This window comes from Micromonospora siamensis, assembly GCF_900090305.1.
In the GTDB taxonomy this organism is placed as follows: Bacteria; Actinomycetota; Actinomycetes; order Mycobacteriales; family Micromonosporaceae; genus Micromonospora; species Micromonospora siamensis.
The window spans coordinates 682,332-737,109 of record NZ_LT607751.1; the positions used below are offsets into that span (position 1 = coordinate 682,332).

The following is a 54,778-nucleotide window of genomic DNA, read 5'->3' on the forward strand; positions in this document are numbered from 1 at the left end:
CTGGACGTCTTCGCGCTGATGCTCGACGACTTCGGGTTCGACGCCGACCGGCCGATGACCGGCCTGGAGATCGAGCTCAACCTGATCGACCGGCAGGCCGAGCCGGCGATGCGCAACGACGAGATCCTCGCCGACATCGCCGACCCGCTCTTCCAGAGCGAGCTGGGCCAGTTCAACCTCGAACTGAACGCCCTGCCCCGGCTCGTCGAGGGCACCGGCTTCGCCGACTACGAGCAGGACCTGCGCGACAGCCTCACCCGGGCCGAGGAGCGGGCCGCCGGGTCCGACGCCCGGATCGTCATGGTCGGCATCCTGCCCACCCTCACCGAACGGCACCTGGTCGCCGACAACCTCTCCACCGACGAGCGGTACCGGGTGCTCAACGACCAGATCGTCGGCGCCCGTGGCGAGGACATCGAGCTGGACATCCGCGGTGTCGAACGCCTCCAGACGCACACCGACTCGATCGCCCCCGAGGCCGCCTGCACCAGCCTCCAGTTCCACCTCCAGGTGTCACCGGACAGCTTCGCCGACTACTGGAACGCCTCCCAGGCCATCGCCGGGGTCCAGGTCGCGGTGGGGGCGAACTCCCCGTTCCTCTACGGCCGGCAGCTCTGGGCGGAGACCCGGATCGCCCTGTTCCAGCAGGCCACCGACACCCGGCCGGACGAGCTGAAAGCCCAGGGGGTACGCCCGCGGGTCTGGTTCGGCGAACGCTGGATCACCTCGATCTTCGACCTCTTCGAGGAGAACGTCCGCTACTTCCCGCCGCTGCTGCCGATCTGCGAGGAGGAGGACCCGGTCGAGGTGCTGCACGCCGGCGGGGTGCCCGAGCTGGCGGAGCTGCGGCTGCACAACGGCACCGTCTACCGCTGGAACCGCCCGGTCTACGACATCATGAACGGCCGCCCGCACCTGCGGGTCGAGAACCGGGTGCTGCCCGCCGGCCCGACCGTGGTGGACATGCTGGCCAACGCCGCCTTCTACTTCGGACTCGCGCGGGGGCTCGCCGAGTCCGACCGCCCGATCTGGAGTCAGCTCACCTTCAGCGCCGCCGAGGAGAACTTCCACGCCGCCGCCCGACGGGGCATGGACGCCGTCCTGCACTGGCCCAAGCTCGGCGACGTGCCGGTGAGCAAGCTGGTCCTCGACGTACTGCTGCCCAGGGCGGCGAGCGGCCTCGACCGGTTCGGGGTCGCCCCGGCCGAGCGGGACCGGCTGCTCGGCATCATCGAGCAGCGCTGCCGTACCGGCCGCAACGGCGCGGTCTGGCAGACCGAGACGGTCTGGGCCGCCGAGCGGCACCGGGGCATGGACCGAGGCGCCGCCCTGCACCACATGGTCCAGCGGTACGCCGACCTCCAGCGCACCAACGAGCCCGTGCACACCTGGCCGGTCGACTGACGGCTCTCGGGTCGGATCAGCGGGTACGGCGGGTGGACCGGCTCCTCGGCGCCGGCTCCTCCGCGGTGACGTCCGGGCCGCCGTCACCCGGTGCGGTGCCGCTCGCCGGCGCCGTACCGGCCACGGAACCGCCCGACGACGCGGTGCCGGGGGCGTCGACGGAGCCGCCGGTCGAGGTGGTCGTGGCTTCCGGCGTACCCGGGGTGTCCAGCGTGCCCGCTCCGGCGCGTGGCCGCCGCCCGGCGGCGCGGGCCCGGCCGGCCGGAGCGGCCGTCGGTACCGGATCCGCGCCGGCCGCCGACGCGCTGCGGTACTCCGTCGAACTGGCCGTCGTCCCGGCGGCCGGAGCGGTGGACCTGCCGGTCGTGGACGCGGCGGCGCCGGCCACGGAGACCGCCGCGGGGCCGGGGTCGGCGGGCTCGGCCGGCGAGGTGACCGGATCGTCGCCGGTCCGCTGGCGCGGTACGGCCACCGCCCCGGCCGGGTCGGTCGAGCGTCGTTCCGCCCGTTGCGCCAGCGCGGCCACCAGGACCGAGGCGGCCACCCCGGCGATCACCGCGTACGGGGCGGTCAGGTGCGCGGAGACCTGCTCCCGGCCGATCGTGGCCAGCCGGGGCACGGCGAGGAAGTACGCCACGGCCACCAGCAGCGGCCCGGCCGCTCCGGAGGCTGCCGCCCCGATCCGCCGCCCGGCGTCCCGGGCGCCCCGCCGGGCGGCCAGCGCCCCGATCAGCGCGGCGGAGCCCATCGCGAGCACCGCGCCCGGCCAGTAGAAGTAGTCCCGGATCCAGAAGCCGGCCCGGTCGGCGCTCAGCTGCCAGATCCCCAACTGCGCGGTGGTGAGGCCGCGGCCGGCGAGGACACCGTCCACCACGGACGCCACGGCGAGCAGCCAGAGCCAGGCGGCGGTGGCGATGACGTTGGCGGCGGCGGAACGGGTGTGCAGCACCCAGCCGGCGGCCAGCAGGCCGATCAGCACGCCGATGCCGGCGTACCCGGCGGCGATGCTCTGCGGGGAGAAGCTGTCGGGCACCACGGCCGCCCGCGCGGGGACGGCGACCAGCAGGACGGTGATCAGGGCGCCCACCGCCCCGGCCGCGGCCAGCGTCCACCGGCGCAGGGTGCCGCCGGGAGCGTCGTCGGCGCCGGCTCGGGCGGAGAGCCGCTGCCCGCAGACCGCGCCGGCGATCACCGAGCTGGCCGCGATCCAGGTCGCCCAGACCAGGCTGGCGACCCATGCCGCCTCGGCGTCGCCGGCACCGGCCGGTGGCGTCCAGTTGATGATGCCCAGGCCGTAGCCGAAGCCCAGTTGTGCCGCGCCCGCACCGGCAGCGACACCGATCGCCGTGGCGACCGCTCCTCCCCAGCCCTGTCTGGCCATGCCGGGCAGCGTAGCGGCACGGGATCGACGCGGCGACTCGTGGCCGCCGGCGGTCACACCGGGTGAGCGGGCCGGTGTGCAGCGGTGGCCCCGGTCCGCGCGCTGATCCCTGCCGATGGTGATCGCTGCCGTTACGTTGGAGCCCGAGGGGGCGACGCCCGCCCGGTGGGGAGAGGACGTGCCATGAGCGACCGCCACGAGGAGCCACCGGCCGGGGACGCCGACCGGACCAGGCCGATGCCCCGCGGGGAGGACCAGCCGGCCGACGCGGCTCCCCAGGCCGACAGCCCGGACGCGACCAGGGCGCTGCCCCGGGACCACGGCGCTGCGTCCGGCCCGGAACCGCTCGACCGGACCCGGCAGTTCCCCTCGGTGACCGGCCGGGCGACCTCGGGCGCGACCGCCCAGGGATCCGGGGCCACCGCCCGCCAGGAGCCGGTGCCCGGTGGACCGGGGACGCCACCGGATGCCACCGCGCCGCTGCCGCCGGAGCCCGCCGTCTGGGCGGGGCGGGCCGAGGTGCCGGTGGCGCGGCCCGCGGAACCGACCGCTCCCGAGTGGTACGCGGCGGAGCCCGCCGGCCGCCGCTGGTGGGCCCCGATCCTGCTGGGCATCGTGGCCCTGCTGCTGCTCGCCCTGATCGGCGCGGGTGTCTGGCTGCTGCTGCGCGCCGAGGACGAACGGACGGGGCCGGATCGTTCACCGACACCGCTGCCCACCAGCGCACCCCGCACCACCGGCGCTCCCGCCACGACCGCGCCCACCACCCGTCCGGCGAGCACCCCGCCGCGGAGCGCGACGAGCAGTGCCGCCGAGCGGGTGGCCGTGCCGCCCCTGGTCGGGCTGCCCCGGGACACCGCCGAGGAACTCCTCGACGACGTCGGCCTGAAGCCGCGGGTGCGTACCCGTGAGTCGGACCGGCCGGCGGGCACGGTGATCGCGAGCGACCCGGACGTCGGTGAACTGGTGCCGGCCGGGAGCGAGGTGACCCTGGTGGTGGCCGAGGCGCCCGAGTCGAGCGGCCCGCCGACCAGCGGGCGGAGCAGCGCGCCAGCCACCGGGCGGAGCAGCGTGCCGCCGTCGCCCGAGGTCACCGCGACCCGGTGAGGGTCACCAGCCGCGGCGCCGGGTGCCGACCAGGCCCAGTCCGGCGAGGGAGATGGCCAGGCCGAGGATCCCGGACCAGAACAGTGACCGGCGCAGCGCTGCCGGGTCGTCCGCGGTGCCGGCGGGGGCTCCCCGCGCCTCGCTGACCGGGCCGTCGTGCGGGCCGGCGGTGTGCGGGTCGGCCGGTTCGTCGACGGGGTCGCCGGCCGCCTCGCCGTTCCACGGTCCGCCGACCCAGTCGGGCTCCGTCCCCGGCGACCCCTCCACGCCGGGGACGGTGATCTCGGGCGCCGGTACCGGGGCGCTCAACCGGGTCGCCGACTCGGCCGGGTACCGCACTACGACCACGAGGGTGGTGACGGCGCCGACCAGGGCGAGCAGGACGAAGGCGTAGGCGATGCGGGACCTGTGGTGCCGCCGCGCGGCGGGCAGTTCGACCATGGCCATCCCAGGTTCAGGGTCCGGGACGCGCGCGGGGTGGGACTTGCCGGGGTGGGCGTACCGATTCTATGGCCGCGGTACGCCCCCCGACCTGGCAATCGGCGGCTCAGCCCACCCGGACCGGGGTCCGGGAGACCGGCCGGCGCGGCCGTACGGTGTGCTGGCGGGTCGCCGGCGCGGACCGGAGCTGGCGCAGGCCGGCCGCCTGGACGTAGATCGACCGCCGGTTGACCGCGTCCCCCGAAGCGTTCAACTCGTAGCCGTCGAGCCACACCCAACCGTCGTACGTCGGCCAGTCGTGCACCCGGATCACCCGGAACATGATCGGTCTGAGGAACTGGACACTCGCTGTTCGCGTCACGTGCAGTACGTCACCGGAGCGGGGAAGCACATGGGCTCCTGGAAGGGATCGGCCGGCGGACGAGCCGGCGGGTGCTGGATCGGGGGACGTCTCTCGAGGGCCCGGTGCCGGGGTCGTGCCTCGTGACCGGCTCGGTGGGTGGTGGCGGTGGTCGGGCCGTACGCGCTGGTGGCACGCCGCCACCCGACCATCACCCGGCTGCTCCCGGTACCGCTCCCGCCGCCGCAGCCTGCTGGCGTGCAGCGGCGGGGTCATTCAACCCGGGGACAGTTCTGATCGGTGTTTCCGCACCTCGGAGCCGCTGCGCCGGCGTCGCTCCGTGGGGTGGAAGCGACACGTCTCCGGCGGTGGGCCGGAACGGTGAGTGACCCGAGGCATACGGACAGATTGCATCAGCGGCATGCTTCATGCAAGTTGCATGTCGACTTTTGCCGATACGTGAGTCGGGCACGCAAAACGACGCTTGAAGACGTGGACCTTGGGGCGGCACACTGGACGCCGGTTTCGCCCGCCGCGGCCGGTCGACGACCGGCACCACCCCTGCCGCGAACGATCGCCCGCCGCTCGACGGTCGCGCCCAGGCGGGCGTGGGCCATCCCGCGCGACCGACCGGAGGTGCCCGGGTGAGCGCGAGGAGCCGACGACCGAGTCCAGCGGTACACGGAGTGGCCCGGTGAGCGAGCGGCGCAGCCCCACCATCCGCCGCCGGCGGCTCGGCGCCGAACTGCGTCGTCAGCGCGAGGCCGCCGGGATCACCATCGAGGTGGTCGCCGAGCAGTTGGAGTGCTCGGCGTCCAAGATCTCCCGGATCGAGACCGGCCACACCACCGCCACCCCGCGCGACGTCCGGGACATGCTGCGGATCTACGGGGTGGTCGGCGCCGAGAGCGACGAGCTGGTGCAGATCGCCCGGGAGGCCCGACAGAAGGGCTGGTGGCACCCGTACAGCACGGTGCTGGTCGGGGCCTACGTCGGGCTGGAGGCGGCGGCCAGCTCGATCCGGGCGTACGAGCAGCAGGTGGTGCCGGGGCTGCTGGAGACCGAGGAGTACGCGGGGGCGATGATCCGCGCCGCCCGCCCGGACTTCACCGCCGACCAGGTCCAACAACGGGTGCGTGTCCGTCTGGGCCGCCAGTCGTTGTTGACGCAGGACGATCCGGTCGATCTGTGGGTGGTGCTCGATGAGGCGGTGCTGAGCCGGCCGGTGGGCGGCGACGCGGTGATGCGTGGCCAGCTCAGGCGGCTGGTGGAGGTGGCGGCCCTGCCGAACGTGACGCTCCAGATCCTGCCTTTCGAGGTCGGGGCGCACGCCGGCATGGACGGCACGTTCACCATTCTCAGCTTCCCCGAACCGAGTGATCCTGATGTCGTGTACGCGGAGAACGCCACGGGTGGGCTCTTCCTGGAGAAGAGCGACGAACTGCAGAAGTACAGCTTCATCTTCGATCACATTCGAGCAGCGGCCATGCGACCGGAGGAATCCGTCGCACACATCGTGAAACTGGTAGAGGAGCCGTTGTGGAAATGGCGACCAAGGGGTTCTCCGTGAACCTGGCGCAGGCGAGCTGGTTCAAGAGCTCGAAGAGCGGGCCGAACTGCGACAACTGCGTGGAGGTTGCGTACGTGCCCGGGGTGGTCGGGGTCCGGGACTCGAAGGACAGGAGCGGGCCCGCTCTGGTCTTCGCTCCGGGCGACTGGCACGCCTTCGTCGCCGGCGCCAGGAACGGCGGGTTCGCCCGGGACTGACCGGGCGTACGGACGACAGGCGGGGGCGCGACCCGATCCGGCAGCGTGGCCGGCCCGGCTCGCGCCCCTTTGGCGTTCCGCCCGTCGCCACTTCCGCCCCGGGTCGTTGAACCGGTCGGTACGGCGCTGGTCGATTCACCGCCGGGAACGAACCGAACGAGGCAGGCGAGACGGATGACGACGATCGGATCGGACAACCTCACCAACGGGCCGGGCAAGCCGGAGCGGTTCGGCGGGAAGTACCGCGGCGCCCGCCGGGACACGGTGCTGACGGAGGTGGTCTCCACCGACACCGAGATCGGCGGTCGGGACTCCGGGCCTGGCCCGGCGGACCAGGGCGTACCGCTGTCCCTGCCGTCGCTCGACCCGAACCCGCTGACCGAGCCGTCGTTCCCGCCGGCCGGCTGGCCGGTGGAGCAGGCCGAGTCCCTGGTGGACCATCCGCTGCTGCGCGGGCTGCTGATGGAGCTCCCGCCGAAGGGCAGCGTGCCGCCACCGGGCTGGTTGGACCGCTGGTTCGAGGCGACCCGGGCGATCCTGGAGCTGCTATACGTGCAGGGCGCCGGCCGCCCGCGCTGAGCCGGCCTCGGCCGGTAGCGCCCGCTCGGTGAGCCGGCTGTGCCGCAGCGCGTGCCGGATCCCGATGGTGACGGCGCCGAGCACCCCCACGGTGACCGCGGCGCCGGTCACACCCGGCCCGGTGAACAGGTCCAGGCCGCTCGCCGAGAGCACCCCGGAGAGGGCGGCCAGGGCGGTGAGCTGCAGCGGCAGCGCGATCAGCGGATGGGCCGCGGCGGCCCGCAGGCCGTGCGTCGCCGGGGTGTGCGGCGCGGTGACGAAGGCGCCCGCGCCGGCCCGCAGCCGGCGGATCCGGCGGACGGTGACCAGCGCGACGCCGAGGGCCGGTGTGGCGGCGAGCGCCAGGGCGGCCGCCGCGCCGTCGAACGGCGTACCGCCGGGGCTCTGCAGGCCGGCGGCGAGCACGGCCGCGGTCAGCCCCAGACCGGTCAGGGTGAGGGCGAACAACCAGCCGGTACGCCGGCGCAGGTGCTGCGCGCGACGGGGGCGGGGCAGCCCCTCCGCCACCAACCCGGCGGCCACCCAGACCACGGCGACCGGCAGCAGTACGGCGAGATGCTCAGGCATGGCCCCAGCCTTGCCCAGTTCGGCACGGCGCGAATCCGGAGTGGACCCGGGTTCTTCCCGCGCTCGTCCCCGTAGGGGTCATCGCGTCGGGATGATGGGAGTTTCGGCATGTGTGACCGTGCCGGCGCCTGACCTAGCCTCACCTCGATCGGTCAACGTCGATTCACCTGCCGGACCGGCCGGGTGGACGCTCGCTGCCGGTCGGAGGGAGGTAGGGAGATGACTCTCCCGCACAGGTCCGTACTCGTCGGAATCGCCGCCTTCTCGCTGATCGCCACGGCCACGCCCGCGATGGCCGCCGAACCCGCCGGCACGATCCGGGCCGCCGGCGGCGCCACCGCCGTCGCCGACAGCTACCTGGTCGTCCTGCGGGACGACACGGTCGCCCCGACCAGGGTCGCCGACACCGCCCGCCAGCTGACCGGGCGGCACGGCGGCACCGTGGCCCGCACCTGGACCGCGGCGCTGCGTGGCTTCGAGGCCCGGGTGGACGCCCGCGCCGCCGCGCGGATCGCCGCCGAACCCACCGTCGCGTACGTCGAGCAGAACCACACCGTCTCGATCAGCGGCACCCAGACCAACCCGCCGTCCTGGGGACTGGACCGGGTCGACCAGCGCAGCCTGCCGCTGGACAGCTCCTACACCTACCCGAACACCGCCTCGAACGTGCACGCCTACATCATCGACACCGGCATCCGCACCACCCACAGCGACTTCGGCGGCCGGGCCACCTGGGGCACCAACAAGGTCGACACCAACAACACCGACTGCAACGGCCACGGCACCCATGTCGCCGGCACCGTCGGCGGCACCTCCTACGGCCTCGCCAAGGGCGTGCAACTGGTGGCGGTCAAGGTGCTGAACTGCCAGGGCAGCGGCACCAACGCCGGCGTCATCTCCGGCGTCGACTGGGTGACCCAGAACGCGGTCAAGCCGGCCGTGGCGAACATGAGCCTCGGCGGCGGTGCCAACAGCACCCTCGACACCGCCGTCCGCAACTCGATCAGCTCCGGCGTCACCTACGGCCTGGCGGCCGGCAACGACTCGGGTGCGAACGCCTGCAACACCTCACCGGCCCGTACCGCCGAGGCCATCACGGTCGGCTCGACCACCAGCACCGACGCCCGGTCGTCGTTCTCCAACATCGGCACCTGCCTGGACATCTTCGCGCCCGGCTCGTCGATCACCTCGGCCTGGAACAGCAGCGACACCGCCACCAACACGATCAGCGGCACCTCGATGGCCACCCCGCACGTGGTCGGGGCGGCGGCCCTGGTGGCCAGCGCCAACCCGTCCTGGACCCCGCAGCAGGTGCGGGACTACCTGGTCAACAACGCCACCACCGGTGTGGTCACCAACGCCGGCACCGGCTCGCCGAACCGGCTGCTCTACGTGGTCAACGGCAGCACCCCGCCGCCCACCAACGACTTCTCCGTCTCGGTCTCGCCGACGTCCGGCACCACCGCACCCGGCGGCTCGGTCACCGCCACCGTCGGCACCGCCACCACCAGCGGCTCGGCCCAGTCGGTCAGCCTCACCGCGAGCGGCCTGCCGGGCGGCGCCAGCGCCTCGTTCAACCCGGCGACGGTCACCTCCGGCGGCTCGTCGACGCTCACCGTCACCACCGCCAGCAGCACCCCGGCCGGCACGTACGCGGTGACGGTCAGCGGCACGGCGGCCTCGGGCACCAGGACGGCGACCTACTCGCTGACCGTCAGCGGCTCCGGCGGTGGCTGCACCGGTGCCGGCCAGAAGCTGGTCAACCCCGGCTTCGAGTCCGGCAACACCGGCTGGACCACCACCTCGGGGGTCATCGGCCAGTACGGCAGCCAGGGCCAGCCCACCCACTCCGGCACCTGGAACGCCTGGCTGGACGGCTACGGCACCTCGCACACCGACACGCTGGCCCAGTCGGTGGCCGTGCCGGCCGGCTGCACCACCTACAGCCTGAGCTTCTGGCTGCACATCGACACCACCGAGACGACCACCAGCACCGCGTACGACACGCTGCGGGTGCAGGTGCTCAACGGCAGCGGCACGGTGCTGGCCACCCTGGCCACGTACTCGAACCTGAACAAGAACACCGGCTACGCGCAGCGCACCTTCAACCTGGGCGCGTACGCCGGCCAGACCGTGCAGATCAAGTTCACCGGCGTGGAGGACTCGTCCCTGCAGACCTCGTTCGTCATCGACGACACGGCGTTGAACGTCTCCTGAGCCAACCTTCCCACCGGCGTCCGGCGGTCACCCTCAAGGTGGCCGCCGGACGTCGTGGTGGCCTCAGACCGCGAAGGTGCCGGGCCGCTCGTGCGCCGGCTCGGGCGGGGTCGCCTTCCACGCGCCGGTCTTCTGCGCGGCCAGGCGGCTCAGGTAGGCGGGGTTGAGGATGACGTAGCGGCGCCACAGCCGCTTCGGCTCCAGGCCGAGCCGCCAGAGCCACTCCAGGCCGGCCCGCTGCATCCACGGCGGCGGGTTGCGCAGCAGCCCCGCGTGGTAGTCGAAGGCGGCCCCGACGGCCATCAGCGGCATGTCCAGCAGCGGCCGCATGGCGTACGCGAAGACCTCCTGGCGGGGGCAGCCCAGGCCGACCAGGACGAGCCGGGCGCCGCTGGCCCTGATCCGCTCGGCGATGTCGACGTCCTCGCCGGGCTGCACGTCACGGAACTTGGACGGCTCCACACCGGCGATCTTGAGGGCCGGGAACATCCGCTCCAGCGCCGGGACCAGCCGGGCGAGGGTCTCCTCGGTGGAGCCGTAGAGGTAGACCGGCAGCCCCTCCTCGGCGAAGCGGCGCAGCACGTGCAGGGTCAGGGTCGGCCCGTAGACCCGGTCGGCCAGGCCGGCGTGGTGCAGGAGGTTCATCGCCCAGCGGACCGGCTGGCCGTCCGGCGTGACCACGTCGAAGGAGTTGAGCCGGGCGTTGTGCGCCGGGTCCAGGACGCCGGTCATCACGCCGTGCACGGCCAGCGCGGTGAGCGCCAGCGGGCGGCGCTCCCGGGCGGCGGCCACCACCTGCTCGGTCGCGGTCGCGTAGTCGGTCGCGTCGACGAGTACGCCGAGGACGTTGCGCTTGCTGGCGGCGGTCATGCGCCGGGCACCCACTTGTCCACGTTGGCCTCGTAGATCTCCCGCAGGATCATCGGCACGTCGTAGGTGATCTTCCAGTCCGGGTAGTGCTCCTCGAACCGGGCCATGCTGCTGACGTACCACTGGTGGTCGCCGGTGCGGGCCTGCTCGACGTAGTTGACCTTCGCCTCGCGGCCGGTGATCTCCTCGGCGACAGCGAACGCCTCGATGTGCGAGGTGTTGGAGTGCCGGCCGCCGCCGAGGTTGTAGACCTCGGCCGAGCGGGGCGCCCGGAAGAACGCCTCGAACGCGGTCAGCACGTCGCGGGAGTGGATGGCGTCGCGGACCATCTTGCCCTTGTAGCCGAAGAGGTTGTACGTCCGGCCCTCCATCACGCACCGCATCAGGTACGCCAGGAAGCCGTGCAGCTCGGCGGCCGAGTGCGCCGGGCCGGTCAGCGTGCCGCCCCGGAAGCAGGCGGTCCGCATGTCGAAGTAGCGGCCGTACTCCTGCACCATCACGTCGGCGGCGACCTTCGAGGCGCCGAAGACCGAGTGCAGCGAGGCGTCGATCGACATCTCCTCGGTGATGCCACCGAAGAACGGGTGGTCCGCCGGCAGCTCGTACCGGGTCTCCAGCTCCACCAGCGGGAGGCTGTTCGGCCGGTCGCCGTAGACCTTGTTGGTGGAGCAGTGGATGAACGGTGCCTCGACGGCGTGCCGCCGGGTCAGTTCCAGCACGTTGAGCGTGCCGCCGGCGTTCACGTCGAAGTCGGTGAACGGCTCCTTGGCCGCCCAGTCGTGGCTGGGCTGGGCCGCGCTGTGGATCACCACGGCGATGTCCGAGCCGTACTTCTTGAAGACCTGCTCCAGGCCGTCCCGGTCGCGGATGTCGACCGAGAAGTGGGTGTACGCACTGCCCAGGTCGGCGGCGAGCCGGTCCAGGCTCCACGCGGTCGAACCGTCCGCGCCGAAGAAGTACCGGCGCATGTCGTTGTCGATGCCGACCACGTCGAGGCCCAGCCCGGCGAAGTGCCGGGCCGCCTCGGAACCGATCAGACCGCCCGATCCGGTCACCAACGCGACAGTCACACGCCACTCCTGAGGCCATCGGGGGCAGGGAACGTTCGGAGCATAGCGTGACATCAGGCACGCCCCGATATGCGACGAGGGCCCCGCATCAGCTGCGGAGCCCTCGTCACTCTGGTGGGGATGGGGGGAGTTGAACCCCCACGTCCTTTCGGACACACGGACCTGAACCGTGCGCGTCTGCCATTCCGCCACATCCCCGTGGCTTTACCTGGAGAACTGTAACCCGCCCGGCACCGCCGATTCCGGCGGGGTGGCCCGGACATATTACGCTGTCCCAGGTCGCGCCACGATCGGTCACCGTTCGTGGCGGTCGAAAGAGTAGCACGAGGAGACCGGCCCTACCGAACGGGCCGGCGGCGGGCGGCCGAGCGGCGTGTGAGCTGCGAGGGCGGCGGCCGGATAGCATCATGTCCTCGGGACCCGAGGAGGAGCCGGTGAGCGTGCTGCAACGCTTCGAGAAGCGTCTGGAAGGCCTGGTTGAGGGGGCCTTCGCCAAGGTCTTCAAAGGGGTGGTCCACCCCGTGGAGATCCTCAACGCCATGCAGCGGGAGGCCGAGGCGCACAAGGCCATCCTGGCCGGTGGGCGCACGTTGGTGCCCAACCGCTACGTGATCGATCTCTCGCCGTACGACCACAGTCGGCTGGCGCCGTACGCCGCCGCGCTGGCCCAGGAGCTGGCCCAGTCGCAGGCGGAGTTCATCGGCGAGCAGGCCTGGACGGTCTACGGCGACGTGATCGTCGAGATCGAGCGCGGCGAAGGGCTGGACACCGGGATGTTCCGGGTCACCGCCGAGGTCTACACCGGCGGCGAGGTCGCTCCGGTCTCCGCGCCGGGCGGGTACGACGCGGGCCCGCCGGCATACCCGGCCTACGACCAGGGTGGCGGCTACGGCCCCCCGCCCGGCCACGGTGGCGCGCGCAACGTCCGGCTGGTCTCCGGTGACGGCCGCACCTACCCGCTGCAGATGGGCTCGACCGTCATCGGCCGGGGCGACCAGGCCAACCTGCGCCTGCCCGACGTCGGCATCTCGCGCCGACACGCCCGGCTGGACTTCGACGGCGGCCAGGTCGTGCTGACCGATCTGGGTTCCACCAACGGCACGATGGTCAACGGCCAGCGCGTGTCGGCCGTCGCCCTCAACCCCGGCGACATGATCCAGCTCGGCACGACGACGCTGACCTTCCGCGTGGACGGCTGACCCGCCTTGCCGGAACTCGTCATCACCGTCGCCCGGTTCGGGTTCCTCATCCTGCTGTGGATCTTCGTGTTCACGGTGGTCGGCGTCATCCGTCGGGACCTCTTCGCCGGTGCCCGGTCGAGTCGGCTGGTGGCGGCGCCCCGAGCCGTCGGCGCGTCGACCGGCCAGCCGGCCGCCAAGCAGGCCAAGGTGAAGCGGGGTCGCGCCGCCCACCAGCTGGTGGTCACCGCGGGCCAGCTCGCCGGCACCCGGATCACGCTGGGCGAAGCGCAGATCACGATCGGTCGGGCCGAGGACTCCACCCTGGTCATCACCGACGACTACGCCTCCGCCCGGCACGCCCGGCTGGTGCCCCGTGAGGGGCAGTGGTTCGTCGAGGATCTCGGCTCGACTAACGGCACCTACCTGGATCGCGCTAAGGTCACCGGACCAACCCCCGTCCCCCTCGGCGTGCCGATCCGGATCGGCCGCACTTCTCTCGAATTACGGCCATGACTCTGACCCTGCGCTATGCGGCCCACAGTGACCGCGGTCTGATCCGAGACGGTAACCAGGACTCCGTCTACGCCGGACCGCGGCTTCTCGCCGTCGCCGACGGCATGGGCGGCATGGCCGCCGGTGACGTCGCCAGCAACATCGTCATCGGTGCCATGGCGCCGCTCGACGAGGACGTCCCGGGTGACGCCCTCGTCGACGCGTTGCGCTCGGCCGTCGGCACCGCCAACCAACAACTCCGCGACACCGTGGACGCCAACCCGCAGCTGGAGGGGATGGGCACCACGCTCACCGCGACCCTCTTCTCCGGCAGCAAGCTGGGCATGGTCCACATCGGTGACTCGCGGGCCTACCTGCTGCGCAACGGTGAGTTCGCGCAGATCACCAAGGACGACACCTACGTCCAGATGCTGGTCGACGAGGGCCGGATCAGCGCCGAGGAGGCGAGCAGCCACCCACAGCGGTCGCTGCTCACCCGCGCGCTCGACGGCCGGGACATCGACCCGGAATACAGCGTCCGCCAGGTGCTGCCGGGCGACCGCTACCTGATCTGCAGCGACGGGCTCTCCGGGGTGGTCAGCGCCGACACCATCGGCGAGACCCTGCGGGAATACCCCGACCCGCAGCAGTGCGTCGAGCGGCTGGTGCAGCTGGCCCTGCGCGGCGGCGGCCCGGACAACATCACCGTGATCATCGCCGACGCCACCGACCAGGACATCGTCGAGGCCAGCCCCATCGTCGGCGGCGCCGCCGCCCGCGACCGCGGCATGGCCACCTCGGCGGACGTCTCCACCCCGGCCGCCCGCGCCTCGGCGCTCTCCGCGCCCCGGCCGCCCGCGCCCGAGGAGCCGAACGCCGGCCGGGACGACGAACCCGACCGGCCCCGGCACCGCCCGGTCCGTACCGCCGCCATGCTGCTCGCCCTGCTGGTCATCCTCGGTGGTGGGCTCTTCGCCGGGTGGAGCTACACCCAGCGGCAGTACTACGTCGGGGCGACCGAGGACGGCCAGCTCGCCGTCTTCCGGGGGGTGCCCGGTCAGATCGCCGGCCTCGACCTGTCGCGGGTGCACTCCACCAGCGGCGCCCAGCTGGACGACCTCACCCTCGCCGCCCAGGAGCAGGTCAAGCAGGGCATTCAGGCCAAGAGCGAGCCGGACGCGCAGCGCCGGCTGGCCGACCTGACCAACGACGACCCGGCCAACCCCAACCTGAAGCCGGTCTGCCCGCCCAGCCCGACCGCGGCGGCGACCACCCCGGCGGCCACCGTGACGCCGGTGGCGCCCGCCCCGACCGTGAGCGGTCGCCCGGTGGGCACCCCGACGCCGCCGGCCCGGCCGGCCGGCACGCCGACCCCGGTCGCCACCACCACGCCCGACGCCCTGCCGTCCGACACGGCCCCGCCGGCCGGCGACCCGGCCGGCTGCCGGTCGCCCGAGTGAGCGCCGGCCCGACCCCGAGGACCGATCCGTGACCGCAGCGGCCACACCGGCACCCTCGCCCGCCACGACGGGCGAGCAGCCCGGCGTACGCCTGGCCCGGTCCCGACGCAACTCCGAGCTCTCCCTGCTCCTCCTGGCCATGGTGCTGGTGGCCGCGTACGGCGCGACGGTCGAGGCGAACGTGCTCGACACCGTCAGCCCGGACTTCTGGGTGCCGGCCGCGGCCCTGGGGCTCGTCTTCCTCGGGCTGCACCTGGTGATCCGGTGGCTGGCGCCGTTCGCCGACCCGGCGCTGCTGCCCGCGGTGGCCCTGCTCAACGGCATCGGGGTCGGCTTCCTGCGCAGGTACGACCTGGCCCGGGCCACCCCCGCCGAGCGGGAGGACCTGGCCATCTTCGCCGGCACCGGTGGCCGGCAGCTCGCCTGGACGCTCGGCGCGGTGCTCCTCGCCGCCGGGCTGCTGGCGCTGATGCGGGACCACCGCTCGCTCTCCCGGTACGCGTACACCCTGGGGCTGGCCGGCATCGTGCTGGTGATGATCCCGGCGGTGCTGCCCGGCCGTTTCTCCGAGATCAACGGCGCGAAGCTGTGGATCCGGATCGGCGGCTTCACCATCCAGCCGGGTGAGTTCGCCAAGCTGGCCCTGCTGGCCTTCTTCGCCTACTACCTGGTCCGCAAGCGGGAGGTGCTCTCCCTGGCCAGCCGCCGGGTGCTGGGCATCGACTTCCCGCGCGGCCGGGACCTCGGCCCGGTCCTGGTGGTCTGGCTGATCAGCCTCCTGGTGCTGGTCTTCGAGAAGGACCTGGGCACCTCGCTGCTCTACTTCGGCATGTTCGTGGTGACGCTCTACATCGCCACCGAACGGGTCAGCTGGCTGCTGATCGGTCTGACGCTGTTCTTCGGCGGCGCCTACCTGGCGTACGTGCTGGGCGCCTCGGTCGGGGGGCCGTTCGCCAACTTCTACGACCGCGCGCAGATCTGGCTGGACCCGTTCGCCGAGCCGTACGACCGCGGCTACCAGCTGGTGCAGGGGCTGCTCACGCTCGGCACCGGCGGTCTGTTCGGGGCCGGCCCGGGCGGCGGCCAGCCCACCCTGCTGCCCGAGGTGCAGACCGACTTCATCTTCGCCGGCATCGGTGAGGAGATCGGCCTGCTCGGCCTCTCCGCGCTGCTGGTGACGTACCTGCTCATCGTGGAGCGCGGCCTGCGCGCGGCCCTGGAGGTGCGGGACTCCTTCGGCAAGCTGCTCGCCGGTGGCCTGGCCTTCACCCTGGGTCTCCAGGTCTTCGTGATCATCGGCGGGATCAGCAAGCTCATCCCGCTGACCGGTCAGACCACTCCCTTCCTCTCCGCCGGCGGCTCGTCGCTGATGGCGAACTGGCTGCTCATCGCGGTGCTGCTGCGGGTCTCCGACGGCGCCCGCCGGCCGGTGGCCGCGGGCGGCGTGGCTTCCCGGCCGTCCGGTACGCCACCGGAGCAGCTGCACGGTGCACCCACGGAGGTGATCCGCCCGTGAACGCGCCCCTGCGCCGCGTCGGCGTCGTCGTGATGGTCCTGTTCGGGCTCCTCTTCGCGAACCTGAACTGGATCCAGTTCTACAAGGCCGACGAATACCGCAACAGCGACTACAACGGTCGGGTCCAGGTCGCCGAGTACGACCGCAAGCGCGGCAACATCGAGGCCGGCGGCACCGCCTTCGCGGTCAGCAAGGAGACCGGCGGCAAGTTGAAGTTCGTCCGCACCTACCCGGGTGGCGAGAAGTACGCCCACGTGCTCGGCTACAAGCCGGTCAACCTCGGTGACACCGGCATCGAGCGGGTCGAGAACGACTTCCTCGCCGGCACCAGCGACCAGCTGATCGTCAACCGGGTCAAGGACATGTTCACCGGCGACGAGACCGGCGGCGGCAACGTCCTGCTGACCCTGTCGAAGCGGGCGCAGGACGTGGCGTACAACCAGCTCCGGGGCAACGAGGTGGGCGCCAAGCGCGGCGCGGCGATCGCGCTGGACCCGCGTACCGGCGCGGTGCAGGCGCTGGTCTCCATGCCGAGCTTCGACCCGAACCCGCTGGCCAGCCACGACACCGCCGCCGCCTCGGCGGCGTACAACAGCTACGAGAAGGACCCGCAGCGGCCGCTGACCAACCGCGCGTTGGCCGAGACCCTCCCACCGGGTTCGACCTTCAAGGTGATCGTCGCCGCCGCGGCGCTGGAGAGCGGCGTCACCAAGGAGACGAAGATCCCGGCCGGCAGGCTCTGGACCCCGCCGACCTCGGGCACCCCGATCAAGAACGCCGCCCCGTCGATCTGCCCCGAGTCGCAGGTCACCCTGAAGATGGCGGTCCAGGAGTCGTGCAACACCGGCTTCGCCCAGCTCGGCGTGAAGCTCGGCGCGGACAAGATCAAGGAGAAGGCCCGCCAGTTCGGGTTCGAGCAGGAGGACCTGTCCGTCGGCCAGCTCGGTGACGGGGGCCTGGCCGTGGCGGCCAGCCGGACCGGCAGCATCTCCAACGGCAGCGGGGGCACCGACCCGGCCGCGCTGGCCCAGTCCTCGATCGGCCAGCGGGACGTCCGGATGACCCCGCTCCAGGGCGCGATGATCGCCGCCGCGGTGGCCAACGACGGCAGCCAGATGCGCCCCTACCTGGTCAAGCAGCTGCTCGCGCCGGACCGCACCACCAGCTACTACACCGCCAAGCCCGGCGAGCTGCGCCGCCCGGTCAGCTCCCAGGTCGCCGGCGACCTCCAGGAGATGATGGAGAGCGTGGTGACCGGCGGCACCGGCCGCAAGGCCGCGATCGACGGCTACACCGTCGGCGGCAAGACCGGCACCGCCCAGTCCGGCCCGAACGACCCCGACCACGGCTGGTTCATCGGCTTCGCGATCGACGACAAGGGCACCCCGGTCTCCGCGGTCTGCGTGATGCTGGAGAACGCCGGCAAGGGCGGCAGCTCCGAGGCGGCCCGGATCGGCGGCCAGATCATGAAGGCGGCCATCGCCGACGGGGGCCGCTGACATGCTCAGCCCCGGCGTGCAGCTCGGCAACCGCTACCGCCTCGACGAGCGGATCGCCAGCGGTGGGATGGGCGACGTCTGGCGCGGCACCGACCAGGTGCTCGGCCGTACGGTGGCGGTGAAGACGCTGCTGCCGGCCCTGCTCGACGAGCCGGGCTTCGCCGAGCGGTTCCGTGGCGAGGCGCGCACCATGGCCACCGTCAACCACCCCGGCGTCGTGGACATCTACGACTTCGGCAGCGACCAGCAGATGGCCTTCCTCGTGATGGAGTACATCGAGGGCGACGCGCTCTCGGCGACCCTGAGCCGGGTCGGTCGGCTCACCCCGGCCCGGACCATGGCGCTGGTCGCGCAGGCGGCCGAGGCGCTGCACGCGGCGCACGTCAAGGGCATCGTGCACCGGGACGTGAAGCCGGGCAACCTGCTGGTCCGGCCGAACGGCACGCTGGTGCTGACCGACTTCGGCATCGCCCGGTCCGACCTGGTCGGTCAGTTGACCGCCGCGGGCTCGGTGCTCGGCACGGCGTCGTACATCTCCCCCGAGCAGGCCACCGGCGCGGTGGCCACGCCCGCCTCCGACGTCTACGCCCTCGGCGTGGTCGCCTACCAGTGCCTGGCCGGCCGGCGCCCGTTCGAGGGTGACAACCCGCTGGAGATCGCCATGCGGCACGTCCGGGACGCCCCCCGGCCGCTGCCCGCCGACATCCCGCCGCCGGTCCGGTCGATCGTCGAGCGGGCCCTGGCCAAGGACCCGGCGGCCCGGTGGCCGAGCGCCGCCGCGCTGGCCGGGGTCGCCCGCCAGACCAAGCTCTCCCTCGCCCAGCAGGGACGGACCGGCGGCACCGCCCGGCCGATCTCCGCCGCCCCGGCTTCACCGGCCGCGCCGCAGGCCCGCGCGCAGGTCTCGCCGGCCGCGCCGCAGGCCCGCGCCCAGGTGCCGCCGCCCCGGCAACAGCCCCGACCGGCCGGTGCCGCGCAGGTGCAGCACCGCCCGCCGGTGGCGGCGTCGGCCCCGCATCCACCGCCCGCGCAGCCGCGTCCGCCGATGTCGGCGCCGCCCGCGCCACCCCGTCCGCCGATGTCGGCGCCGGCTGCCCCGCCCCGTCCGCCGGTGGGGGCGCAGCCGGGCTATCCGCGGGGCGCGGCGAGCGTGCCGCAGCCGCCGGCTCCGCACCAGCAGAATCGCGCCCTCGGGTACGCCCAGCCCGTGCCGGCCGCGCCGGCACCGCGTCGTTCCAGTTCGGCGCGAGTGGTCCTGGTGGTCCTGCTGGCCGCGCTGGTCCTGCTCTGCTCCGGCGTGGTTTCCTACATGCGCAAGAGCGCGCTGCCCGGTTCGTCCGGTCCGGCCATTCGGCCGGCAGTGATGTCCGGCGCGCTGAACCAGGACGGGAGCGACGATCCGGGTCGGACGTCGTACCGTCGGGTGGAACGGTTCCAGCCGAGTGGCGGCGAGACGACGAGCGAAGGACGACAGACGCGATGACAGCGCAGGCCCGCCTGCTCGGTGGCCGGTACCAGGTCGGCGAGCTGCTCGGCTACGGCGGCATGGCGGAGGTCCACCGCGGTCGTGACCTCCGGCTCGGCCGGGACGTCGCGATCAAGATGCTCCGCGCCGATTTGGCCCGGGACGCCACCTTCCAGATGCGGTTCCGCCGTGAGGCGCAGAACGCCGCGTCGCTGAACCACCCGGCCATCGTCGCGGTGTACGACACCGGCGAGGAGACCGGGCCGACCGGCGAGACGCTGCCGTTCATCGTGATGGAGTTCGTCAACGGGCGCACCCTCAAGGAGGTCCTCGGCGTCGAGGGGCGGCTCCAGCCGCGCCGGGCGCTGGAGATCTGCGCCGACATGTGCGCGGCGCTGGAGTTCAGCCACCGGCACGGGATCATCCACCGGGACGTCAAGCCCGGCAACGTGATGCTCACCCAGACCGGCCAGGTCAAGGTGATGGACTTCGGCATCGCCCGGGCACTGGCCAGCGGCGCCACCACGATGACCCAGACCAGCGCGGTCATCGGCACCGCGCAATATCTCTCGCCGGAGCAGGCGCGCGGCGAGGCGGTCGACGCCCGCTCCGACGTGTACGCGGCCGGCTGCGTGCTGTTCGAGCTGCTCTGCGCGCACCCGCCGTTCGTCGGGGACAGCCCGGTCAGCGTGGCGTACCAGCACGTGCGGGAGGCGCCGCCGACGCCGAGCGACATCAACCCGGACGTCAACCCGGCGGTCGACGCGATCGTGCTCAAGGCGCTGTCGAAGAACCCGCTGAACCGCTACCAGAGCGCCGGCGAGATGAGGGCGGACCTGCTCCGTGCCGCCGCCGGCCGCCCCGTGATGGCCACTCCGGTGATGTCACACGAGGAGGCCACCCAGCTGGCCCCGGCCGCCACGACGGCCGCGTACCCGGCCGCGGCCGGTGCGCCGACCCGGCAGCAGGTTCCCGCCCGGGTGGGCGACCCACGGCAGCGCAAGGCGTCGTCGTGGGTGATGGCCGTCCTCGCGGCGGTGGTCGTCCTCTCGTTGATCGCGCTGGGCGCCGCCTGGCTCAACGGCCGGAACAAGGACGACGGCGCCGAGCAGCCGAAGCTGGTGGCGGTGCCGAGCGTGGTTGACCAGCCGCAGGACGCGGCGATCGCCCAGATCCGAGGGGCAGGACTGACCCCGAAGGTGGCCGAGGATCTCAGGTACGGCACCTGCGAGAAGGGCACCGTGGTCAGCCAGGCCCCGACCGGTGGCCAGCTCGAGCCGAACCAGGAGGTCACCCTCACGATCTGCGGCGGCATCGCCCAGGTCGAGGTTCCGGACCTTAAGGGCTTCACCTACGAAGCGGCCGTGAAGCAGCTCAAGGACTCGAAGCTCAAGCCGGAGAAGCAGGAGGTCAACTCCGGCGAGCGGGAGGGCACTGTCATCGACGTGAGCCCGAAGCCAGGCACCCAGGTGGGCGAGGGAGCCACGGTGACCCTCCAGGTCTCCAAGGGCAACGTCAACAAGGTCCCGAACGTGGTCGGCCTCGACCAGGACGAGGCGGAGCGGACGCTCAAGAACGCAGGCTTCGAGCCCGAGGTGGAGTTGGGCGCGGACGTCCCGGCGGACCAGGCCGGCAAGGTGACCGCGCAGACCCCCGAGGGGAACACCCGCAAGCCGGAGGGCACCAAGGTGGTCATCACCGTCTCTCAGCCGGAGCCGACCACCGAGCCCACCCCGACGGACCAGCCCACCGCCTCGCCGGAGCCCACCCCGTCGGCGACGGCGACCGGTGGCGGGGGCGGCTTCCCGTTCCCCACCCCGCCCCCGCAGTAGCACCCGGACACACGGACGGGCCCGGCGATCGACTGATCGCCGGGCCCGTCGCACATCACGGTGGCGCAGGGGCGCCGCAGCAGGGCCGAGGCCCGGCAGGGTGACCGTCAGGTGGTGGCGAAGGCTGAGCGGCGTCGGGCGTCCACCTCGGCGGCCAGCGCTGGCACCCGCTCCAGCGCCTCCGGGTGGCCGCAGGTGGCCAGCCAGTTCGCCAGCATCAGGTGCCCGCCCTCGGTGAGCACCGACTCGGGGTGGAACTGCACGCCCTCGATCGCCAGGGTGCGGTGCCGCATCGCCATCACCACGCCGGACTCGGTCCAGCCGGTGACCTCGATCTCGGCCGGCAGCGTCTCGCGGAGCACGGCCAGCGAGTGGTAGCGGGTGGCCGTGAACGGGTCGGGCAGGCCGGCGAGCACCCCCGCCGACTCGTGCCGCACCTGCGAGGTCTTGCCGTGCAGCAGCTCGGGGGCCCGGGTAACGGTGGCCCCGAACGCCTCGCCGATCGCCTGGTGGCCGAGGCAGACGCCGAAGATCGGCAGCTGGCCGGCGTACTCCCGGATGACGTCGAGGCAGATGCCGGCGCGGTCGGGGCTGCCCGGACCGGGCGAGAGCAGGATGCCGGCCGCGTCGACCCGGCCCACCTCGGCCACGTCGATCTCGTCGTTGCGGCGGACCTCGCACTCGACGCCGAGCTGGCCCAGGTATTGCACGATGTTGTAGACGAACGAATCGTAGTTGTCGATCACCAGGACGCGCATCGGGTCACTTCTTCGGAGAGGGCGGAGGGGTGTTGTTCTGCTCGGTGTCGTACGGCAGGTCGTGCTCGTCACCCGGCGCGTCGGGCCCGGTCACTCCGCCGTCCCCGCCCGGCGTGCCGGAGTCCTGGGTGACCTGGACGTCGTCGAAGGGCAGCAGCGGCTCGGCCCACGGAAAGACCACGAACCAGAGCAGCGCCACCGCGGCGGCGGTGATCAGCACCGAGCCGGCGAGCTTGCCGGCCAGGCCGAAGGGAAGCTTGCGCCAGATCCAGGCGTACATCGTCAGCCCCCCAGCTCCGGCGGTCGACCGGCGGACTTCGCCAGGTCGTGGTCCAGCTTCGCGTGGACGATCAACCGCTGATAGTTGTCGAACTTGGGGTTGCAGGTGGTCAGGGTGAGCAGCTTGTCCTTCGGCCTGGCACCCGGCTCCATCGGCACCGGCGCCACCACCTCCACCTGGTCCGGCCGGACGATGCGAGTCTTGTAGACCTTGTAGACGTACCAGGTGTCCTTGCCCTCGACGACGATGTCGTCGCCCGGGTCCAGCTCGTCGATCCGCCAGAAGGTGGCCCGGTTGCGGTGTCCGGCGACGGAAAAGTTGCCCAACTCGCCCGGCATCGCGCTCTTCGGGTAGTGGCCCGGGGCGTACCGGATGTCGGACTGCTCGACGCCCTCCACCACGACCCAGTTCTTGTCGAGCTTCGGGATGTAGAGGCCGGCGATCGGCTTGCCCTCCACGGCGGGCTTCGGCTTCGGCTTCGGCCCGCCGGTCGGGGCGACCGTCGGGTCACCGCTGGGCCCCCACGCCTGGGCGAGCTGGCTGCTCAGATCCTCCTGGTGGGCGTTGACGATGACCGACTTGCCCCAGATCTCGTAGCCGGCGAAGAGGAGGACCACCAGGCCGAAGGTGATCAGCACCTCGCCGGTGAGCCGGATGCCGGTGCGGACCCGGGACCAGACGGAGGGCCTGGTCAGCTCGGAGTAGACGCTCTTGTAGCCGGCGTCGGTCTGGTGGGCGCGGAGCCTGACCACCTTCTCGCCGCGGCGCGGGCGGGGTGGTTCGGCGGGCGGGGTGCCGTCGGAGGGCTCGTCGAGGACCGGCGGACGGGGTACGGCTCCCATCAGCGCGGTGGAGTCCAGCCCCGGCGCGGGGGTGGCCGGCCGCCCGGTGACCGCCGGGATGATCGCCGTCGCGCCCGGGTCGGCGCCACCGCCGGCCGCAGCACCGGGTCGTCCGTCGTCCGCCGAGCGGGGCGGCACGCCGGCCCCCCGGGCGTCGGATGACGGGTGCCCGGGCATCCCGGCGCTCCGGAGGTCGGTCGGGTGGCCGGATGCCCCGGCGCCTCGGCTGTCGGTCGGGTGGTCCGGTGCGGTGCCCCGGGTGTCGGTCGGGTGGCCCGGTGCCCCGGCCCCACGGGTGTGGGTCTGGTGGGGCGGTGCCCCGGCCCCCCGGGTGTCGACCGGTTGGGGCGGTGCCGCGTCGTGCCGGCCCTCGCCCGGCTGTCGACGGGAGTCGACCTTGGGGATGAACGCCGTCGGCGCGTCACCGGTCGGCGCGGCCGGGCCGGCGGCGGCCCGCTCCCACTGACCGTCGGCACTCGGCACCCCCGGCGCCGGCCGGACGCCGTCGGTGGGGGTGGGCGACGCGTACCGAGGGGAGTCGTGCGGGGCGTGCTCCGGGTGCGGGTCGCGTTCCCCCGGCCAGCTCGGCGGGGCGGAGCGCCCGGACGGTGCGGTGGCAGCTCCCGGCGGCGGGCCCTGCGAGGGCTGAGGGACCGGGGCCGGCCGACCTGCACCGGGCGGCGGGCCGGGACGGACGGCTGGGGTCGGGCCGGGGCCAGCCGCGGGCGGCGAGCCGGGACGAACGGCTGGTGCCGGGCCGGGCCCAGCGCCGGGACGGAGGGTGGCTGCCGGGCCGGAGCGGGCGGCGGAGGTCGGACCGGTGATCGGGTCACGGTCGCCGGCCGGGGCCAGCGGGCGGGGGGTGAGCGGCCGGTCGGGCCAGGGCAGCTCCACGGCGGGTGGCTGCCCGCCGGTCGGCTGGGGCGCGGTGGGCGCGGGGCGCTCGACCCGGGGGATGAAGGCGGTGGGTTCCTCGCCCGGGTTGCGGTGCCGCCCGTCCCGCCGCTCGTCGGGCCCGTCGTTCACCGGGGCACCTTGGCGGAGCGGAGCGCGGTGGAGTCCTCGAACGCGGGCACGGTGACGGTGGAGACCCGCTCCTGGTAGCCCAGCTGGTAGGCCTCAACCGCGTCCATGAACCACCGAACTCCCTTGGAGCTGGCGAGCGCCCGTTGAAGTGCGGCGGGATCGCCGATTGCTACGATCTTGAATGGTGGGGAATACACCCGTCCGTGCAGGAGCAGGGTGTTTCCGACGCAGCGTACCGCGCTGGTGCTGAGCACGCGGACGTTCATGATTGACATGGCCTCCGCGCCGCCCGCCCAGAGCGCGTTCACCACTGCCTGGACGTCGCCCTGATGGACCACCAGGTCGTCGTTGGTGGCACCTTTGGGCAATTTCTGGCCGGTGGGTGCGTCGTCGAGTTCGACGGTGATGCCGGTGCCGGTGAGCGCGGTGAAGCCGGCCGCCTCCTCGCTCGCCCGGGCCCGTTCCTGCTGGGCCTTGATCGGGCCGTTCGTGTCGGCCAGCGCGGTGGTCTCGTCCTCGACCTCGGCCCGCAGCCGTGCGGCCCGCTGCTCGTTCGCCTCTACCTGGGTACGGCGCTCCTCGATCAGCTGGTTGAGCTCGGGTCGCCGGTCCTCGCGCAGTGCGGTGCCGCCCGCCGCGGTGGCGGTCGTGGTGAAGAGGAGCCCGGCCGCGGCGGCGATCAGCGGTACGCCGATCGACCAGCCGGGTCGCCGCTGGCCGCGCCGCCGGGGCAGCAGGCCGGCGACCGCGCGCCGGATGACCTTCTGCCAGGAGGCGGCGCCGGATGTGTACTCCACCGGGGCGTTCCTTCCGCGTCGTCTGGTGTCGGCCCGCTGTGCTGCGAACCGGTGCGCCAGCCCGCGATAGTTCCGCCCTTTTCGGTCACTCCGTGCACCGGCCTGACCCCATTCGTGGCCTGAGCGGGCCTTCGGGACTACGCTAGCTGTCGAACATTATTGGCCATGGACCGTCGCCCCCGCGCCCGGTTGTCAGGCCGGACGAGGTCGTCACCCCCTCTGGAGAGCGTCGTGCCCAAGTCTCAGGTCCGCAAGAAGAAGGTGTACACCCCGCCGACGGACGTACGTCCGACGGCGACGGCGGCGACGCGCAAGCCTAGCCCGGTCTGGCTGCCCGTCACGGCGGTGGCGCTGATCGTCGCCGGCATCGGCTGGCTGGTCGTGTACTACCTCTCCGAGCAGGCGTACCCGGTCGCCTCCTGGGGCTACTGGAACCTGGCGGTCGGCTTCGGCGCCATGGTCGCCTCGCTGATCCTGCTCTCCCGCTGGCGCTGACCCGCTGACGGGCCGTTCCCGGCCCGCGCGGCACGCCCGCCCGCGCCACCGGCCCGGTCCCCGTCTCCCGGGGGCCGGGCCGTAGCCGTGCCTCCCGGGCGACGGCGACGTGTCGTGGTGGACGAGGTCACGCCACGACGCCCCTGTCAGGCGCGGCGCCGCTTCGCCGCCTAAGGTGTCCGCAGGGCGGCGTGGCCGGTGCGAGATGACTCACGTTACTGCTGGGTAACCTTGCGCGTAGGCTGCACTGCATGACCGAGCGGAGCGAGGTCATCGGCCGGTCGGGTCGGGGTGGCGGTGACGGCGGAGCGCCGGACGCCCCCTGACGTCGCACCCGGTCGCCGAGCCGCTCGACCAGGCAGCAGACCGGGAGGCCAACTCGATGGGCAGCGTCCAGATCGTCACCACGATCCTCGCGGCCGCCATCACCGCCGTGGCGGTGTGGTTGGCGGTACGAGCCGTCATGAAGATGACGGCCGTCATCCGGCTCGGGCAGCCGGCGCCGGAGCGGTTCGGCGACAAGGGCACCCGCACGAAGACCATGCTGGTCGAGACCGCCGGTCACACCCGCATGCTGAAGTGGAGCGTGGTCGGGGCGGCGCACTGGACCGTGATGGTCGGCTTCATCGTGCTGTCCCTGCTGGTTCTCGAGGCGTACTTCGAGGTCGTCACCCCGAGCGGTGGGCTGCCGGTCGTCGGGCACTGGACGATCTTCGGCTTGGTCACCGAGTGGATCGGGATCCTCGGCCTGATCGGCATCGTGGTGCTGATGGCCATCCGGCTGCGCAACCGGCCCACCCGTCCCGGCGGGCGTTCCCGGTTCACCGGCTCGACGATGTGGCAGGGCTACTTCGTCGAGTGGATCGTGCTGCTGGTCCTGATCTTCGGCTTCGTGATCCGGGGCTTCAAGGTCGCCACCGACCACTTCGAGTACCCGGCCTGGGCCACCCCGCTCAGCCACGCGGTCGGCGCGGTGCTGCCGGCCTGGCAGGACGGCGCGAGCATCGCCGCGCTCATCAAGATCATGATCTCGATGACCTGGCTCATCGTGATCTCGCTGAACGTCACCATGGGCGTCGCCTGGCACCGCTTCCTGGCCTTCCCCAACATCTTCTTCAAGCGCGACCCGGCCAAGCCGGCCGGCTCCGGCCTGGGCCCGCTGCGCCCGATGATGAGCGAGGGCAAGCCGCTCGACTTCGAGGAGGCCGACCCGGAGAAGGACCAGTTCGGCGTCGCCCAGGTCGAGCAGTTCAGCTGGAAGGGCCTGCTGGACTTCAGCACCTGCACCGAGTGCGGTCGCTGCCAGTCGCAGTGCCCGGCCTGGAACACCGGCAAGCCGCTGTCGCCCAAGCTGCTCGTGCTCAGCCTCCGCGACCACGCGTACGCCAAGGCGCCGTACCTGCTGGCCGGCGGCGGCAAGGACCTGACCGGCGAGGAGAAGGCCACCGAGGCGCAGCTCGCCCACCTGGACGTGCTGACCCTGGCCGAGTCGAACAAGCCGCTGATCGGCACCGCCGAGGAGGGCGGGATCATCGACCCCGACGTCCTCTGGTCCTGCACCACCTGCGGCGCCTGCGTCGAGCAGTGCCCGGTCGACATCGAGCACGTCGACCACATCGTCGACATGCGCCGCTACCAGGTGCTGATCGAGTCGAGCTTCCCCTCCGAGGCCGGCGTCATGCTGCGCAACCTGGAGAACAAGGGCAACCCGTGGGGCGCCCCGCAGAACACCCGCGAGGACTGGACCAAGGGCCTGGACTTCGAGGTGCCGCAGGTCGGCGAGGTCGAGGACTTCGAGTACCTCTTCTGGGTCGGCTGCGCCGGCGCGTTCGAGGACCGGGCGAAGAAGACCACCCGCGCGGTCGCCACGCTGCTCAACGAGGCCGGCGTCTCCTTCGCCATCCTCGGCGAGGGCGAGACCTGCTCCGGCGACCCGGCCCGCCGGATCGGCAACGAGTTCGTCTTCCAGATGCTCGCCCAGCAGAACGTCGAGACCCTGAACGAGGCGTTCGAGGGCCGGGAGAAGGCCAAGCGCAAGATCGTGGCCACCTGCCCGCACTGCTTCAACACCCTGGGCAACGAGTACGGCCAGCTCGGCGGCGAGTTCGAGGTGGTCCACCACACCCAGCTCCTGGCCCACCTGATCAGCACCGGCAAGCTCACCCCGGTCCAGCCGGTCGACGGCGGTGTGACCTACCACGACCCGTGCTACCTGGGCCGGCACAACCGGGTCTTCGCGGCCCCGCGTGAGGTTCTCGGGGACGCCATCAAGGGCGAGATCACCGAGATGCCGCGCAACAGCGAGCGCTCCTTCTGCTGCGGCGCCGGCGGTGCCCGGATGTGGATGGAGGAGAAGATCGGCAAGCGGATCAACGTGGACCGGGTCGAGGAGGCCATGTCCACGGGGGCGAAGACGGTCGCCGTCGGCTGCCCGTTCTGCTCGACGATGCTCAACGACGGGGTCAACGGCAAGGGCGCCGGCGAGCAGGTCGAGGTGGTGGACGTGGCAAGCGTGCTGCTCCGCTCGGTGAAGCCGGAGGGCGCCCCGGGCGACGAGAAGGAGACCGCGCCGGTCGCCGGCTGAGGTCGTACCCACGCTAATCGGAACTGACGACGGCGGCGGCACCCACGAGGTGCCGCCGCCGTCGGGCTTCCCGGCAGGGTCGTGCGAGAATCCCCGTCATCGACGGTCTGCTGCTCGGCGCGCTGTTGCCCCTGGTCGGCTTCGTGCTGCTGACCGCCGGCAACGCGTTCTTCGTCGCGGCCGAGTTCGCCCTGGTGACGGTGGACCGTGCGGAGATCGACAGGCGGGCGGGCGAGGGCGACGGCCGGGCCGCCACCGTACGCCGGGCGTTGCACCACCTCTCCTTCCAGCTCTCCGGCGCGCAGCTGGGCATCACCATCACCGCGCTGCTGACCGGTTACCTGGCCGAGCCGGCGCTGGCCCGGCTCTTCGGTCCGCTGCTGCGCCCGGTGGGCGGCGCCGAGCGGTTCACCCCGTTGCTGGCCCTGGCGCTGGCCACCCTGATCTCGATGCTCTTCGGTGAGCTGGTGCCGAAGAACGCGGCGTTGGCCCGGCCGATGCCGGCCGCACTGGCCACCGCCGGCCCGATGCACGCCTTCTCCCGGACCTTCGGCTGGCTGATCCGGGGCCTGAACGACTCGGCGAACCGGCTGGTCCGGCAGCTGGGCGTGGAGCCGCAGGAGGAGCTGGCGAGCGCCCGCTCGCCGGAGGAGTTGGGGCTGCTGGCGGCCATCTCGGCCCGGGCCGGGGCGCTGCCGCCGGACACCGCGATGCTGCTGCGCCGGACCATCCGCTTCGGCGACAAGCGGGCCGCGGAGGCGATGACCCCGCGGGTCGACGTGATCGCGCTGCGGGCCACCGCCACCGTGGCCGAGCTGCTCGACCTGTCGCAGGAGACCGGCCGGACCCGCTTCCCGGTGTACGAGGAGACCCTGGACCTGGTCACCGGGGTGGCCGGGGTGCCGGACGCGCTCGGCGTCCCACCGGCCCGGCGGGAGTCGACCACCGTGGCGGCGGTCGCCCGGGAACCGGTGTACGTGCCGGAGAGCCTGGACCTGGACGGGGTGCTGGCGGCGCTCAAGGCGGCCGGCGCCGACCTGGCGATCGTGGTCGACGAGTACGGCGGCACGGACGGCGTGGTGACCGTCGAGGACCTGGTGGAGGAGCTGGTCGGGGAGATCGCCGACGAGTTCGACCCGGCGGCGGTGGACGACGCGCACGCGGCGGAGCTGACCGTGCCGGGGGGCGAGCGGACGCTGCTGGTGGACGGGGTGCTGCGCTCCGACGAGCTGGCCGAGCAGACCGGCTTCCGGCTGCCCGAGGGCCCGTACGAGACCCTCGCCGGATGGCTGATGGCCCGGCTGGGTCACATCCCGATCGCCGGCGAGGCGGTGGAGGACGGCGGGTACGAGTTCACCGTCGTCGAGGTGGAGCGGCACCGGATCGAGCAGGTCCGGGTGGTCCGCCCGGAGGAGCCGGCCGACGATGAGTGAACTGCTGGTCACGGTCGTGCTGCTGCTCGGCAACGCCTTCTTCGTGGGCAGCGAGTTCGCGCTGATCGCCTCCCGCCGGACGGTGATCGAGCCGCTCGCCGCCACCTCGAAGCGGGCCCGGTGGGCGTTGTCGGCGATGAACCAGATCCCGCTGATGATCGCCGGCGCGCAGCTGGGCATCACCATCTGCTCGCTGGGCCTGGGCGCGATCGCGGAGCCGGCGCTGGCGCACCTGCTGGAGCCGGCGTTCACCCTGGTCCGGCTACCGGAGGGCGCGGTGCATCCGGTGGCCTTCCTGATCGCCCTGGGTGTGGTGGTCTTCCTGCACACCGTGGTCGGCGAGATGGTGCCGAAGAACATCACCCTGGCCGGGCCGGAGCCGTCGGCGCTCTGGCTGGGGCCGGCGATGCTGGCGTTCTGCCTGGCCACCAAGCCGTTGCTGCTGGCGATGAAGTGGGCGGCCCGGCGGGTGCTGCGGTTCTGGGGGATCGAGGCGACGGACGCGGTGAAGACGGTCTTCACCGCCGAGGAGTTGGCCGGGCTGGTGTCGCAGGCGCGTACCGAGGGGCTGCTGGACGCGGAGGAGCACGCCCGGATCACCGGTGCCCTCGCGCTGCACAGCCGGACGGCGGCGGACGCGTTGCAGCCCTGGTCGACGGTGACCACGGTGGCCGAGGACGTCTCGCCCGCGTCGCTGGAGGTGCTGGCCACCCGGACCGGCCGGTCCCGCTTCCCGGTGGTGCAGCGGGCCAGCCGCCGGGTGCTGGGGTTCGTGCACGTCAAGGACGTGCTGGGCTATTCGGGGGCGAGCCGGCGGGCGCCGGTTCCGGTGGAGGTGTACCGGCCGCTGGCGGTGGTGCCGCCGGACCGTACGCTGGCCGATCTGCTGCTCGCGATGCGCCGTGAGCGGCGGCACATGGTGCTGGTGAGCGACGGTCGCCGGCCCCTCGGAGTGGTGACGCTGGACGATGTATTGACGGCTATCGTTGGCTAGGAATTGCGTACCGTTGGTACGCAAGCCGTTGCGCAGCGGTGACGGTGAAATGGCCCGTCTTGATTCCATCCCGAGCCTTCCCTAATGTGGGGCACCGACCGCTGTGGTCGTCGGCCTCGGACCTTCCCCTCACGAGGCGCCCGGCGGAAGCTCGCAAAAAGGAGTCGGTGCCGGTGGCTACCATGCCCCCACATCGTCACGCGCCCGTCCGGTTCGCCGGCCACGGGCGCTCGCGACGGGTCGTCCACCGTCTGATCGCCGTCCTGGCGGCAGTGTTCGTCGGCGCGGGAATGCTCACCGCCCCCGCGCACGCCGCCCCCTCGGTGGACGAGATCGAGGCCGCGATCGACAAGCAGTGGGAGCAGCTCGAACCGACCATCGAGCAGTACAACGATGTCCGGTCCAAGCTGCGGGTGAACCGCAAGAAGTCCAAGGAGCTGGAGAAGAAGATCCAGCCCTTGGCCCTGGAGAGCGAACTGGCCATGGGCCGGATCGGCGAGCTGGCCTCCCAGCACTACATGACCGGTCCCACGGTCGAGGCCGGCGCGCTGCTGGCCGACATCAAGCCGGGTGACCTGGCCGAGCAGCTCACCATCCTGGATCGGCTCGCCGCGCACGAGCGCAAGCAGATCGCCGGCGTCCTCGCCGTCCGGGACAAGTACTCCGCCGAGAAGAAGAAGCTCGACCAGCTGATCGCCGACCAGGTCGAGAAGGAGGCCCTGCTGGCCGCCAAGAAGAAGCAGATCGACGCCGAGATCAAGCGGCTCAAGGCGTCGATGCCGAAGACCGTGGTCAGCGTCGCCGGCTGCCCGACCATCGAGGGCGTGGTCGCCCAGGCGGCCCGGACCGCCATCGAGACCGCCTGCAAGCAGGTCGGCGACCCGTACGTCTGGGGCGCCACCGGGCCGAACTCCTTCGACTGCTCGGGCCTGACCCAGTACGCCTACAAGAAAGCCGGGATCTACCTGACCCACTTCACCGGCGCGCAGTGGAACGAGGGCCGGTCGGTGTCCCGCTCCGAGGCGCGCCCCGGCGACCTGGTCTTCTTCTTCAGTGACCTGCACCACGTCGGGCTCTATCTGGGCAACGGCATCATGGTGCACGCCCCCAGAACCGGTAAGCCGGTGCAGGTCAGCAGCATCAACAACATGCCGGTGGCCGGCTTCCGCCGGGTCACCTGACAGGTTCCGGAACAACACGAAGGGCCCCGACATTCGTCGGGGCCCTTCGTCGTCGGCCCTACTCCGGTCCGCCGACCGAGGCCGGCAGGATGAGCACGTCGTCGAGGTTGGCGTACATCACCCGGTGGCCGAACTGGAGCTGCACGTACCGGTTGTCGCCACGGACCACCGTCCGGTCACCAGGCGCCGAACCGTCGAACGACACGGCCCGGTAGTACTCACCCGGCAGGATGCCGCCGAGGGCGTACCGCTGGCCGGCGGGGAAGGTGTACTGGAGCGGCGAGATGCTCTGGTAGGGGATCTCGGCGGGGTAGGCGGCCCGCTCCGGGTAGGCCCGCCCGTACACCGGGATGGTGGTCTTTCCGGGCTTCGGGGTCACCACGAAGCCGTGCGTCCACTTTGCGGTGGGCGCCGAGGCCGGGTTGTGGAACCACGCCTTCTGGCCGAGGTACCAGATGGCCGTCCAGTCGCCCTCGATGCCGGCCAGGGCGTACGTCTGACCGGCCGAGACGCGGGCGCCGTGGTCGGAGACGTACATGGTGTCGGGTGTCCCGTCCGGGCGCAGCCCCGGGTCGTTGACCAGCGGCGCGGCGAGGCTCGGCGCGGTACGCAGGATCACCGAGGACGACCCGCGCAGCGGGCAGGGTGCGGCCGGCGGGGTCGGCTTCGGCACACCGGGCGGCTGCTGGTTGCAACCGGTGAAGGCCGGCTGGTTGGTGGCGAAGTCCGGGTCGATGGTGACGAGGCCGGTGTGCGGGGTGCCGGTCGAGCGGAACGGCGCCTTCATCAGGTCGAAGTAGTGCGACCAGTCCCAGTACGGCCCCGGGTCCCAGTGCATGCCGCGTACCGTGCCGGCGGTGGTGCCGGGGACGTTGTCGTGGCCGATGATGTGCTGGCGGTCCAGCGGGATCTGGAAACGCAGCGCCAGGTGCCGGACCAGCTTGGCCGACGTCCGGTACATCGCCTCGGTGTACCAGGTGCCGTGCCCGGCGAAGCCCTCGTGCTCGATGCCGATGGACTTGGCGTTGACGTACCAGTTGCCGGCGTGCCAGCCGACGTCCTTGGCCTTGATGTGCTGGGCGACGTAGCCGTCGACCGAGCGCAGCGTGTAGTGCCAGCCGAGGTAGGTCACCGTCTGGACCAGCTTCACGCTCGGGCCGAAGTAGCCCTCGGTGTCGTGGATGACGATGTACTCGATCTTCTGCTGGGACGGCCGGTTGCCGATGTCGTGGTTGCCGTAGTCGCCCGCGGCCGGCCCGTACTGCCCGTAGGGCGCGGGGACCCACTCGCAGGCCAGCCGGACCGGGCACTCCAGACCGTCCGGCCGCTCGGCGCGGCGCAGCCCCAGCCGGTGCAGCCCCGACTCGTCCGGCGTGACGGCGGTGGCGGCGAGGTCGACCCGCTGACCGTCGTCGGTGGTCCGGGCCGCACCGAGGCCGATCTGGTCGTACACCTCGTCGGCGAAGGCCGCCGCGGCGTCCTCGGTGTCCGCGCCGGAGTACCGGGCCACCGCGGCGTACCAGGCCGCGGGGTCGCCGCCGGCGCCGACCGGCCCGCCCAGCTCCTTCTGGTACGACGCGAGCAGCGCCGCGCCACCGCGGATGTTGGCGCTCGCGTCGGTGCGCAGGACCTCCACGGGGAGGCCGGTGAGCGCGGCGGCGGCGTCGACGGTCTGCAGGGACGCCCGGGGCAGCGCGTCGCCGGCGGGTGCGGCGGCGACGGCCGGGTCCAGGGTGAGCGGGCGGGAGTCGTCGCCGCGCGGGTCCTCGTCGGTGTCCACGTGGGCGCTGGACGGGGTCGACGCGACCTGCTCGGCGTCGGTGAGGTGCATCGGGCCGTAGCCGCCGCTGGTGCTCGGTTGCCCGGCGTGGGTGTCCCACCGGGACTCCAGGTAGGAGACGCCGAGCAGGACGGTCTCCGGGACGCCGTACTCGGCCGCTGCCGCGGCGTACTGCTGCTGCCGGTCGCCGGGTTCGGCGGCCGCGTCGGTGCGGGGTGCGGCGGTGGTGGGGCCGCCGGCCACGAGGACGCTGGCCGCGGCGGCGGTGGCCGCCAGCAGCAGCCGTCTCCGTGTCGGGCCGGATGAGAGGTGCATCGAACCTCCTGATCGCCGATGGTTGCCTGCTCCCTCACCCTCGCCGCTGCATGGGTTCCGGTCAATACCTTGCAGGAATATGGGTGTCTACGAAAAAAAGCTTCGGCAGTTGGCGGCCGGGTTGCCGCATCTGGCGGCGGGGCGGGTTGCGGACGGACAACGACGATCCCTAATCTGATGAGTCGTCGACCGGTGCGCATCGCCCAACCCGGGCGGTGGCGGTCCGACACCGCCGAGTCGCCCGCGGGCGAGCCGGGGACCCAGGTACGCCGGGGTGAATCCGCAGCCACTGCGGTAGGGCGACCCCTTCCCGCCCGAACCCGTCAGCTAACCCGGTAGGCGGTCGACGTGAAGGAGTACGTCTCCCGGTGGCACACCATGCCCCGCGGCCGCCGTCGGCCCGGCCGGTCCCCGGCCATCCGGCGGCTGCGCCGCGCCCACGCTGGTCCCGCTTCACCACCGCACTCGCCGCCCTGGCCGGCGTCGCCGTCGTCCTGACCGGTGGCGCCACGGTGGCCCACGCCGAGCCGTCGGTCACCGAGATCGAGCAGCAGATCGACCGGGACTGGAACCGGCTCGAACCGATCATCGAACAGCACAACGCGACCCGGGCGGACCTGGCCGTCAAGCGCCGCCAGGCCGACGCCCTCGCCCGGCGGATCGAACCGCTCCAGCTCCAGGTCGACCTGGCGATGAACCAGGTCAGCGGCCTCGCCGCCGAGGCGTACAAGGGCGACAACCTCTCCGCCGTCAACGCGCTGCTGGCCAGCCGTACCCCCAGCGAGGTGGTCGACGGCCTGGAACTGCTCGACCGGTTCGCCGACCGCCAGCAGCGCCAGGTGCGTACGGTCGCCCAGCTCCGCGACGAACTGGCCGCGCAGAAACAGCCACTGGACCGGATGGTCGCCCAGCTCACCCGCACCGAGGCGCAGCTCGCCGCGAAGAAGCGGCAGATCAACGCCGAGATCGACCGGCTACAGAAGCTGCGGCTCACCACGTACGGCAACGGCGGCGGCGGGCCGCTGCGCCCCGCCCCCTGCCCCGCGACCTGGCCCGGCGGCGACGCCGGAGCCGTGGTCAAGTTCGCCTGCGCCCAGATCGGCAAGCCGTACGTCTGGGGCGCCGAGGGGCCGAACGCGTTCGACTGCTCCGGCCTGGTGCTCGCCGCCTGGGCGAAGGCCGGGGTGAGCCTGCCGCACAACGCCCGCCAGCAGCGCCAGGTGACGGCCAGGGTCAGCCGTGCCGACCTGCGCCCCGGCGACCTGGTCTTCTACTACCCCGACCTGCACCACGTCGGCATGTACGTCGGCAACGGCTGGGTGGTGCACGCCTCCCAGGCCGGCGTCCCGATCAAGATGAAGCGCGTCGACGACGGCCCGGTCAACAGCTACGGCCGCCCCTGAGGGGCACGCGGGAGCGCCTGGCCGGCCGGATCAACGGGTCGGCCAGGTGCGCCACTGCTGCCAGGAGCGGCTCGGCGTCGGGCCGCGCTGCCCCTGGTAGCGGGAGCCGTAGACCGCCGAGCCGTACGGGTGCTCGGCCGGCGACGAGAGCCGGAAGATGCAGAGCTGGCCGATCTTCATGCCCGGCCAGAGCGTGATCGGCAGGTTCGCCACGTTGGACAGCTCCAGCGTGACGTGGCCGGAGAAGCCCGGGTCGATGAAGCCGGCGGTCGAGTGGGTGAGCAGGCCGAGCCGGCCCAGGCTCGACTTGCCCTCCAGCCGGGCGGCCAACTGGTCGCCGAGGGTGACGACCTCCAGCGTGGAGGCGAGCACGAACTCGCCCGGGTGCAGCACGAACGGCTCGCCGTCCGGCACCTCCACCGCCGAGGTCAGGTCGTCCTGCTGTGCCGACGGGTCGATGTGGGTGTAGAGGTGGTTGTTGAAGACCCGGAAGAGCCGGTCCAGGCGTACGTCGATGCTGGACGGCTGCACCAGCGTGGGCTCGAACGGCTCCAACGCGAGCGAGCCCGCCTTGATCTCGGAGACCAGGTCGCGGTCGGAGAGCAGCATCGCACCACCATAGCGATGCGACACGGGCACGATCGGGGTGGGTGACCTGCGTGTCGGACTGCGAATTAGAACGCATGTTCGATAGACTGTCGGCATGGCTTCCTGGTCCGCTTTCGCCGCCGACGAGCCCCGACTCGCCGACGGGATCCGCCTTCTCCTCCAGCAGTACGGTCCCGGTTTCGGCTACCTGGCCACCGTCCGCGCCGACGGCGGTCCCCGCGTCCACCCGGTCTCGCCGGTGATCACCGACGAGGGGCTGTTCTGCTTCGTCATCGACTCGCCCAAGCGGCGTGACCTCGAACGTGACGGCCGCTACGCGCTGCACTCGTTCCCCGCCGAGGAGAGCGACGACGAGGCGTACGTGGCCGGCCACGCCCGGCCGGTCACCGACCCCGCTCGGCTCGCCCGGGTGGCCCGGGCCGGGCGGGCCGCACCCCAGGTCGACTGGCGGCTCTTCGAGTTCACCGTCGACGTCGCCATGCTCACCCGACGGGCCCAGGGCACGTCCGCGCTCGGGGCCCCGCTCCGCCCGGCGGTGCAGCTCTGGCTCGACCCGGGCGCCCACGCCGGCGCACACCGGCGGGTGCCCGGCACGGACGCCCTTCGCGGCCGGCACGGCTTCGACACCCGCCGCCCGGCCGCCTGACCCGCGCGCGGTCCGACCGCTGGCGACGCGCTCGGCAAGGCGAGCCGCCGGCTTCGCGTGCGAAGGAAAGGCGCCGGCCCCCGATGGGAGCCGGCGCCTTTTCCGTGGCGCGTCGCGTCAGGCCGCGCGGTAGGCGTTCCACGCGGTGATCATGCGGGACGCCTGGCCCGGGGTGAACTGGTACATGCAGCTGTCGTAGGTGTAGTCCATGAAGTTGGTGATCGGGTCCAGGCCCGCGGTGGAGCAGGTGTCCCGCCCGGTCGGGCACTGGTAGGCCGGTGACGCCTCGGCCGGGGTGTCGCTGACGCTGTCGCCCGAGCCGGAGCAACCACCCTGGAAGGTGTGGTAGAGGTTCAGCCAGTGGCCGATCTCGTGGGTGCCGGTGTCGCCCTGGTTGTAGTTGGTGGCGGAGCCACCCGGCAGCGACTCGTTCAGCACGACCACGCCGTCCATGCTGCTGAGCTTGCGCTGCGGGAAGGTGGCCCAGCCGAGCAGGTTGTCGCTCAGCTCGCCGAGGTACATGTTCAGGGTGTTCTTGCCGCCCTCGCGCAGGGTGCTCTTCATGTTCCGCTCGGCGGTCGAGCCCTGCACGATCGGGTACCACGACGGGTTGGTGACCCGGTTGATCTTCTGAAGCTGGAAGCTGAACGCGGTGGCCGCGCCGCCCGTGGCGCCGCTGTACGCCTGGTTCAGCACGCTGATCTGCGAGGTGATCAGCGAGTCCGGGATGTTGCCGCCGGCCCGGGTGGAGTCCCGCTGGATCACGTGCACCACGACCGGGATCGTGACGGAGGCGAGCGGGGCGGTGGCACCGGGGCCGGTACGGAAGTTGGCGCGGTCGCGCAGGGCGGCGGCCAGGTCGGCCTCGCGGTCGCGGACCTGCGCGGCGGTCAGGCTGTTGGGGTCGTGCTTGGCCGTGCCGCCCTTCTTCACCCGCGCGTCCGAGTGCGAGTCGGCGGGCTCGGCACAGGCCTTGCTCGGGGCGGCCGAGAAGGCCGAAGCAGCGGGAACGACGCCCACCGCGGCGGTGCTGAGCAGCAGCGCGAGGGTCGTCGTCGCGACACCGGCGGTACGCCGGGTCAGCAGATTGGGACGGAGTCCCATGGGCCCACCTCTTTCTCGCGGCGCGACAGGGGGTATGTCACGCCGTGCCGGGAACGTGTGGCAGACGTTACATCCGATCGACGGATTTGAGAACGCCCATATGTTGCCGGGAGGAAACTTCTTGTCCACCGAGCGGCGACGATCGCTCACGGCGGGCCCGGGCGGGGGACCTGGGTGCACGCGGTCGGTGACCTCAGGTACAGTGGTGCCGCCTGCGGGTGTAGTTCAATGGCAGAACATCAGCTTCCCAAGCTGACAGTGCGGGTTCGATTCCCGTCACCCGCTCCACCATCGAGGCCCTGGTCAGGACGCAAGTCCCGACCAGGGCCTTCGACGTTGCGAAGGCCATCAGCACCGAGCGGGCCCTCCACGGGCCACTGGCCACGCTTGCGCCCACACTTCGGCCGACGGCGGACGGCAGGACAGGGAATGATGCTCGGATGACGTTGGCCGAGATCTGGCCCGTGCGCCGTATGCGGGTGACGACGTCCGTGCTTGAGCTGGCTGTGCCGGGTGAGGACGAGCTTGCCGCACTGGCGATCCATGCGGCAGCCGGCATCTACGATCCGCAGAACCGCTTCCTGGCGCGTTCGCCCGTAGCGGGATGGGAGTCGGGACCGTCTCCCCAGGCCGAATGGTCGTTCCTGCGGTACTACTGGGCGTCCCTGGCGGACTGGCGGCCGAGCAGGTGGAACCTGGTGATGGCGGTGAAGGTCGATGGCGTGTGCGTCGGGGTGCAGGAGATCGGCGCGCAGGACTTCGGGATCACCAGGACCGTCTCGACGGGGTCTTGGATCGCGCGGCGGTTCCAGGGGCGTGGTTACGGCAAGGAGATGCGGTGCGCCGTCCTGCATCTCGCGTTCGCCGGGCTGGGAGCGGATCGCGCCGAGTCCGCCGCCTGGTCCACCAACGCGGCGTCGCTGGGAGTCTCGTGGTCGCTTGGCTATCAGTCGAACGGCACCACGATCCGGACTTTCGACGGTGGCCGCCAGGAGCAGATCAACCTGGTGCTCGACCGCGAACGGTGGGAGAGCCACCGTGACGACATCGCGATCCACGGACTCAGCGACGAGGTGCTTGAGCTGATGGACGTCAAGCGGGCCGCATCCCGGTGATGGCCGCTGCCCGCGTGCCCCTCCGTCCGCCCGGGCATCGAGGCGAACTCCGCCGCGAGCGTGATACCTCAGAGAATTTTGATGACTCTCAGGTATCACGCTCAATCGCGGCTTCGGTGCCGCCGGTTGACTCAGCGTGACCGGCGAGGAGGTGGCGTGTAGGCGAGGTGTTCCGCTTTCGGGGACCGCGACGCCGACCTGATTCCGGTATGGCCCGCTGTCAGGTCATGGGGAACTGCCTACCGGGAGGGGGTCGGGCCGATGCCGACCGAGGTCGTGTTCTTCTCGCATCAGTGACCGTACTGACGGTGCTGACGGGTCCGCTCGGCGCCCGGTGGTTGGCGGTGGTACTCCAGCGCGACCGAGGCTCCGCGGGAGTACGCGCTGCTGTGGCTGCCCGCGGTGATGACGGGCGCGGTGAGGGATCTGGGTGGCCAGGGCGGCCATGCCGAGACGCCGCTCTGGGTTCGGATGGCCCAGGATGCCGGCCTGCTGTCGATGCTGTTGGTGATACTGACTCACCGGACCGCGACCTCGGTGAGCCGGTCACGGATGGCCGCCAGGTTACCCGGCGTCAACCCGCACCCCACGAGGTATTCGGTCACCCCGCCGTACCGGCTGGTCAGGTGGGCGAAGGTGTTGACGATCATGTCCGGTGGCGAGCCCTCGGTGAGCGCGTAGTCGGCCTCGATCGACTCCACCGCCACGCCCGCCGCGTGCAACGCGAGCGCCACCACCATCCCGGTACGGTCCCGACCCGCGTGGCAGTGCAGCACCACCCCGCCCGGCGGCGCCTCCGCGATCGCGGTCAGCGCGGCGGCCAGCCGGTCCCGACTCGCGTCCGCCATCAGCCGGTAGCTGTCCGGCGGGATCTCCTCGTCGCCGGTCGGGTCGAAGCAGGCCGGGACGAGCCGGTAGCGCTCGTCGCCGGCCAACGGGCTCGGGTACTTCGCCGCCTCCCACTCCCACCGTAGGTCGATGACGCGGGCGACCCCGTAGGCGCGGACGGCGTCGAGGCCGGCGGCATCGAGCCGGCCGTGGTTGTCGGTGCGGATCAGCGCTCGCTCCCGGATCCATCCACCGTCGGTGGTCGGGATCCCGCCGAGGTCGCGGGCGTTGCGCAGGTCGGGCCAACGGAGCCGGGGCACCGGCCGAGGCTATCCCGGGACACCCCGATGGCGTGGCCCCAGGTCGGCGGGCAGCGGTTCAGGTGAACAGGCAGAACGGGTGACCGGCCGGGTCCAGGTGCACGCGTACGTCCGTCTGGGGTTGGAAGTGCGCCACGGTGGCGCCGGCGGCCACCGCGTGGGCCGAGGCCGCGTCGAGGTCGTCGACCTCGATGTCCAGGTGGGCCATCATCGGCGGCTGCCCGGGTCCGGCCGGCCAGACCGGGCGTACGTATGCCGGCTCGGTCTGGAAGGCCAGGCCGGCGCCGCCGTCCGGGGCCCGCAGCGTCACCCAGTCCGGCTCGTCGTCCTCCCGCGACCAGCCGAGCAGGCGTTCGTAGAACGCCGCGAGTGCGCGGGCGTCGGGCGCGTCCAGCACGGTGGCGGCCAGGGCGAGCCGCGGCCGGTCGGACCTGCCGCTGCCCGGGCCCGCGGTCACCGGGCCTCCCGCACGCCGGCGACGTCCCGCCGATCCGGGCGGCGGAGAAGGTACGCGCGGACGTCGGCGCGGAGGAGGTTGACCACCACCCAGGCCCCGATGCCGGCGAGGATCAGCACCGGTACGCCGAGGAAGAACCCGAAGTTGACGGCCGCGTACAGCAGGAATGCCACGGCCAGCTCCCCGAGCAGCGCCAGCACCCAACCGACGCGCCGGCCCCGTCGGACGCCCCACGCCGCCAGCGCCAGCACGGCCGGCGTCACCATGGTGGCGAGCAGGAGAACGAGGAAGTCGTCGCCGGACGTCCCCTCCAGTGCTCCGCGGGCGTACAGCGCCTGCACGAGCAGCAGCAGGCCGAGAAGACCGACCAGCAGCAGCCAGGTCTGGGTCAGCAGGAACACGCGGGTCTGCTCGACGATCGGGGGCAGCGCGGGCCGGGTCACGACAGGCGACTCTAGTGGGGCATGGGCCGCCGGACCGCCCCGCTCCGGCGCGGCCGGTCGGGTCGAACGGCCCGCCGAGGCATCCGGGCCGCACCGCCCCCCCCGTTGCCTCAGCGCAGGGCCGCGCGGAACACGTGCTCGTGCCCCAGGAACAGGTCCCGATCGCCGGTCGCCCACGCGACCGCCCACTCGGCGTGCCGCCGCCGTGCGGCGCTGTGCCGGGGGTCGGCCGCGTTCGCGGCCTCGACCTCGGCCAGCTCCGTCTGCCGGCGCAGCACCGCCGCGACCAGCGTGTCGGCCCCGACGTCGCCGTAGCCGTCGCGCAGCTCCCGCAGGTGGCGGGCCTGGTCGTCGATCGGCACGTGCCCCTGCGACTGGACGCACCAGGTCCACGCCAGGTAGCCGAGGTCGTCGAGCCGGTCACCCGGCCGGCAGGAGTCCCAGTCGATGAAGGCGACCGGCAGGCCGGCCCGGAAGATGGTGTTGAACGGTCCCGGATCACCGTGCAGCACGCATTCCCGGCCCGCGGCGAGGGCATGGCCCGCGGTGGCGTCGTGCAGGTCGCGCAGCATCCGGCCACCGAGGGCGTACGCCCCGGCGGTCCGCTGACTCGGGTGGTCGGTGGTCTCCCCGGGGACGTACGTCAGCACGTCCCGGCCCTGCTCGTCGACGCCCAGGTGGCGCGGAGCGTACGGGTAGCCGACCTCGGCCAGGTGCCGGAGGACCCGGACGGCGAACGCGTTGCCGTCGCCCCGGCGGTGCACCGTGTCGCCGATCCGGACGACCTCGTGGGCGTTGTGCCCACCCGACAGCGGCTCCTCGGTCATCCGGACAAGATATGTCGGACCCATCGACCATGATGCCCCCATAGCGGTCCTTCGTGGAGACGCTGCGGCACCTGGTCTTCGCCGCCGACACCTGGGTGGGCCGGATGATTCTCGGCGAGGCGGTGCCGCACCACCGGTTCGCCCTGCCGCCTGCGGGTGCTGATGGAGGAGTACTGCGCGCACCGCCGCTACGCGGAACGCGACCTCACGATTCTCGAACCGTCGGCGTGACCGGTCAGACGTCGACGGTCAGGCGGACGGCGATGGTGTCGCCGACGTCGAGCCCCTCGGTGCGGCGCACGTCCGCCCGCAGCGGCACCAGATAGCGCCCGTCCTTGGGGAACAGCGCCGTCGGCCAGGTCGACCCACCGGTCGCGACGGTCACGGGGATCATGCCCCAGCCGTAGCTGACCTGGGCGGACACCTCCGCCAGCCGCTCACAGGCGTCCGGTGGGACGGTGACGAAGTGGTGCGGTGAAGGGCCTCGCCAGAACCAGATCTCGCCGCTGAACTCCAGCTCCATCGCCCCAGGATAGGAGCGCGGCGGGATGCCGGGCGAGGTGCCGGGCGGTGGTCGTACCCTGGCGATCATGCGGATTGGCATCGTGATCCTCCCGGACCAGCGCTGGTCGCGGTCGCGGCTGCGGTGGCGGCAGGCCGACGAGTGGGGTTTCGACCACGCCTGGACGTACGACCACCTGGGCTGGCGGGACCTGGTCGACGGGCCCTGGTTCGACTCGATGGCGACGCTGACCGCCGCGGCGACGGTCACCTCGCGGATCCGGCTGGGCACCCTGGTCGCCTCGCCCAACTTCCGGCATCCGGCGGCGTTCGCCCGGCAGGTCACCGCCCTGGACGACGTCTCCGACGGGCGGGTGCTGCTCGGGCTGGGCGCGGGCGGCATCGGCTTCGACTCGGCGGTGCTCGGCGGCGAGACGCTGCCGCCGCGGCAGCGGGTGGACCGGTTCGCCGAGTTCACCGAGCTGCTCGACCTGATCCTGCGCAAGGACGGCACGACCTGGCGGGGCGAGTGGTTCACCGCCGTGGACGCCCGCAACAACCCGGGTTGCGTGCAGCAGCCCCGGGTGCCGTTCGTGCTCGCCGCGAACGGCCCCCGGTCGATGCGGCTGGTCGCCCGGTTCGGTCAGGCGTGGGTCACCACCGGCACCGGTGAGGAGGACCTGGAGGCGTGGTGGGACGGGGTGGCCACGCTCTGCGCCCGGATGGACCGGACGCTCGCCGAGGCGGGCCGGGACCCGGCCACCCTGGACCGCCACCTGTCGTTGGACGCGGCGCCGGTCTTCTCGCTGCGCAGCGCCGACTTCTTCGCCGAGCAGGTGGCCCGGGCCGCGGCCCTCGGCTTCACCGACGTGATCACCCACTGGCCCCGGGAGAGCAGCTGGTACGCCGGTGACGAGGCGGTCCTGGTGGACGTGGCCACCCGGCTGCTGCCGGAGCTGCGCCGAGGCTGATCTCAGCTGTCCTGCGGATACCAGCGCAGCTCGACGGTGTTGCCGTCCGGGTCGCGTACGTAGACGGAGGTGGCGGTGCCGCGCGCACCGAAGCGTGGCACCGGCCCCTCCAGCACCTCGAACGCGCCCGTGGCGATCACCTGCGCCCAGTCCACCGGCCGCACCACCAGGCAGATGTGGTCCACGTTGGAGCCGCCCGGCACGCCGGGGATCAGGTCGATGATCGTTTCCGCGTTGACCCGCGCCGACGGGAAGGGGACCTCGCCGGCCCGCCAGCGGTCGACGCGTACCGGCTCCAGGCCGAGGGTGCCGCAGTAGAAGTCGAGAGCGCGCTCCACGTCGGCGACGGTGAGCACCAGGTGGTCGAAGCCGGTCACCCGCACGCGGCTCATCGGCTCGTTCGGGCTGGTCGCGCGGTCGGTCAGGTCGGTCATGGGAGCTCCCGTCGCCGGAGGATCTGACGCCTTCCACGATCGTCGGGACGACGACCGGAACCAAGCCCCGATCGGACTACGATCGGTGAACCAGATTCAACGACGGGGGTCGGTCTTGCTGGAGCGGCACGAGGTCGAGACGTTCCTGACCCTGGCCGACGAGCTGCACTTCGGCCGGACGGCCGAGCGGTTGCGGGTCACCACCGGCCGGATCAGTCACGTGGTGAAGAAGCTGGAGCGGCGGATCGGGGCGCCGCTGTTCGAGCGCACCAGCCGGATGGTCCGGCTGACCCCGATCGGGTCGCGCCTCGCCGACGACCTGCGCCCGCTGGTCGCCGGGATGGAGGACGCCGTCCGGCGGGCGGTGGAGTCCGGCCGGGGCGTCACCGGTGAGCTGCGGGTGGCGTTCCTGGGCGAGTGGACCGCCCCGGTGCTGCTGCGCGCGGTCACCCTCTTCACCGAGCGGCACCCGGAGTGCGCGGTGCACGTGCTCGAGGCGCAGTTGGCGAACACCCGCTCCGGCCTGCTGGACGGCTCGATCGACGTGCTGCTCGCGTCGTACCCGTTCGACGGCATGGCGTGCGGCCCGGCGCTGCTGGCCGAGGCCCGGGTCCTCGCGGTGGCCGCGGGTCATCCGCTGGCCCGGGAGGCTTCCGTGTCGCTGGAGGTGCTGGCCGACCATCCGGTGATCCAGTACCCGGCGGTCACCTCGGACGGTTTCAAGCGGGACCGCACGCCCGACCGGACGCCCGCCGGGCGGCCGGTGCCGAAGGGGCCGGCGGGTGGCACCTTCTCGGAGCTGCTGTCCCTGGTGGCACTGGGCAGGGGGGTGCTGCCGGTGGGCGAGCACACCCGGCGGTACTACCCGCGCCCGGACGTGGCCTACGTGCCGATCCGCGACGCGCCGCCGATCCTGCGCGGCCCCGTGTGGCGGGAGACGAACACCACCAACCGGGTACGCGAGTTCGTCCGGGCCGCCGTCGACGCGAACCCGTCGGCCTGACCCCTCAGGTGCTGAGGTCGCCGGTGCTGATCCCACCGTCCCCGGCGGACTCCAGCCGGAACCGGATGCAGACCACGTCGGTGTCGTCGGTGACCGGGGTGCCCTCGCGCTGCCAGTAGGCGGCGTGCCCGGCCCGCCACTCCTCCAGCGACCGGTCACCCTCCCCTTCGGAGCGGGCGAAGTCCCAGCTGACGTCGGCGAAGCGGACCACCTCGACGCCGGTCACCTCGACCACCCCGACGAACTGGTCGTCGTCGTCCACCAGGACCAGGCGTTCGCCGACGTGCTCCAACTCCTCGCGCTCCTGCGCGTACTCGGTGAGCAGGCCGGCGGTGGCGGTCTTCACCCCGGCGAGCACCAGGCCGTTGAGCCGGGCGCGGAGGTCACCGGGGGTGCCGAGGGCGAGCGTGCGCAGTCCACCGATCCGAGGCCACATCCTGCGGACTGTACCCAGCCGCCCGCGGTCAGATCAGCTGACCGGCGTATCCGGCGGCGGCCAGCACCCGCGCGTCACCGGTGGCGGCGTGCGCGTCGAGGACCGCGTCGGCGAGCTTCACCACGTGCTCGTCGCCGTGCCGGGCCGCCCGGGCGAAGACCTCCGCGGGCTCGGCCGGCCCGACGGCGGGTTCGGCGACGGGCCGGGGTGGGGCGTACACGGCGGTGACGGCGGCGGTGGCGGACCAGGCGGCGGCGAGGCTCGGCACCCACAGCGCCGGGTCGAGGGCGGGCAGGGTGCGCAGCACCGCGGTGGGCGCGGTGACCGCGTGCACCAGCATCACCGGGTTCTCGTGGCCGAACCGGAGGTAGTCCAGCGCCGCCCGGTGCGTCAGCGCGACCAGGCCCCGCTCCGCGTCGGCCGGGGTCCGCGCCGGGTGCGGCGCCGCGAGCGCCGCCGACCATCCGGGTACGTCCGGCAGCCGGCCGAGCCGGTCGAGGATGCCACCGGTCCGGTCCGGCAGCCGGGGCAGGCTCCCCAGCGCGTCGATCAGGTCGGTACGTTCCGGACGCTCCGCCGCCCCCTCCCCGGCGGAGTGCCGGCCGGTGGGACGGTCCGCCTCTTCGTCGACGGGGTGCCCGCCGGTGGGCCGGTTTGCCCGGCCGAGGTCGAGCCCGTCCGCGCCGGGCACCGGCTGCCAGCGGGCGGCCCAGTAGCCGAGCGCCTGGCCGAGCTCGGTGAGCCGCTGCGGCTGGTCGCCGCCGTCGCGCAGCGCCCGGACGGCGTGGCCGACCCGGATCACGCCGTGGGTGGCGCCGGCGGCGATCCCGGGCAGCAGCCGGGGCCACCAGGTGCCGAGCACCTCCCGCCAGGGGCGGTCGCGCAGCTCCCGGTCGAAGTGGGCGAGCCAGTCGCCGGCCCGCTTCGGGTCACCCAGCGCCGCCCGCCAGTCGTCGATCGGCCGCAACCCGCGGGGCAGCTCGTCGAGCCGTCGCAGGTACGCGTCGAGCCAGCGGTGCACCCGGCCGGCCTCCCCGTTGCGGACCAGCGCCTCGACGGCCATCGGTCCGTGGTTGGAGAGCCAGCCCTCGAACTCCGGGCCGGTGCGGTGCAGTCGTCGGTACGCCTCGTCGAGTATCCCCGTGTCCATGGTGCCGATCGTCAAACATGAAGCTCGGTGGAGGTCAAGCCGCGAGTCGGTCGGCGTCGAGCAGGGCGCGTACCCGCAGCTCGTCGGCGACCTCGGCCGGGCAGTCGCGGACCACCGCGGCGGTGCCGAGCACCGTCGCGCCCCGGGTGGCGCAGATCGCGTACACGGCCCGGAGCTGGGCGCCGGTGGTGACCCAGTCGTCCACGACGAGCACCCGGTCACCGGGGCCGAGGTGCTGCTCCCGGATCCCGAGGTCGACCCGGCGGCCCCGGAAGTCGGGGGGACTCTGCGCCCAGCTCACCGCCCCGGCCGGCACCCGCCCGTCGCCCGCCTTGTACGCGGGCGCGAACCCCACGCCGAGCGCGGTCGCGGCGAGCGGGCCGAGGATCAGCCCGGTCACCGCGGGGGCGACGACCACGGTCGGCGCGGCGACCCGGAACGGTTCCACCAGGGCCGGACCGAGGCCGGCCAGCACCTCCGGGTCGCGCCACCAGCCGGAGACGTCGCTGACCAGGTGGCTGCTGGACGGGCCGGGATCGATCCAGCGGAACAGCGCGACGAGGTGTTCGCTCAGGTCAGCGGGCATGTGACCATCCTGCGCCAGGTGCCGGCGGGGCCGGGGCGGGGCCGTTCGGTCCACCGAGGCTCGGATGATCGGCTACACGTATCACTGCAATTCGGGCCATACCACCATGATCACGTTGACTTCGGAAGTGCTTCTCTCGTTACGGTCCGACCCGATTTGTTCGATCGATGGAAGGACCACGCCGGTGGCAGGCAGGCACACCCGTACCCGCTTCTTCTCCTCGCCGGCCGGCATCGCCGCGACCGCGGCCGTCGGTGTGGCCATCGCCGTCGGCGGCACCGTCGGCGCCGTGCAGCTCACCGCCGGCGAGGCCGCGCCGCCGGTCGTGGTCGACACCGTGGTCCCCAGCACCGTCCCGCCGAGCAGCTCGCCCAGCGCGACCAGCTCGCCCAGCCCGACCGCCTCGGCCTCGCCCTCGCCGACGCGGACGGTGACCGCCAGCCCCAAGGCGACCCGGTCGGCGCAGGCGGCGTCCCGGGGCAGGGAGCGCACCGCCGCCCCGAAGCCCACCGCCACCCGGACGGCCAGCCCGAAGCCGACCGCCACCAAGCGGACCGCCGCCCCCACCAGCACGGTGGTCGACAGCGGCACCTGCGGCGCGTCCTTCTACGACGAGGGGCAGATGACGGCGAACGGCGAGACGTTCGACCCGAGCGCCCTCACCGCCGCGCACAAGACGCTGCCGTTCAACACCAAGGTCCGGGTGACCAACCCGGCGAACGGCAAGTCGGTCGTGGTGCGGATCAACGACCGTGGCCCGTACATCGACGGCCGCTGCATCGACCTGTCCCGGGCCGCGTTCGAGGCGATCGCCTCGGTCGACCTGGGCGAGCTGACCGTGCGCTACGAGGTGCTCGGCTGACCGGTTCCCCTGCCGGCCCCGTCGTCCAGAACATGACTGGACGACGGGGCAGGTTCATTCCCGGGTTCGGTTCCATCAGGCATGCTGTCCGGTGTACCCATGCATCCCCTGCGCTCGGGCCGTAGCCCGCTGACCCCCGGATCCCGCGCCGGACTCGGCGCGGCCCTCGCGCTGCTCGCGATCGTCTCGGCAGTCGAGCTGGCCGACGGCCGGCCGGTGCACTACGTCGCCCTGATGGTGGCCACCCCGTTCCTCGCCGCCGCGCTCGCCTCCTGGCGGGTGGTGCTCGGGGTGGGCGCCCTGGCCACCCTCACCGGGGCGGGCTTCGCCCTCGCCGAGCGCGAGATGTCCCTGGTCACCGCGGTGAACGTGGCCGGCATCGCGCTGGCCACCGCCATCGCAGGCGCCGTGGCGGCGGTACGCCAGCGGCAGGCCGAGCAGATCGCCGAGCTCTCCAAGCTGGCCGCGGTGGCCCAGCAGGCCGTGCTCCGCCCACTCGGGCCACAGGTGGGCTCGCTGGCCGTCGCCGGCCGGTACATCTCCTCCACCGCCACCGCGGAGATCGGCGGTGACCTGTACGAGGCGATGGACACCCCGTACGGCGTCCGCATGATCATCGGTGACGTACGCGGCAAGGGCCTCGACGCGGTCCGGCTGGCCAGCATCGTCCTCGGCTCCTACCGGCACGTCGCGTACGAGCGGGCGGACCTCCGGGCGGTGGTGACCGACCTGGACCGGGCGGTGGCCCGCAACGTGGGCGACGAGGACTTCGTCACCGCCGCGCTGGTCGAGGAGCGGGGCGGCACCCTGACCATCGTCAACTGCGGCCACCCGCCGCCACTGCTGCTGCGCCGGGGCGCGGTCATCCCGCTGGAGCCGCCGGCCCCGGCGCCCCCGCTGGGCTTCATGCCGGTGGTCCGCCCCCGGGTCGAGCGGCTGGAGCCGGGCGACCGGCTGCTGCTCTTCACCGACGGCCTCGGCGAGGCCCGCCGGGACGGCGAGTTCTTCCCCACCGCCGACCGGGCCTGGCGGCTGCTCGGCCACGGCACGGTGGCCGACGGGCTGGCCTCGCTGGAGACCGCCCTGGTGGAGTGGGTGCACGGCCGGCTCGACGACGACATCGCCCTGGTGCTGATGGAGTACACCGGCTCCCGCGGCGGGGTCACGGCGGCCGTGCCGAGCTGGGAGGTCGGCGCCGCCGAGGCGTGACCGGGTGTCGGCTGTCGGATGAACGGCAGGTGTGTAATCGCGCTCACTTCACCGATCTGCTTGTCGGTACCTACCCGCGAGTAATACAGTCTGGAGTTACTGATCGGTAACACACCTGTCCGGAAGCGGGGCCAGCGAGCATGACCCACTACAAGAGCAACCTTCGGGACCTCGAGTTCAACCTGTTCGAGGTCTTCGGGGCGGACCGGACGTTCGGCCAGGCGCCGTACACGGACCTGGACGTCGACACCGCCCGCAGCTTCCTCTCCGAGGTCGACCGCCTGGCCCGCGAGGACCTGGCCGCCAGCTACACGGACAGCGACCGCAACCCGCCGGTCTTCGACCCGGCGACGCACACCGCGCCGCTGCCGGAGTCGTTCAAGAAGTCGTTCCAGGCGTTCATGGACTCCGAGTTCTGGCGGCTGGACATCCCCGAGGCGCTCGGCGGGACCAACGCCCCGCGCGCCCTCTGGTGGTCGCTCGCCGAGATGGTGCTCGGCGCCAACGCCCCCGTCTGGATGTACGCCTCCGGCCCCTCCTTCGCCCATGTGCTGCACGTCGAGGGCACCGAGGAGCAGAAGAAGTGGGCCCGGCTCTTCATCGACAAGCAGTGGGGCTCGACCATGGTCCTCACCGAGCCGGACGCCGGCTCGGACGTGGGCGCCGGTCGCACCCGCGCCGTCCAGCAGCCCGACGGCTCCTGGCACATCGAGGGCGTGAAGCGCTTCATCACCTCCGGTGAGCACGACCTGAGCGACAACATCGTCCACTACGTGCTGGCCCGCCCGGTCGGCGTCGAGGGCGTCGGCGGCCCCGGCACCAAGGGCCTCTCCCTCTTCGTGGTGCCGAAGTTCCACTTCGACGGCGAGACCGGTGAGCTGGGCGAGCGCAACGGCGTCTACGCCACCAACGTCGAGCACAAGATGGGCCTGAAGGTCTCCAACACCTGCGAGGTGACCTTCGGCGAGCACGGCGTACCGGCCAAGGGCTGGCTGCTGGGCGAGAAGCACGACGGCATCCGGCAGATGTTCATGATCATCGAGTACGCCCGGATGATGGTCGGCACCAAGGCCATCGCCACCCTCTCCACCGGCTACCTGAATGCCCTGGAGTACGCCAAGAACCGGGTGCAGGGCGCCGACCTGGTCCAGCAGGCCGACAAGACCGCGCCGCGGGTGACCATCACCCACCACCCGGACGTCCGCCGCTCGCTGCTGCTCCAGAAGTCGTACGCCGAGGGCCTGCGCGCGCTGGTCTGCTACACCGCCTCCTGGCAGGACAAGATCGCCATCGCCGAGGCGGCCGGTGACGAGAAGGCCGTCAAGCTGGCCAAGCGGGTCAACGACCTGCTGCTGCCGCTGGTCAAGGGCGTCGGCTCCGAGCGGGCGTACGAGCTGCTCGGCCACGAGTCGCTGCAGACCTTCGGCGGTTCCGGCTTCCTCCAGGACTACCCGCTCGAGCAGTACGTGCGGGACGCCAAGATCGACACCCTGTACGAGGGCACCACCGCGATCCAGAGCCTCGACCTGATCTTCCGGAAGATCGTCCGGGACAACGGCAAGGCCCTGATGGCGGTCGCGGGTGAGATCCAGGAGCACATCACCTCCGAGGCGGGCAACGGCCAGCTCAAGGAGGAGCGGCAGGCGCTCGGCAAGGCGCTCGCCGAGATCCAGAACATGCTCGGCGTGATGACCGGCTGGCTGGGCGAGGCGCAGTCCGGCGACACCCGCTCCCTCTACAAGGTGGGCCTGAGCAGCCGCCGGTTCCTGCTGGCCATCGGCGACCTGGTCGTCGGCTGGCTGCTCCAGAAGCAGGCCGACGTGGCCCTGCGCGCCCTGGCCGGCGACGTCTCCGCCGCCGACAAGGCGTTCTACACCGGCAAGGTGGCCGCCGCCCGGTTCTTCGCCCGCGAGGTGCTGCCCCGCATCGGCGCCGACCGGCGGATCATCGAGGGCGCCGACCTGGAGATCATGGACCTCCCCGAAGAGGCCTTCTGATCCCTTCCGGGGTGATCGCCCCGGTCTGACCCCAAGCGGCCGGCGAGCTCATGCTCGCCGGCCGCTGTCGTCCCACACCACCCCCCGATCTCGCGGCAGTTCCCCCCCCCCCCCGGGGCTCCGGCAGGCCGCCAGGCCCATGGCGCCCGCCGCCAGCGTGTCGGGACCGGCCACCAAGATCGCGCTGTATCCAGGATGTAGTGGCCTGCTCGCGGCTACGAGGCCACTACATCCAGGATCGAGCGCGATCATGGCGGTGTCGTCGCGATCGGGAGGGTGGTGGGCAGGGGTGGGCGGGCGAAATGCGGGGGCCGGTCGGGTAGGTGGGGCGCAGGGCGGGTAACCGTCGCGGACCACGGCACACGAGCACGCCCAAGGGCCACCGCACGGGGGAGTGCAGCGCACATGGGCATTGGCAGCGCCATCTTTCTCATCGCGCTCGGCGCGATCATGACCTTCGCCATCCGGGCCAACGTCTGGTGGATCGACCTGCGCGCGGTCGGCTGGGTCTTCATCCTGGCCGGGCTGGCCGTCCTGCTCACCACGCTCTGGTTCTGGCAGGACCGGCGCAAGCGGGCGCGCACCCTGATCGTGGAGGAGAACCGGCTCTCCCACCCGACCGCGATGATGCCGCCGCCGCCGGACCCGCCGCCACCGACCGCACCGCCCTCCTGAGCCCGCCCGGTGCCGCGCGGGTCGGGAAGCGGCCCCTGCCGTACCGGATGCGTCGACCGGGTGTGCCTCAGCCGCGCGCCGTGTGGCGGGCGGTGATGGGAGCGCCGCCGGGGGACAGGTCGGGCCAGGGCGAGGTCGGGCGGTGCACCACCAGGTCGGTGGTGCGCAGGCCGTCCGGGTCGGCGCGTTCCGGGTCGAGTCCGGCGGAGAGCAGCGAGATGCCCGGGTTGTGGGCGACCAGCAGCACCGTGCCGGCGGCCGGGTCGACCGAGCGGAGCAGGGCCAACAGGTCCTCCGGCCGCGCCTCGTACGCGTCGGCCTCGTAGCGGACCGTCGGGGTCTGGCCCGCCGGCCCTCCTTCGGGGGGTGAGCCGGTCATCCCGAGGGCCACGTCGTGCCAGGTCTGGCGGGTGCGCCGGGCCGGTGAGCAGAGCACCACGTCGGGCAGGAGGCCGTGCCGGGCCAGCCAGGCTCCGGCGGCGGCCGCGTCGGCGTGTCCGCGCGCGGAGAGCTTGCGGTCGGCGTCGGGGCCCGCTCCGGGCTGCTCGGCCTTGGCGTGCCGGAGCAGCACCAGCGTCCGGTTCGCGGCATGGGCGTCCGTCATGCGCACAGCTTGCCTGATTGGCGGTCCGAGCGCCTGGGTATGTCGATGCGTGCCGCTACCTCATCGATGGCCGCGGCGGGACAGTACGCCAGCGCAACGCCAAGGAGGCGACGTCATGGGCATCGGTGCCAGCATCTTCCTGATCGCGCTGGGCGCGATCTTCGCATTCGCCGTCGACGCCAACCTGGGGTGGCTCGACCTGAACGTCGTCGGCTGGGTGCTGATGCTCGCCGGCCTGGCGGGGCTGCTCACCACCCTCTACTTCTGGAACACCCGCCGCCGTACGGTGGTCGCCGCCCCGGTGCGGGAGCGGGCCGTCGCCGAGCCGGTCGTGCCGGTGCAGGACGGTCGGGTGGTGCGCGAGGAGTACCGCGAGGTGCGTCGCCCGGGCCACACGGTCTGAGTCGCACTCTCGCCCACGGACGTGGGGGGCTCCGCAACGGCGCGGGGCCCCCTGCCCGTGTCCGGAACCGGCTGCCCGGTGCGGCGGGCCGCCGGGGTCAGGCGAAGAGCGCGAAGTAGATCGCGATGTGGTGGCAGATCGCGGCGAGCAGGGTGCAGGCGTGGAAGAACTCGTGGTGGCCGAAGACGGTGGGCCACGGGTTCGGTCGGCGCAGCGCGTAGAAGACCGCGCCGACGCTGTAGATCGCGCCGCCGACGGCGAGCAGCACCAGCGCGGTGACCCCGCCCTCGTGCAGGATCTGCGGCAGCATCACCACCGCGACCCAGCCGAGCGCGAGGTACATCGGCGCGGAGACCCAGCGCGGCGCGTGCGGCCAGATCAGCTTCACCGCCACGCCGGCCAGCGCCCCACCCCAGACCAGGGCCAGCATGATCGTGGCCATCCGCTGGTCGAGCAGCAGCACGCAGAACGGCGTGTACGTGCCGGCGATGAACACGAAGATCATCGAGTGGTCCATCCGGCGCATGACCTGGTAGCCGCGCTCGGACCAGACCCGCCGGTGGTAGAGCGCGCTGGTGCCGAAGAGCCCGCACACGGTGACGCTGTAGATCAGGCAGCTGACCAGGGGTGCCCAGCCGGGTCGGGCCGCCGCGATCGAGCAGAGCACGATGCCGCAGACGAGCGCGACGAAGAACGCGTAGGTGTGCAGCCAGCCCCGCATCCGGGGCTTGCCGAGGTCGACCGGCTTGAGCCGGAGCGGTGCCGAAGTGGTCACACCGCTAGGTTACGACACCGTAGGTTACCTGCAAGTAATGGTGTTCGATCCCACCGGCCACCGCGAATACCGATCAGCTTACCGGTGAGGATGGCGACATGCGGATCCGTCCCGTCGGCGCGTACGCGCTGCTCCTCGACTGCGACGACCCGGACCAGGTGGAGGCGTGGCGGGCCGAGTTGTGCCGCCGCCGCGACGCCGGTGAACTGAGCGCCGTCGAGATCGTCCCGGCCGCGCGTACCGTGCTGCTCGACGGGGTGCCCGACCCCGAGCGGGCCGCCGCCCGGATCGCCGGCTGGACGCCCGCGCCGGTCACCACCACGGCCACCGCCGGTCAGGTCGACGTGCCCATCGTGTACGACGGGGAGGACCTGCCCGTCGTCGCCGGTCACTGGGGGGTCGGGGTGCCGGAGGTCGTCCAGCGGCTGCGGGACACCGAGTTCCGGGTGGCGTTCTGCGGCTTCGCGCCCGGGTTCGCGTACCTGACCGGACTGCCGGCGGCGCTCGCCGTGCCCCGGCTGGCCACCCCGCGGCCCCGGGTGCCGGCCGGGTCGGTGGCGCTCGCCGGCCCGTACGCGGGCATCTATCCGGGCGCGTCCCCCGGCGGCTGGCTGCTGGTGGGCCGGACCACGCTGACCCTCTTCGACGTGCACGCCGATCCGCCTGCCCGGCTCACCCCGGGCACCCGGGTCCGGCTGGTGGACGCGTGACCCGCCCGGCCGCCGCGGTCGAGGTGATCCGGGCCGGCGCGCTCACCACCGTGCAGGACCTGGGCCGGCCCGGCTGGGCGCACCTCGGCGTACCGCGCTCCGGCGCGCTCGACCCGGCCGCCCTGCGGCTGGCCAACCGGCTGGTCGGCAACCCGGAGGCCGCGGCCGGCCTGGAGATCACCCTCGGTGGCTGCCTGCTGCGGTTCACCACCGCCACCACGGTCGCCGTCACGGGCGCCGACACCGACCTGCGGGCCGCTGACCGTCCCGCCGATCTGGGCCGGCCGCTGTCGCTGCCAGCGGGCGCGCTGCTGCGGATCGCCCGACCCCGCGTCGGTCTGCGCAACTGGCTCGCCGTCGGCGGCGGGCTCGACGTCCCCCCGGTGCTCGGCAGCCGGTCCACCGACACCCTCTCCGGCCTCGGACCGGCCCCGCTGCGCGACGGGGACAGGCTCCCGCTCGGCGCCCCGACCGGCGACCCGGCGCCGGTGGACGTCACCCCGGGCACACCACCCCCAGCGGAGCTGCGCCTGCGGCTCACCCTGGGCCCCCGGGACGACTGGTTCACCGCCGAGGCGCTGCACCGGCTGCTGCACACCCCGTACACGGTGGGTCCGGTCGGCAACCGGGTCGGCGCGCGGCTGGCCGGCGCGGCCCTGCCCCGCGCGGTCGCCGGTGAACTGCCCAGTGAGGGCGTGGTGCTCGGCGCGGTGCAGGTCCCGGCGGACGGCCAGCCGCTGGTGTTCCTCGCCGACCACCCCACCACCGGCGGTTACCCGGTCGTCGGGGTGGTCGCCGACGTGACCCCGCTCGCGCATGCCCGACCAGGGACTACGGTGAGGTTCCATGGACCTCAACGCTGACCTCGGCGAGGGATTCGGCATCTGGCGCCTCGGCGACGACGAGGCGCTGCTCGACCTGGTCACCTCCGCCAACGTCGCCTGCGGCTTCCACGGCGGCGACCCGTCCACCATGCGCCGGGTCTGCGCGGGCGCGGCCGAGCGCGGCGTCGCCGTCGGCGCGCAGGTCGGCTACCG

General features: G+C 72.6%; 55 protein-coding genes, 2 tRNA genes and 1 riboswitch (2 of these 58 only partly in view). Of the genes, 32 read left to right on the forward strand and 25 right to left on the reverse strand.

The features are described from left to right. Nucleotides 1-1,404, forward strand: the 3' portion of a protein-coding gene (locus GA0074704_RS03140; RefSeq protein ID WP_088969096.1) for a glutamate--cysteine ligase family protein. The gene continues 75 nt to the left of window position 1, outside the view; the window shows 1,404 of its 1,479 coding nt (coding positions 76-1,479); its start codon lies off the left edge, out of view; the stop codon is at nucleotides 1,402-1,404. 16 nt (nucleotides 1,405-1,420) lie between these two features. On the opposite strand, the gene GA0074704_RS03145 is transcribed toward GA0074704_RS03140, so the two are convergent. Beyond that, a complete protein-coding gene (locus GA0074704_RS03145; protein ID WP_231926748.1) occupies nucleotides 1,421-2,785 on the reverse strand; it encodes a hypothetical protein in 1,365 nt (454 codons plus the stop codon). Between the two features lie 183 nt (nucleotides 2,786-2,968). Here GA0074704_RS03145 and GA0074704_RS03150 point away from each other — a divergent pair, with 183 nt between their 5' ends. After that, complete coding sequence (locus GA0074704_RS03150) at nucleotides 2,969-3,892, forward strand: PASTA domain-containing protein (protein ID WP_088969097.1); 924 nt, start codon at nucleotides 2,969-2,971, stop codon at nucleotides 3,890-3,892. A gap of 3 nt (nucleotides 3,893-3,895) precedes the next feature. Here the strand turns inward: GA0074704_RS03150 and GA0074704_RS03155 are convergent, their stop codons facing one another. After that, entirely contained in the window at nucleotides 3,896-4,339 is a 444-nt protein-coding gene (locus GA0074704_RS03155; RefSeq protein ID WP_172880373.1) for a hypothetical protein, read from the reverse strand. 100 nt (nucleotides 4,340-4,439) lie between these two features. After that, entirely contained in the window at nucleotides 4,440-4,724 is a 285-nt protein-coding gene (locus GA0074704_RS03160) for a hypothetical protein (RefSeq protein WP_088969098.1), read from the reverse strand. A 643-nt stretch (nucleotides 4,725-5,367) separates the two neighbouring features. Here GA0074704_RS03160 and GA0074704_RS03165 point away from each other — a divergent pair. The 3 genes from GA0074704_RS03165 to GA0074704_RS03175 all read left to right on the forward strand — a co-directional run bounded on the left by GA0074704_RS03165 (nucleotide 5,368) and on the right by GA0074704_RS03175 (nucleotide 7,019). Then, nucleotides 5,368-6,243: a helix-turn-helix domain-containing protein gene (locus GA0074704_RS03165; RefSeq protein WP_088969099.1), complete on the forward strand. Its 876-nt coding sequence runs from the start codon at nucleotides 5,368-5,370 to the stop codon at nucleotides 6,241-6,243. Next, complete coding sequence (locus GA0074704_RS03170) at nucleotides 6,219-6,440, forward strand: DUF397 domain-containing protein (RefSeq protein WP_088969100.1); 222 nt, start codon at nucleotides 6,219-6,221, stop codon at nucleotides 6,438-6,440. The genes GA0074704_RS03165 and GA0074704_RS03170 overlap by 25 nt, the downstream gene beginning before the upstream one ends. 174 nt (nucleotides 6,441-6,614) lie before the next feature. Beyond that, complete coding sequence (locus tag GA0074704_RS03175; RefSeq protein WP_088969101.1) at nucleotides 6,615-7,019, forward strand: hypothetical protein; 405 nt, start codon at nucleotides 6,615-6,617, stop codon at nucleotides 7,017-7,019. On the opposite strand, the gene GA0074704_RS03180 is transcribed toward GA0074704_RS03175, so the two are convergent. After that, nucleotides 6,987-7,586, reverse strand: coding sequence for a hypothetical protein (locus GA0074704_RS03180; RefSeq protein ID WP_088969102.1), 600 nt, complete (start codon nucleotides 7,584-7,586; stop codon nucleotides 6,987-6,989). The two genes, GA0074704_RS03175 and GA0074704_RS03180, sit on opposite strands and share 33 nt — an antisense overlap. A gap of 219 nt (nucleotides 7,587-7,805) precedes the next feature. Between GA0074704_RS03180 and GA0074704_RS29740 the strand changes: the two genes are divergently transcribed. Continuing rightward, a complete protein-coding gene (locus tag GA0074704_RS29740; RefSeq protein WP_197697586.1) occupies nucleotides 7,806-9,803 on the forward strand; it encodes a S8 family serine peptidase in 1,998 nt (665 codons plus the stop codon). A gap of 63 nt (nucleotides 9,804-9,866) precedes the next feature. Here the strand turns inward: GA0074704_RS29740 and GA0074704_RS03190 are convergent, their stop codons facing one another. The 3 genes from GA0074704_RS03190 to GA0074704_RS03200 form a co-directional block, all read right to left on the reverse strand. Beyond that, nucleotides 9,867-10,673: a WecB/TagA/CpsF family glycosyltransferase gene (locus GA0074704_RS03190; protein ID WP_088973417.1), complete on the reverse strand. Its 807-nt coding sequence runs from the start codon at nucleotides 10,671-10,673 to the stop codon at nucleotides 9,867-9,869. Next, nucleotides 10,670-11,743 carry an NAD-dependent epimerase/dehydratase family protein gene (locus tag GA0074704_RS03195; RefSeq protein ID WP_088969103.1) on the reverse strand — a complete coding sequence of 358 codons (1,074 nt, stop codon included), beginning with the start codon at nucleotides 11,741-11,743 and terminating at the stop codon, nucleotides 10,670-10,672. The genes GA0074704_RS03190 and GA0074704_RS03195 overlap by 4 nt, the downstream gene beginning before the upstream one ends. Nucleotides 11,744-11,855: 112 nt before the next feature. Continuing rightward, nucleotides 11,856-11,941, reverse strand: a tRNA-Leu gene (locus GA0074704_RS03200). 209 nt (nucleotides 11,942-12,150) lie between these two features. Here GA0074704_RS03200 and GA0074704_RS03205 point away from each other — a divergent pair. From GA0074704_RS03205 to pknB, 7 genes are read left to right on the forward strand one after another with little or no spacing between them, the layout of a single operon-like run. Then, entirely contained in the window at nucleotides 12,151-12,942 is a 792-nt protein-coding gene (locus GA0074704_RS03205; RefSeq protein WP_088969104.1) for an FhaA domain-containing protein, read from the forward strand. A gap of 6 nt (nucleotides 12,943-12,948) precedes the next feature. Then, on the forward strand, nucleotides 12,949-13,437 hold the full coding sequence (locus tag GA0074704_RS03210; protein WP_088969105.1) for an FHA domain-containing protein FhaB/FipA: 489 nt from the start codon (nucleotides 12,949-12,951) through the stop codon (nucleotides 13,435-13,437). Continuing rightward, a complete protein-coding gene (locus GA0074704_RS03215) occupies nucleotides 13,434-14,876 on the forward strand; it encodes a PP2C family protein-serine/threonine phosphatase (protein ID WP_088969106.1) in 1,443 nt (480 codons plus the stop codon). The genes GA0074704_RS03210 and GA0074704_RS03215 overlap by 4 nt, the downstream gene beginning before the upstream one ends. Nucleotides 14,877-14,904: 28 nt before the next feature. After that, nucleotides 14,905-16,392, forward strand: a complete 1,488-nt coding sequence (locus tag GA0074704_RS03220) for an FtsW/RodA/SpoVE family cell cycle protein (RefSeq protein ID WP_088969107.1) — start codon at nucleotides 14,905-14,907, stop codon at nucleotides 16,390-16,392. Then, entirely contained in the window at nucleotides 16,389-17,891 is a 1,503-nt protein-coding gene (locus GA0074704_RS03225; RefSeq protein WP_088969108.1) for a peptidoglycan D,D-transpeptidase FtsI family protein, read from the forward strand. Before GA0074704_RS03220 ends, GA0074704_RS03225 begins: the two co-directional genes overlap by 4 nt. A 1-nt stretch (nucleotide 17,892) precedes the next feature. Beyond that, the gene (locus tag GA0074704_RS03230; protein WP_088969109.1) at nucleotides 17,893-19,374 is read left to right on the forward strand and encodes a serine/threonine-protein kinase; all 1,482 of its coding nucleotides are present in this window, start codon (nucleotides 17,893-17,895) and stop codon (nucleotides 19,372-19,374) included. Continuing rightward, nucleotides 19,371-21,188 carry a Stk1 family PASTA domain-containing Ser/Thr kinase gene (gene pknB, locus GA0074704_RS03235; RefSeq protein ID WP_088969110.1) on the forward strand — a complete coding sequence of 606 codons (1,818 nt, stop codon included), beginning with the start codon at nucleotides 19,371-19,373 and terminating at the stop codon, nucleotides 21,186-21,188. The genes GA0074704_RS03230 and pknB overlap by 4 nt, the downstream gene beginning before the upstream one ends. Before the next feature lie 107 nt (nucleotides 21,189-21,295). On the opposite strand, the gene GA0074704_RS03240 is transcribed toward pknB, so the two are convergent. Genes GA0074704_RS03240 through GA0074704_RS03255 form a run of 4 tightly spaced genes read right to left on the reverse strand, consistent with a single transcriptional unit; the run spans nucleotide 21,296 to nucleotide 24,891 of the window. Then, nucleotides 21,296-21,946: an aminodeoxychorismate/anthranilate synthase component II gene (locus GA0074704_RS03240; protein WP_088969111.1), complete on the reverse strand. Its 651-nt coding sequence runs from the start codon at nucleotides 21,944-21,946 to the stop codon at nucleotides 21,296-21,298. A 4-nt stretch (nucleotides 21,947-21,950) separates the two neighbouring features. After that, the gene (locus GA0074704_RS03245) at nucleotides 21,951-22,226 is read right to left on the reverse strand and encodes a hypothetical protein (protein ID WP_088969112.1); all 276 of its coding nucleotides are present in this window, start codon (nucleotides 22,224-22,226) and stop codon (nucleotides 21,951-21,953) included. A 2-nt stretch (nucleotides 22,227-22,228) separates the two neighbouring features. Next, entirely contained in the window at nucleotides 22,229-24,094 is a 1,866-nt protein-coding gene (locus GA0074704_RS03250; protein ID WP_088969113.1) for a class E sortase, read from the reverse strand. Continuing rightward, on the reverse strand, nucleotides 24,091-24,891 hold the full coding sequence (locus GA0074704_RS03255) for a DUF881 domain-containing protein (RefSeq protein ID WP_088969114.1): 801 nt from the start codon (nucleotides 24,889-24,891) through the stop codon (nucleotides 24,091-24,093). Before GA0074704_RS03255 ends, GA0074704_RS03250 begins: the two co-directional genes overlap by 4 nt. Nucleotides 24,892-25,122: 231 nt before the next feature. Between GA0074704_RS03255 and GA0074704_RS03260 the strand changes: the two genes are divergently transcribed. The 5 genes from GA0074704_RS03260 to GA0074704_RS03280 all read left to right on the forward strand — a co-directional run bounded on the left by GA0074704_RS03260 (nucleotide 25,123) and on the right by GA0074704_RS03280 (nucleotide 31,578). Further along, nucleotides 25,123-25,386 (forward strand): cell division protein CrgA, encoded by a 264-nt coding sequence (locus GA0074704_RS03260; RefSeq protein ID WP_088969115.1) that lies wholly within the window; start codon nucleotides 25,123-25,125, stop codon nucleotides 25,384-25,386. Between the two features lie 382 nt (nucleotides 25,387-25,768). Continuing rightward, the gene (locus GA0074704_RS03265) at nucleotides 25,769-27,970 is read left to right on the forward strand and encodes a (Fe-S)-binding protein (protein WP_088969116.1); all 2,202 of its coding nucleotides are present in this window, start codon (nucleotides 25,769-25,771) and stop codon (nucleotides 27,968-27,970) included. A 125-nt stretch (nucleotides 27,971-28,095) separates the two neighbouring features. Continuing rightward, a complete protein-coding gene (locus tag GA0074704_RS03270; RefSeq protein ID WP_088969117.1) occupies nucleotides 28,096-29,403 on the forward strand; it encodes a hemolysin family protein in 1,308 nt (435 codons plus the stop codon). Continuing rightward, nucleotides 29,396-30,397 (forward strand): hemolysin family protein, encoded by a 1,002-nt coding sequence (locus GA0074704_RS03275; protein WP_088969118.1) that lies wholly within the window; start codon nucleotides 29,396-29,398, stop codon nucleotides 30,395-30,397. Before GA0074704_RS03270 ends, GA0074704_RS03275 begins: the two co-directional genes overlap by 8 nt. Nucleotides 30,398-30,579: 182 nt before the next feature. Continuing rightward, on the forward strand, nucleotides 30,580-31,578 hold the full coding sequence (locus tag GA0074704_RS03280; RefSeq protein WP_088969119.1) for a C40 family peptidase: 999 nt from the start codon (nucleotides 30,580-30,582) through the stop codon (nucleotides 31,576-31,578). A 58-nt stretch (nucleotides 31,579-31,636) separates the two neighbouring features. On the opposite strand, the gene GA0074704_RS03285 is transcribed toward GA0074704_RS03280, so the two are convergent. After that, a complete protein-coding gene (locus tag GA0074704_RS03285; RefSeq protein ID WP_088969120.1) occupies nucleotides 31,637-33,673 on the reverse strand; it encodes an N-acetylmuramoyl-L-alanine amidase in 2,037 nt (678 codons plus the stop codon). 220 nt (nucleotides 33,674-33,893) lie between these two features. Beyond that, nucleotides 33,894-34,031, forward strand: a riboswitch (cyclic di-AMP (ydaO/yuaA leader). A 10-nt stretch (nucleotides 34,032-34,041) separates the two neighbouring features. On the opposite strand from GA0074704_RS03285, the gene GA0074704_RS03290 reads away from it, so the two are divergent. After that, nucleotides 34,042-35,076 (forward strand): C40 family peptidase, encoded by a 1,035-nt coding sequence (locus GA0074704_RS03290; RefSeq protein ID WP_088969121.1) that lies wholly within the window; start codon nucleotides 34,042-34,044, stop codon nucleotides 35,074-35,076. Between the two features lie 30 nt (nucleotides 35,077-35,106). Here the strand turns inward: GA0074704_RS03290 and dcd are convergent, their stop codons facing one another. Further along, a complete protein-coding gene (gene dcd, locus GA0074704_RS03295; RefSeq protein WP_088969122.1) occupies nucleotides 35,107-35,685 on the reverse strand; it encodes a dCTP deaminase in 579 nt (192 codons plus the stop codon). 94 nt (nucleotides 35,686-35,779) lie between these two features. On the opposite strand from dcd, the gene GA0074704_RS03300 reads away from it, so the two are divergent. Continuing rightward, entirely contained in the window at nucleotides 35,780-36,331 is a 552-nt protein-coding gene (locus tag GA0074704_RS03300) for a pyridoxamine 5'-phosphate oxidase family protein (RefSeq protein WP_088969123.1), read from the forward strand. A gap of 117 nt (nucleotides 36,332-36,448) precedes the next feature. Here GA0074704_RS03300 and GA0074704_RS03305 read toward each other — a convergent pair whose 3' ends face one another. Continuing rightward, on the reverse strand, nucleotides 36,449-37,435 hold the full coding sequence (locus GA0074704_RS03305; protein ID WP_088969124.1) for a zinc metalloprotease: 987 nt from the start codon (nucleotides 37,433-37,435) through the stop codon (nucleotides 36,449-36,451). Nucleotides 37,436-37,649: 214 nt separating this feature from the next. Here GA0074704_RS03305 and GA0074704_RS03310 point away from each other — a divergent pair. Both GA0074704_RS03310 and GA0074704_RS03315 read left to right on the forward strand, forming a co-directional pair. Next, nucleotides 37,650-37,723, forward strand: a tRNA-Gly gene (locus GA0074704_RS03310). Between the two features lie 152 nt (nucleotides 37,724-37,875). After that, nucleotides 37,876-38,550 carry a GNAT family N-acetyltransferase gene (locus GA0074704_RS03315; RefSeq protein ID WP_088969125.1) on the forward strand — a complete coding sequence of 225 codons (675 nt, stop codon included), beginning with the start codon at nucleotides 37,876-37,878 and terminating at the stop codon, nucleotides 38,548-38,550. A 518-nt stretch (nucleotides 38,551-39,068) separates the two neighbouring features. Here the strand turns inward: GA0074704_RS03315 and GA0074704_RS03320 are convergent. The 5 genes from GA0074704_RS03320 to GA0074704_RS03340 form a co-directional block, all read right to left on the reverse strand. After that, the gene (locus GA0074704_RS03320; protein ID WP_088969126.1) at nucleotides 39,069-39,698 is read right to left on the reverse strand and encodes a tyrosine-protein phosphatase; all 630 of its coding nucleotides are present in this window, start codon (nucleotides 39,696-39,698) and stop codon (nucleotides 39,069-39,071) included. A gap of 58 nt (nucleotides 39,699-39,756) precedes the next feature. Continuing rightward, complete coding sequence (locus tag GA0074704_RS03325) at nucleotides 39,757-40,155, reverse strand: VOC family protein (protein WP_088969127.1); 399 nt, start codon at nucleotides 40,153-40,155, stop codon at nucleotides 39,757-39,759. After that, nucleotides 40,152-40,598: a hypothetical protein gene (locus GA0074704_RS03330; RefSeq protein WP_088969128.1), complete on the reverse strand. Its 447-nt coding sequence runs from the start codon at nucleotides 40,596-40,598 to the stop codon at nucleotides 40,152-40,154. Before GA0074704_RS03330 ends, GA0074704_RS03325 begins: the two co-directional genes overlap by 4 nt. A 110-nt stretch (nucleotides 40,599-40,708) precedes the next feature. Further along, on the reverse strand, nucleotides 40,709-41,425 hold the full coding sequence (locus GA0074704_RS03335) for an aminoglycoside phosphotransferase family protein (protein ID WP_088969129.1): 717 nt from the start codon (nucleotides 41,423-41,425) through the stop codon (nucleotides 40,709-40,711). 235 nt (nucleotides 41,426-41,660) lie between these two features. Beyond that, entirely contained in the window at nucleotides 41,661-41,948 is a 288-nt protein-coding gene (locus GA0074704_RS03340) for a DUF1905 domain-containing protein (protein WP_088969130.1), read from the reverse strand. 25 nt (nucleotides 41,949-41,973) lie between these two features. Here GA0074704_RS03340 and GA0074704_RS03345 point away from each other — a divergent pair, with 25 nt between their 5' ends. Beyond that, nucleotides 41,974-42,897 (forward strand): LLM class flavin-dependent oxidoreductase, encoded by a 924-nt coding sequence (locus GA0074704_RS03345; protein ID WP_088969131.1) that lies wholly within the window; start codon nucleotides 41,974-41,976, stop codon nucleotides 42,895-42,897. Nucleotides 42,898-42,899: 2 nt separating this feature from the next. Here GA0074704_RS03345 and GA0074704_RS03350 read toward each other — a convergent pair whose 3' ends face one another. Next, on the reverse strand, nucleotides 42,900-43,331 hold the full coding sequence (locus GA0074704_RS03350; RefSeq protein WP_231926750.1) for a VOC family protein: 432 nt from the start codon (nucleotides 43,329-43,331) through the stop codon (nucleotides 42,900-42,902). Nucleotides 43,332-43,446: 115 nt separating this feature from the next. Here GA0074704_RS03350 and GA0074704_RS03355 point away from each other — a divergent pair, with 115 nt between their 5' ends. Continuing rightward, on the forward strand, nucleotides 43,447-44,334 hold the full coding sequence (locus GA0074704_RS03355) for a LysR family transcriptional regulator (RefSeq protein ID WP_088969132.1): 888 nt from the start codon (nucleotides 43,447-43,449) through the stop codon (nucleotides 44,332-44,334). Nucleotides 44,335-44,338: 4 nt separating this feature from the next. Here GA0074704_RS03355 and GA0074704_RS03360 read toward each other — a convergent pair whose 3' ends face one another. Genes GA0074704_RS03360 through GA0074704_RS03370 form a run of 3 tightly spaced genes read right to left on the reverse strand, consistent with a single transcriptional unit; the run spans nucleotide 44,339 to nucleotide 46,506 of the window. Beyond that, nucleotides 44,339-44,770, reverse strand: coding sequence for an ASCH domain-containing protein (locus GA0074704_RS03360; protein WP_088969133.1), 432 nt, complete (start codon nucleotides 44,768-44,770; stop codon nucleotides 44,339-44,341). A 28-nt stretch (nucleotides 44,771-44,798) separates the two neighbouring features. Next, entirely contained in the window at nucleotides 44,799-45,920 is a 1,122-nt protein-coding gene (locus GA0074704_RS03365; protein ID WP_088973419.1) for a questin oxidase family protein, read from the reverse strand. A 34-nt stretch (nucleotides 45,921-45,954) separates the two neighbouring features. Next, complete coding sequence (locus GA0074704_RS03370; RefSeq protein ID WP_088969134.1) at nucleotides 45,955-46,506, reverse strand: phosphoribosyltransferase family protein; 552 nt, start codon at nucleotides 46,504-46,506, stop codon at nucleotides 45,955-45,957. Nucleotides 46,507-46,690: 184 nt separating this feature from the next. Between GA0074704_RS03370 and GA0074704_RS03375 the strand changes: the two genes are divergently transcribed. From GA0074704_RS03375 to GA0074704_RS03390, 4 genes are all read left to right on the forward strand, one after another. After that, nucleotides 46,691-47,368 (forward strand): septal ring lytic transglycosylase RlpA family protein, encoded by a 678-nt coding sequence (locus tag GA0074704_RS03375; protein WP_088969135.1) that lies wholly within the window; start codon nucleotides 46,691-46,693, stop codon nucleotides 47,366-47,368. A gap of 81 nt (nucleotides 47,369-47,449) precedes the next feature. After that, nucleotides 47,450-48,577, forward strand: coding sequence for a PP2C family protein-serine/threonine phosphatase (locus GA0074704_RS03380; RefSeq protein WP_088969136.1), 1,128 nt, complete (start codon nucleotides 47,450-47,452; stop codon nucleotides 48,575-48,577). Nucleotides 48,578-48,717: 140 nt separating this feature from the next. Next, nucleotides 48,718-50,574 carry an acyl-CoA dehydrogenase gene (locus GA0074704_RS03385; protein ID WP_088969137.1) on the forward strand — a complete coding sequence of 619 codons (1,857 nt, stop codon included), beginning with the start codon at nucleotides 48,718-48,720 and terminating at the stop codon, nucleotides 50,572-50,574. A gap of 405 nt (nucleotides 50,575-50,979) precedes the next feature. Continuing rightward, nucleotides 50,980-51,249, forward strand: coding sequence for a DUF6458 family protein (locus GA0074704_RS03390; protein ID WP_088969138.1), 270 nt, complete (start codon nucleotides 50,980-50,982; stop codon nucleotides 51,247-51,249). Between the two features lie 67 nt (nucleotides 51,250-51,316). Here GA0074704_RS03390 and GA0074704_RS03395 read toward each other — a convergent pair whose 3' ends face one another. Beyond that, entirely contained in the window at nucleotides 51,317-51,853 is a 537-nt protein-coding gene (locus GA0074704_RS03395; RefSeq protein ID WP_088969139.1) for a SixA phosphatase family protein, read from the reverse strand. A gap of 115 nt (nucleotides 51,854-51,968) precedes the next feature. Here GA0074704_RS03395 and GA0074704_RS03400 point away from each other — a divergent pair, with 115 nt between their 5' ends. Next, nucleotides 51,969-52,256, forward strand: coding sequence for a DUF6458 family protein (locus GA0074704_RS03400; protein ID WP_088969140.1), 288 nt, complete (start codon nucleotides 51,969-51,971; stop codon nucleotides 52,254-52,256). Between the two features lie 97 nt (nucleotides 52,257-52,353). Here the strand turns inward: GA0074704_RS03400 and trhA are convergent, their stop codons facing one another. Next, nucleotides 52,354-53,031, reverse strand: a complete 678-nt coding sequence (trhA, locus tag GA0074704_RS03405; protein ID WP_088969141.1) for a PAQR family membrane homeostasis protein TrhA — start codon at nucleotides 53,029-53,031, stop codon at nucleotides 52,354-52,356. Between the two features lie 98 nt (nucleotides 53,032-53,129). Here trhA and GA0074704_RS03410 point away from each other — a divergent pair, with 98 nt between their 5' ends. The 3 genes in view from GA0074704_RS03410 to GA0074704_RS03420 are tightly spaced (each overlapping or abutting the next) and all read left to right on the forward strand, a layout consistent with a single transcriptional unit that may run on beyond the window. Continuing rightward, nucleotides 53,130-53,741 (forward strand): 5-oxoprolinase subunit B family protein, encoded by a 612-nt coding sequence (locus GA0074704_RS03410; protein ID WP_088969142.1) that lies wholly within the window; start codon nucleotides 53,130-53,132, stop codon nucleotides 53,739-53,741. After that, complete coding sequence (locus GA0074704_RS03415) at nucleotides 53,738-54,604, forward strand: 5-oxoprolinase subunit C family protein (RefSeq protein ID WP_088969143.1); 867 nt, start codon at nucleotides 53,738-53,740, stop codon at nucleotides 54,602-54,604. The genes GA0074704_RS03410 and GA0074704_RS03415 overlap by 4 nt, the downstream gene beginning before the upstream one ends. Further along, nucleotides 54,588-54,778, forward strand: partial view of a LamB/YcsF family protein gene (locus tag GA0074704_RS03420; protein ID WP_088969144.1) — the 5' end (the start) only. The gene runs 559 nt beyond the window's last position; the window shows 191 of its 750 coding nt (coding positions 1-191); the start codon lies at nucleotides 54,588-54,590; its stop codon lies beyond the right edge, outside the window. The genes GA0074704_RS03415 and GA0074704_RS03420 overlap by 17 nt, the downstream gene beginning before the upstream one ends.

Coding starts and splice junctions, on each gene's coding strand:
- GA0074704_RS03180 (WP_088969102.1), bottom strand. CDS start 7,586: ATGCCTGAGCATCTCGCCGTACTGCTGCCGGTCGCCGTGGTCTGGGTG.
- GA0074704_RS03240 (WP_088969111.1), bottom strand. CDS start 21,946: ATGCGCGTCCTGGTGATCGACAACTACGATTCGTTCGTCTACAACATC.
- GA0074704_RS03285 (WP_088969120.1), bottom strand. CDS start 33,673: ATGCACCTCTCATCCGGCCCGACACGGAGACGGCTGCTGCTGGCGGCC.
- GA0074704_RS03350 (WP_231926750.1), bottom strand. CDS start 43,331: ATGACCGACCTGACCGACCGCGCGACCAGCCCGAACGAGCCGATGAGC.
- GA0074704_RS03370 (WP_088969134.1), bottom strand. CDS start 46,506: ATGCCCGCTGACCTGAGCGAACACCTCGTCGCGCTGTTCCGCTGGATC.
- GA0074704_RS03145 (WP_231926748.1), bottom strand. CDS start 2,785: ATGGCCAGACAGGGCTGGGGAGGAGCGGTCGCCACGGCGATCGGTGTC.
- GA0074704_RS03215 (WP_088969106.1), top strand. CDS start 13,434: ATGACTCTGACCCTGCGCTATGCGGCCCACAGTGACCGCGGTCTGATC.
- GA0074704_RS03155 (WP_172880373.1), bottom strand. CDS start 4,339: ATGGCCATGGTCGAACTGCCCGCCGCGCGGCGGCACCACAGGTCCCGC.
- GA0074704_RS03335 (WP_088969129.1), bottom strand. CDS start 41,425: ATGACCGAGGAGCCGCTGTCGGGTGGGCACAACGCCCACGAGGTCGTC.
- GA0074704_RS29740 (WP_197697586.1), top strand. CDS start 7,806: ATGACTCTCCCGCACAGGTCCGTACTCGTCGGAATCGCCGCCTTCTCG.
- GA0074704_RS03400 (WP_088969140.1), top strand. CDS start 51,969: ATGGGCATCGGTGCCAGCATCTTCCTGATCGCGCTGGGCGCGATCTTC.
- GA0074704_RS03275 (WP_088969118.1), top strand. CDS start 29,396: ATGAGTGAACTGCTGGTCACGGTCGTGCTGCTGCTCGGCAACGCCTTC.
- GA0074704_RS03230 (WP_088969109.1), top strand. CDS start 17,893: ATGCTCAGCCCCGGCGTGCAGCTCGGCAACCGCTACCGCCTCGACGAG.
- GA0074704_RS03280 (WP_088969119.1), top strand. CDS start 30,580: ATGCCCCCACATCGTCACGCGCCCGTCCGGTTCGCCGGCCACGGGCGC.
- GA0074704_RS03300 (WP_088969123.1), top strand. CDS start 35,780: ATGGCTTCCTGGTCCGCTTTCGCCGCCGACGAGCCCCGACTCGCCGAC.
- GA0074704_RS03315 (WP_088969125.1), top strand. CDS start 37,876: ATGACGTTGGCCGAGATCTGGCCCGTGCGCCGTATGCGGGTGACGACG.
- GA0074704_RS03205 (WP_088969104.1), top strand. CDS start 12,151: ATGTCCTCGGGACCCGAGGAGGAGCCGGTGAGCGTGCTGCAACGCTTC.
- GA0074704_RS03265 (WP_088969116.1), top strand. CDS start 25,769: ATGGGCAGCGTCCAGATCGTCACCACGATCCTCGCGGCCGCCATCACC.
- GA0074704_RS03390 (WP_088969138.1), top strand. CDS start 50,980: ATGGGCATTGGCAGCGCCATCTTTCTCATCGCGCTCGGCGCGATCATG.
- GA0074704_RS03380 (WP_088969136.1), top strand. CDS start 47,450: ATGCTGTCCGGTGTACCCATGCATCCCCTGCGCTCGGGCCGTAGCCCG.
- GA0074704_RS03360 (WP_088969133.1), bottom strand. CDS start 44,770: ATGTGGCCTCGGATCGGTGGACTGCGCACGCTCGCCCTCGGCACCCCC.
- GA0074704_RS03245 (WP_088969112.1), bottom strand. CDS start 22,226: ATGTACGCCTGGATCTGGCGCAAGCTTCCCTTCGGCCTGGCCGGCAAG.
- GA0074704_RS03170 (WP_088969100.1), top strand. CDS start 6,219: ATGGCGACCAAGGGGTTCTCCGTGAACCTGGCGCAGGCGAGCTGGTTC.
- GA0074704_RS03410 (WP_088969142.1), top strand. CDS start 53,130: ATGCGGATCCGTCCCGTCGGCGCGTACGCGCTGCTCCTCGACTGCGAC.
- pknB (WP_088969110.1), top strand. CDS start 19,371: ATGACAGCGCAGGCCCGCCTGCTCGGTGGCCGGTACCAGGTCGGCGAG.
- GA0074704_RS03305 (WP_088969124.1), bottom strand. CDS start 37,435: ATGGGACTCCGTCCCAATCTGCTGACCCGGCGTACCGCCGGTGTCGCG.
- GA0074704_RS03150 (WP_088969097.1), top strand. CDS start 2,969: ATGAGCGACCGCCACGAGGAGCCACCGGCCGGGGACGCCGACCGGACC.
- GA0074704_RS03395 (WP_088969139.1), bottom strand. CDS start 51,853: ATGACGGACGCCCATGCCGCGAACCGGACGCTGGTGCTGCTCCGGCAC.
- GA0074704_RS03175 (WP_088969101.1), top strand. CDS start 6,615: ATGACGACGATCGGATCGGACAACCTCACCAACGGGCCGGGCAAGCCG.
- GA0074704_RS03345 (WP_088969131.1), top strand. CDS start 41,974: ATGCCGGGCGAGGTGCCGGGCGGTGGTCGTACCCTGGCGATCATGCGG.
- GA0074704_RS03190 (WP_088973417.1), bottom strand. CDS start 10,673: ATGACCGCCGCCAGCAAGCGCAACGTCCTCGGCGTACTCGTCGACGCG.
- GA0074704_RS03385 (WP_088969137.1), top strand. CDS start 48,718: ATGACCCACTACAAGAGCAACCTTCGGGACCTCGAGTTCAACCTGTTC.
- GA0074704_RS03340 (WP_088969130.1), bottom strand. CDS start 41,948: ATGGAGCTGGAGTTCAGCGGCGAGATCTGGTTCTGGCGAGGCCCTTCA.
- dcd (WP_088969122.1), bottom strand. CDS start 35,685: ATGCTGCTCTCCGACCGCGACCTGGTCTCCGAGATCAAGGCGGGCTCG.
- GA0074704_RS03365 (WP_088973419.1), bottom strand. CDS start 45,920: ATGGACACGGGGATACTCGACGAGGCGTACCGACGACTGCACCGCACC.